Source organism: Nonlabens dokdonensis DSW-6 (assembly GCF_000332115.1).
Lineage (GTDB): Bacteria > Bacteroidota > Bacteroidia > Flavobacteriales > Flavobacteriaceae > Nonlabens > Nonlabens dokdonensis.
On sequence record NC_020156.1, the window covers coordinates 2,681,888 to 2,739,558 of the forward strand.

Consider the following 57,671-nt stretch of genomic DNA (forward strand, 5'->3'; position numbering starts at 1 on the left):
TGGTGGAGCAGTTCCCGTAAAATCTATATAACTTATAAATATCTCGCCAGCGTTATTAAAAGCAATAGCAGGATCTGCAGAAGAGTAACTACTTACTACATGAGGAATTAATGCTGTATTACTCCACGTATTTCCCGCATCAAAGCTGGTTTTAATTTTTATTTGAAATTGATTAGCCAGATTTACCCAACCCATCCACGCGACTACAATATTGTTAGTATCGTTTGGATTGATCGCCACATAAGGTTCACCATCAAAAACAGTTCCGTTAGAGAGGTTGGTGTTTTGAGAAAAGCTATTCACAAAACAAAGTAGAACTATGATCCTTAAAATGAGAAACTTCATAGTGTATTATATTTCTGATCTAAATATATAAAAATATTCTAGTCAAAAAATCCAAATCAATAAAATGCTTAATCGGTTATAAATGCCTCAATAGTCTTACATAACTTAAAAAGAATATTTAATCCTTAAGATAATCGTTTTCTACAGGCTAAGAATAATATAATTTCAAATTTCCAATTAAAATTTAATAATATAGGATCTTCGAACTATATTTTTCAAAAGATATAGATAGAAACAAGAGGTTTATTCAATAAAAAGTAAAAACTCACATACAAAATGGAACTGTAAAAGTACCATTTACAAAACTATTTATAGAAGGTCTATCAATCAGTACTCTCGCAGTTACTTCAGTATTATTGAAACTAACAACTTCTACTTTAAAATTAATTAAACTTTGAAAACTAGTGGAATTAGGGTCGTTAATAGATCCAGTAACACCAGCCTCATGAATACCTATTTGTCGTGGTAAATTGATACTTATTATGCTACTTTCGTTATTAGTACAATCAACCTGCACATCATATAATAAGACTCTAATCACATCTTCGCCATTAAGCGACAAGAAACGGGATGTGCCACCTACCACTGTAAAATTTTCTCCATAAACTTGACCCATTAATGGATCGGTTGATAATTCCTCAACTGGATCACCGTCATTGTCATCGTCTTCTATTGTACATGAACTGAAGCAAAAAGCAAGCAGGATGAATGTCGTTACGTATTTAATATTTTTCATTAATGTTAGTTATTTAAAGTTTGATTCAAAAGTAGGTCAAATATAAATCTTTCTAGGTTCAAAGGTGCAACTTGCTATAAATCAAATAATACAGTTTATTTTGTAATACTATAAGCTACAATTAAGGAAGAAATGGAGTAAACGTTATTGCTATAAAGCAAGCTTTATTTAAAAGTTAAGTTTCATTTTTAAGGAATAATCGGATAAGTGTAAAAAGAACTAGTTATATTAATAGATGTCCATAAACAACTAAATAGTGATCCAGAAATGAAAAAGAACCACCTGAAACGATAAATTTTGATTTTATTATGGAAGTAATGCCAATCAAATAACTCTGTCAACGTACCTAAGGAATAAAATATATTAGCACCTATCGCCCAAATACAAATGAGTATTATATCCATCAACTTGAGCGAGTAATTAAATAGCGTATAAGTCTCATAAATACTAAAAGAGCCCGCTAGTAAAACGACAAGATTATAAATCCATCGTTTTGATTCCCACCATCTTACTTTTAGTCTTAAATCAATGTTTAATTGCTTTATATCTTTCATGATTAAATATAATTATAATGGTACTAAAAACCGCACCAGCACAAATTTAATCCGTGTTCTAATGCCAGTTCGAGCGAGAGTCGAGAACGTTTACCTATTCAATAATTTTTTACTATCAAAAAAGTTTTCGACCTAAGTTTACACTGAATTAATCGAAGTACTCAACCAAGTATTTTCAACTTAAATTCTATAAAAAAAACCTGCCAAGAAAATACTCAGCAGGTTATAACTATTTATAAAATCATCAGCTTTTTATTTTAACCTTCAACTTAAGTTCAAGTTCAAGTTCAAGTTCAAGCTCAAGCTCAAATTCAATTTCTACAAATACTCCTCCATCGGAGCACAAGTACACATTAAATTACGATCCCCATAAGCATCGTCTGCACGACGTACGGTAGGCCAGAATTTGTTCTCAGATACAAAGTCTAATGGGTAAGCGGCTTGTTCTCTTGTGTAAGGGAAATCCCAATCGTTTGCTGTTAGCATTTGCATGGTATGTGGACTGTTTTTCAATAGATTGTTAGGCTCGTCTGCACTACAAGTAGCGATTTCTTTTCTTATAGAAATCATGGCGTCACAAAAACGGTCTATTTCTTCTTTTGATTCAGATTCAGTAGGCTCAATCATCATTGTTCCGTTTACTGGAAATGATACTGTAGGAGCGTGGAAGCCGTAATCCATCAAACGTTTTGCAATATCTACTACTTCAATGCCGTGCTCTTTAAATGGACGACAGTCTATAATCATCTCGTGAGCAGCGCGTCCTTTTTCACCTACGTATAAACAAGAGAAGCTACCTTCTAGACGTTCCTTGATATAGTTAGCATTAACTATAGCATATTCTGTAGAGCGTTTTAATCCATCAGCTCCTAACATACAGATGTAACCATAAGAAATTAAACAAGCCAGCGCACTACCGAATGGCGCCGCACTAATAGGTGTAATTGCTTGATCTCCACCAGTTGGGATGATTGGATTAGTAGGTAAGAATGGAACCAGTTGAGGTGCCACACAAATAGGTCCTACACCAGGTCCACCACCGCCATGAGGTATGGCAAATGTCTTGTGTAAGTTCAAGTGACACACGTCTGCACCGATGTTTCCAGGATTTGTTAATCCTACTTGTGCATTCATGTTTGCACCATCCATATACACTTGGCCACCATTTTCATGAATCAAGCCTGTGATTTCTTTAATAGCACTTTCATAAACACCATGAGTCGATGGATAGGTTACCATTAACGCACTCAAGTTATCTTTATATTTCTCAGCCTTTTCACGTAAATCATCTACGTCGATGTTTCCGTTTTCTAGGGCTTTAGTAACTACTACTTTCATTCCAGCCATTACCGCACTTGCAGGGTTTGTTCCATGAGCACTAGACGGAATTAAACAAATATTTCTGTGATCATCTCCACGGCTTAAGTGGTAAGCACGTATTGCCATTAATCCAGCAAATTCTCCTTGCGCACCAGAATTAGGTTGTAAAGATGTCCCAGCAAAACCAGTACATTCATTCAACTGTAATTCTAATTTCTTCAACATTTCTTGATATCCTTGTGCTTGATCTAGCGGTACAAATGGGTGAATATTTCCCCATTGCGGATTTGAAAGTGGCAACATTTCTGCTGCGGCGTTCAGCTTCATGGTACAAGAACCTAAGGCAATCATCGAGTGGTTTAAAGCTAAATCTTTGCGCTCTAATTTCTTGATGTAACGCATTAATTCTGTTTCAGAATGGTAAGAATTGAACACCTCATAGGTCATGAATTCCGTCTGACGTCCTTCTCCTAGGTGTGTTTTCTCGATCAACTCTGTGATAGGAGAGAAGTCTTTAGATACCGCTTTCGCGAAAGCGGAAACAATATCATTCAAGTCTGCTAGAGAAGTAGTCTCGTTCAAAGAAACATGAACGGTGTTTGCATCTGGATAGTAGAAGTTGATTTCTAGTGCTAGAGCTTCTTTCTTCACAGCTTCAGCATCTACTTTAAAACTTAATGTGTCAAAGAAGTTCTCGTTAGTTTGGTAAATGCCTAGTTTCTCAACCGCATCAGCTAGTGTAGCTGTTTGTGCGTGTAATTTGTTTGCAATAAACTTTAAACCACGTGGTCCGTGATACACGCCATACATACCGGCCATAACGGCAAGTAATACCTGTGCAGTACAAATATTTGAAGTCGCTTTATCTCTTTTTATGTGCTGCTCGCGCGTTTGTAACGCCATGCGCAGTGCACGTTTTCCGTCTGTATCTTTAGTAACACCTATGATACGACCAGGAATTTGTCTCTTAAATTCTTCACGAGTAGCAAAATATGCTGCGTGAGGTCCACCATAGCCTAATGGAATTCCAAAACGCTGTGTGGTTCCCACAACCACATCTGCACCCCAATGTCCAGGAGCTTCTAGTAATACTAATGAAAGTATATCGGCAGCTACGGCTATACGTATGTTGTTTTCTTTGCACGTTTTCGCGAAAGCGGTATAATCCACCACATTTCCACTGGCACCAGGATATTGTAGTAAAATACCGTAGTATCCAGCGCTCATGTCTATCTCCTGCGGATTACCTTCTACAAGCTCAATCCCTAGCGGAATCGCACGTGTTTTTAATAATTCTTTAGTTTGTGGCAAAGTATCTTGATCTACAAAAAACTTAACGATGTTCTCCTTTTTCTGTGCACGTTCACGAACTGAAAAAAGTAATGTCATTGCCTCGGCCGCAGCAGTAGATTCGTCTAGTAATGAAGCGTTGGACAGCTCCATTCCTGTCAAATCGGTCACCATAGTCTGGTAATTCAATAAGGCTTCTAGACGTCCTTGAGCAATCTCGGCTTGATAAGGAGTGTAAGCAGTATACCATCCTGGATTCTCCAAAATATTTCTCTGGATTACCGCTGGTGTGATAGGCTGGTGATATCCTAGACCTATAAAAGATCTGAATTGTTTGTTTTTGGCACCTAGTTTATTGATGTGGCTCAAGAATTCATACTCACTCATCGCAGGATCTAACTGCAAATCTTGCTTCAAACGAATGTTTGCAGGAACGGTTTCATAAACAAGTTGATCAATAGAATCAACTCCTATGGTTTCTAGCATAGGTGCAAGGTCTGCCTTGCGTGGTCCGATGTGTCTAAGGGCAAAACGATCTGTATTCATAGTACTTATGTGGTCTATATTTAAGATATTGAATTCTGTTTGAATTCGTTGCAAAAGTAGTCGTTTAAGCTTTTTAAACTAACAAGCGTTTGTTATAATTGACTCAATTTTTCAACCTTTTTAAGTGAGTTATTAACTATGCAGTGTAAATTTGAGCGATGAGGTTACTAAAAAGTATTTTAGACTTTTATATACGCAGTAGTTTGCATGTGGCAGTTTGCTTTGTGGCGTTGTTTATGGTTTTTCATTTTTGGAACTTCAAAAAAATTGAAATCTCTATACTTCTGCTGTTATTTTGTGGTGTACTTATCGGATATAATTTGATAAAATACGCGATTCTGATATTGAAAAAAGAACATTTCAGGTTCAAAATTAGTATTTTAATACTTACTTCGTTAGCTTTAATAATTGCGGTTTATCTGGTAATTAATGATAATTTATGGACTGTTTTAATGGCTTTATTAGCTTCTTCATATTCTTTACTCTATGCGTTTCCATTGTTCAAGCATCGTAATTGGAGACAAATACCAATTATTAAATTAGTAACAGTTGCTGTTTCATGGATTATTTTAATTTGCCTATTGCCGCTGCAGTCAACTTATGTAGTTTTTGCATATGCATACGGTTGTGATGTTGCGCCAGTGGTAGACACTGTCTATTTTCTTTATTTTATAGATGTACTTCAGTTATTTCTACTAATTATAGCCTTATGCATCCCTTTTGAAATAAAGGACTTAAAATATGATTCTGTAGTTTTGAAAACATTACCGCAGCTAGTAGGTACATACAATAGCAAAATATTAGGAGTTCTTATTTGCGTTTTGTATGTAGTGATTGAGTTTATTCAGTTTGGTTTCTCAACGGATATGAACTTTATGATCACTTATTTTATTTTGACTTTAACAGCAATCGCCATCTGGTTTTCAGACAAAGTCAAATCCGATTATTATGCCAGTTTTTTTGTAGAAGCGATTCCTGTTTTATGGTTGGGATTTTATTGGGTTTTTTAAAAGCAGTGCAAACACCCTTCTCGTATCTTCCCTCAAGGGAAGATGATTAATTTTGCAATCAAAAAAACTATTTAAGATTGTTTCCGTCGAAGGAAATGCTCTTAGTTAATGAGTGTCCGCCCGTTTTTTTTGTAGAAGCGATACCTGTTTTATGGTTGGGTTTATACTACTTACTTTAAATTTAAAACATAAAAAAAGAGCCGAAAAGCTCTTTTTAAAATTTTCTTGAATATTATTTACTCATGGCCTCTTTTAAAGCCTTTTTAATTAATTTCTTTTGTTCGATACCTAGAGAAACCCATCTCAATCCTTTTAACGTGCGTTGAAATTTTGCATTGTTCTTATGAAAGGAGCGACATTTAAAACAATGACCTCTGTGAAGTTTATGTCTAAATATTTCTTTAGGATTTAAATCGCCGTATTGTTCACGAGTACTTAAAATGCTAGCCTGATCGCAGTTGATGAAAAATTTACTCATTAGATTAACTATTCTTGTGCCATTTTTTATTTAAACATTCCATAAGCTGTACTCTAGCTCTATGGATGATAACCCAAAGATTGGACGCCGTGATATCATGTTCCTTACATATTGTTTCGGTTTCCAAATTATCTATGGTTTTTTGCACAAATATAGTAGCATATCGCTCAGGTAAACAAGCAATACATTCTTCAAGAGCTTCACCTAGCTCTCTTTGTTCTATTAAATCTTCAACATTAGGATTGCGTAAATCCTCAGCTCGCTCTTCCATCCAGTCGCCATCTTGATCGCTACTAGGAAGATAACTCATGCGTACTTCGGCTTTTCCTTTTTTAGAATTAATTTTACGGTAATAGTCTATGATCTTACGTTTAAGTATCGAGATCAACCAAGTACGCTCTGTAGAATTACCTTTAAAACGGTGGGCACTTTTTAAACCGGCCAAAAAAGTTTCAGATACCAGATCTTGAGCCATTATAGGATCGTTGACCCTACTTATGGTAAAGTTGAAGAGATAATCACCGTAGCGATCTACCCATTTTTCTGGTATTAATTTTACTTCTGGCATTTTCGTTTTATCTAGTTTCTAAAATTTCGTTATTCGTTATTCGTTATTCGTTATTCTGTGTTTATTACGCTACTAATCCAGCTCTTTTTAACAAAGCGTCTATTTTTGGCTCGCTTCCGCGGAAGCGAGTATACAAGAGCATAGGATCTTCAGTTCCACCTCTGGAAAGTACATTATCTCTAAATTTCTTAGCCGTAGGTCTATCAAAAATTCCATTTTCTTGGAACAGTTCAAAAGCGTCTGCATCTAATACTTCTGCCCATTTATAACTGTAATATCCAGCGCTGTAACCTCCTTGAAAAATATGTGCAAAAGAAGTACTCATACAACTACTTTCTACGTCAGGATATAAATCTGTTTGATCAAATGTCTTTCTTTCGTGCGCTTTTACATCTGTTATTGCAGTTGGATCTATTCCATGCCAGCTCATATCCATCATTCCAAAACTTAACTGTCTTAAGGTTTGTAATCCTTCTTGAAAGTTTGCAGCAGCTTTTATTTTTTCAATATACTCTAAAGGAATCACTTCATCTGTTTCATAATGTCTAGCAAAAATCTCCAGCGCCTCCTTTTCATAACACCAGTTTTCTAGCACCTGACTAGGTAACTCTACAAAATCCCAAAAAACAGACGTTCCAGATAGGCTCCTATATTTCGTATCTGCTAGCATGCCGTGTAAAGCATGTCCAAATTCATGAAATAAGGTTGTTACCTCGTTGAAAGTGAGTAAAGAAGGTTTTGTTGCTGTAGGTTTAGTAAAATTACAAACGTTAGAAACATGTGGTCTTATGTTATGACCGTTATCATGCCACTGATTTTTAAAAGAAGTCATCCATGCGCCATTACGTTTTCCTTTACGTGGAAAAAAGTCGGCATAGAAGATGGAATTTAACGAGTTGTCTTCATTTTTAACGACGTAAGTAAGTACGTCTGGATGGTACTTTTGTATTTCTTGAGTTTCTTCAAAGCTCAATCCGTATAAACGACTGGCAATTTCAAAAACACCGTTAATTACGTTTTCTAATTTGAAATAAGGTTTCAACAATTCATCATCAAGACTATATAACTTTTGCTTCAACTTTTCAGAATAATAAGCTGCGTCCCATTTTTTTAAGGACTCCACTGGATTATCGGCATAATTTCTTGCAAACTCTTGCAACTCATCAAATTCTCTTTGAGCTGCTGGCTTTGCTTTTTCTAATATTTCTTGAGAAAAATTATTTACTGTTTCTGGAGTTTTGGCCATGCGCTCTTCCAGAACAAAATGAGCATGTGTTTCATAACCCAATAATTGCGCTCTTTCATAACGCAATTGTGCGATTTTCAATACATTTTCTTGATTGTCATAGTCATCTTTGTATGCTTTTGCACCAAAGGCTTTGGAAAGCTCCTCACGCAATTCTCTATCATCTGCATAGGTCATGAATGGAATGTAACTTGGGTAATCAAGTGTAAATACATATCCTTCTTTATTCTTTGCTTTTGCTGTTTCTGCAGCAGCTTCTTTTGCACTTTCAGGTAGTCCAGATAATCTTGAATCATCTTCTAGGTGCAACTCATAAGCATTTGTAGCTGCAAGAACGTTCTCGCCAAAAGCAAGAGTCAACTGTGATAATTCACTATCGATTTCTCTCAATCGCTTCTTTTTATCTTCGTTTAAGTTGGCTCCGTTACGAGAGAAACGCTTGTATTGCTTTTCTAAAAGGGTTTTTTGTTCTTCGGTTAAATCTAAAGTTGCTCTATTCTCATAGACCGCCTTTACACGTGCAAATAACTCCTCATTTAAAGTAACGTCATTACCAAATTCTGATAATTTTGGACTCACTTCTCTTGCAATTCTTTGAATCTCATCGTTAGTTTCCGCACTGTTTAAATTAAAAAATATACTGGAAATGCGACCTAATAACTCTCCAGACGCATCGAGCGCCTCTATCGTATTTTCAAAATTAGGCTGTGCAGAGTTCTCGGTGATCGCGTTTATTTCCTTTCTTGCTTCTTCTATCGCTTTCTCGAAAGCGGACTCATAATGAGCTTCCTTGATCAATGAAAAAGGTGCTGTGTCTTGAAAGGTTTCAAAATTTGCCAGTAAAGGATTTGTGTTTGTATTCATATTCAATGTAAAAATAATCGTCAAGAATCAAAGAGTTATCACAATTTTGTTAAACTTTTGATCATGAAACTTAAACAAATTAATTAAATGAAGAAATAGCCGTAACCAAAAAGGAGTACCATAAACACCACATGAATGATGCCTAAATAGTTGTATTTCTTATCAGTAAACTGCCTATTAATGATAATGGCTGTGAGAAAATTGATCCCACCAGCGGCGAGGAAATGCCACTGCACCGAATGTCGTAACATCATTTCATAGGCAAACCATAGAATGGTTAAAGCAATAATAAGTAGGGATGAAAACTGATAGGCTCTAGACATTTTTACGCATTTGCGCTGCAGCTTGGGTCACTTTTTCTTTAAGACCTAGTTTATAAGATATAATTCTAGCACGTACATCTTCTTGAGTGGCTCCTATAATTTGGGCAGCAAGAATTCCGGCATTTTTTGCTCCGTTAAGTGCAACTGTAGCGACAGGAACTCCACCAGGCATTTGTAATATAGATAAAACACTGTCCCATCCATCAATAGAATTAGAGGACTTTACAGGAACTCCTATAACCGGTAGCGGCGATAAACTAGCCACCATTCCTGGTAAATGGGCAGCGCCACCAGCACCAGCAATAATTACAGCAATACCTTTTTCATGAGCTGTTTTACCAAATTCAAACATTTTCTCTGGCGTGCGGTGCGCACTTACCACGTCTACTTGAATTTCAATTTCTAATTCTTTCAATACATCTATGGCGTCTTGCATCACAGGTAGATCGCTCGTAGAACCCATGATTATAGCTACTTTTTTATTCATGAGGTAAAGTTACAAACAAAAATAAAAGGAACTGTAAAACGGCTGTAAAATGAAAGCAAAATCAACGACAAAGCCAAAATAATAGAATAATAATGCGCAACCAGCGGACTGAAGTCTGCCGATCTGGATTTGAGTTATCGCTTACTTCGTTCTTTTTATTTAACGTAATACATCGACCAGCTCAGTACAAGTAAATTCCGCTTTTTATTTTCAACTTCAACTTCAACTTTAATTTTAAAGAGAAATATTAACCTTAAGGGTTGGGGAAAAGGCTTCGTTTTTAAATCATCATTATATCTGGCGGACTGAAGTCCGCCGCTACGAATTGTTTTGTCGCCTCGCGGCGTTCTTTTTATTTAGCGGAATAAATTCCGCTTTTATGTTTGCATTCAAAATTTATTTTTTGATTTTACCTAACCACCTAACCACCTAACCACCTAACCACCTAACCACCTAACCACCTAACCACCTAACCACCTAACCACTCATTATCAACAATTTTGTGATATCATTGACATAATACTTAACAGAATTGCAACACCTAAGAGCGGTTATACACCTTAATTTTACCTCAAAGAAAAAAATGATGGTAAGATTTATAGCAATAGGCATTATTGCATTGCTTTTTGTTTCTTGTGGAAATACTTCTAAGGAACTAGCAATGAATTCTTCTGATGAAGAAATGCAACAAGAAAAAAAATACGAGGTTACTAAAACCGATGAAGAGTGGAAAAAACTATTGACTTCTCAAGAATATAACGTTTTACGAGAAGCAGGAACTGAACGTCCACATACAAGTCCGCTGAATAAGCAGTACGCTCCAGGAACTTTAATATGTGCGGCTTGTTATGCACCAGTTTATGAAAATGAGCATAAATTTGACTCGGGAACTGGATGGCCTAGTTATGACCGAGCTATTGAAGGACAAGTAGAACGAGATGTAGACTATAAAATAGGTTATGCCCGTACTGAATTAAAGTGCAATACTTGTGGATCGCATTTAGGACATGAATTTAATGACGGACCTAAAAAGACTACTGGTAAGCGTCATTGCATTAATGGAGTTGCTTTAGACTTCGTCCCAAAAGGAGAAGAATTACCGGCGTTGAGGAAATAGTTTTTCAAATACGTAAGATTTATAAAAAGCTCCTGACTTAAATTAGGAGCTTTTTTTGTTCCGCTTTCGCGAAAGCGGAACTTCAAACAATAATTTGACAAATAATAAAAAAGATGACTGAAAAAGAATATAAAGATAAATTGACTCCAGAACAGTATTATGTTCTAAGAGAAAAAGGAACAGAACGACCGTTTACGGGAGAGTATAATACACATTATGAAGATGGTGTTTACAGTTGTGCAGCTTGTGGGAACGATCTTTTTAAATCCGATCAAAAGTTTGATTCTGGTTGCGGCTGGCCATCATTTGACGATGAGATAGAAGGAGCAATAGAGCGCAAAAGGGATACAACCCATGGAATGATAAGGACAGAAATCATGTGTTCTAACTGTGGCAGCCATCTAGGTCATGTGTTTAACGATGGACCTACGCCTAGTGGTATTAGGCATTGTGTGAATAGTTTGAGTTTGGAATTTAAAAAGGAAGAGTAGTTATTAGTCACAGTGTCAGTTTTCAGTGGCAGTAGTCAGTTTCATTTATTCGCTTTGCTCTTAAATGTGAGTAGAGAGACAGACAAGACACTTCTACAGATTTGTTCAACTGGATTTGTCTTCCTGAAAAATTTGGCTCGGTATTTCTGAATGAATAAATATAGTGATCTCCAAATTTGTTCAGGATCTGCCAGATCCTTTCGAAATGTTATTGAAGATTATTTTTCACTTAGCGCAGTATCAAAATCATAGTCAATAGTGTCTTTTTGATGAATTTTAAGCGATTTTTGAGCTGGCGGCGGTGGCGGCAAAATTTTAAAATGATCCCAACTGTCGAACAAAATCCTCATTGAATGTTTACTTTTAAATTCGTCCAATTGTTCTTTATTAGCTTTGCTTATATGTAAATTGTTTTCTTTTTGATATAAGTTCTTTGCAAATTCAAGATAAGCTTCAATTACATACCCTATAATTTTTTCAGTAATTCTTTTTTCAACCTTCTTGTCTATTTTGTAATGTAGAAGAAAACGTTTACGATCTCTTTCAATTCCATTCAGAAAATCCAAGGTTTGCTTTTTAACAGCATCATGTTCTATTATTCCATAATAATCTATAAATAACTCGCTATTCTCTTTTACATTTATAAATAATGTTCTAGGGTCAGCTACAGGCGGCGATTCATGACAGTATTCCAATGCCACACTTTGAACTTCATATCCAGCAATCTTATAATTAAAATGGAATGTATCAAAACAACCTTGTTGTGTATAATTATCGATCACTTTAAAAACTTCGTCTGCTGTTGAGTTTAATGGGAATTGAAAAGTTGGAACGTCATCATTATCCTTCAACAAATAAGCGCGATAATTAAGGTCATCTTTTTCAATAGTTCTTTCGTCTTGTTTGCACGAAATACTAGAAAGCGATATTAAGATTATAAAAAGTTGAGATAGCTTTTTCATTCTTCAATAGTATCAAAAGTTATACCTGAAAAATAAGTTGTTATAATTTGATGTACCAAATATTTATTTTGGCACTATTTAAACTTTTCTTCAAGTTCGACTTCAAATTCAATTTCCTACGAATTCCACTCTAGTAAATCTTCCATCCATATTTTTAATTTGGTTTTCTTTTGAATGACACGTGCATGATTGGATTCCTCTTTTGTAACTAAAGAGATGGCTGTTCCTGGATTTTCTGCACGACCGGTTCTACCTATTCTATGAATGTAATCTTTAGGAGATCGAGGCAATTCGTAATTGATAACGTAAGGCAAGAATTCAATATCGATACCTCGAGAAAGCAAATCTGTAGTTACCAAACAGCGCACTCCAGGCTCTTTACTATTTTTAAAGTCGGCTAAGTTTTTGTTTCTAACTCCTTGAGATTTTTTACCATGAATCGCTTTGGATTTGATTCCGTTGGTGTTGAGCTTATCATTTACATGCTCCACTTGATAAGTAGAAGAACAAAATATCAAAACTTGTTGCATGTCATGTTCTTCTATAAGGTGTCTCAGTAAGACTCCTTTTTTCTCTGGTGTTACTCGATAACCTAGTTGTTTTATGAGCGAGTAATCTTGTTCTTCTTCCTCAATTTCAACCACTACAGGATCATGAAGTAGTCCTTCTTGAATATTTTTAACTTCGTTACTTAGTGTAGCAGAAAATAGAAGGTTTTGCTTTCTCTTAGGCAAATGATACAACACCGCATCCATTTCTTCTTTAAAACCCATAGAAAGCATCTTATCTGCTTCATCTAGCACTAGAATTTTACACTCTTTAAGAATAACAGCATTTGCTTCTACCAGCTCAATCAAACGACCTGGCGTAGCGACAAGTACGTCTACTGTATTCATTTGCATCATCTGTGGATTGATGCTCACACCACCATAAATAGGCATGGTGATTAATGGCTTGTCTAGTGCTTTAGAAAATGTTTTGATCACATCGCTTACCTGCACGGCAAGCTCGCGAGTAGGAACCATTACTAGCGCACTGATGTGTCTGTTTTTAGAGGTAATTCCTTTTAAATTTTGTAATAATGGTAGCGCATAACCAGCTGTTTTACCAGAACCAGTTTTGGCAATTCCTAAGACATCTTTTCCTTTTAAAATGTAGGGTATGACCTGTTCTTGAATAGGAGTAGGTTCTAATAATTGTTGATCGTTAAGAGATTTTAAAAGGGCAGGATCAAGACCTAATTTTTCAAAAGACATAAAAAAATATTCTAGCTACAAAGGTAACAGATTCTCAAGGCTTTTGTTGATTAGATTTGCTATCCTTTTCATTAATGGCCGTAATCTTAAATTCAACTCTACGATCAAAATAATCACCTTTTCCTGTTTTAAAGTTCGCCATTTTTCCAACTGCCGTAAGACGGTTTGCGTCTACACCTTTTTGTACCAGCAACTCTCTTACTCTTTGAGCACGCAGTAAGGATAAGAATGTTTCTCCTGTATTGATTTCGATCCCTTTCTTGTTTGGTCGGCTACAGCATATATGACCTTGAATTTCAATTTGATATGCTGTATATTTTTTTAAATCTGTTGCGATTTGATCTATAACTGATAAAGATTCAGGTCTCACGTTTTTTGTACCACCGATGAAAATAATGTTATTAAAAACTAACTTCTCATTTACTTGCAAATTGTCAGTAAATACTGGTGTAGAAGAGATGGGCTGGGTTTTGCTATTGATTCTATTTTCAGTAGAATCATTCATTTCTACTTCTACAGCTGGGTATTCATAACTCACATTTATTTGAACGCGTCTATTGAATTTAAAACCTCCTTCTAGGTATTCTAAATCTCCTTGGGCTATTTCTCCACGAGCTTTTAATTCAAACACAGATTGATCAAATTTACGTTTAGAATTGAAAAACTCTTGTACACTTATCACTCTTTTTAAAGCAAGATTTTTATTGTAAAATTTTGAACCACGTTCATCGCAATATCCTGTCAATACGATCTCCTTAATAATAGAGCCATTATCTAACAGAAATAAATCCTCTATAGCTTTTTTTGAATCAGGGTGCAATCGATCGCTATCTGTTTCAAAATACACAGTTGACATTGAAGATAAAATTTTACTATTTTCTAATGATTCTAAAGAGTCTTGAGAAGAAGAAAAATTAGCGACAAAAAGTAAACCTATTATTAAAAAAGTCTTAAGCATCATGAGTAAAGGTTGTAAGTGTGTTATTTTTAGGTATGATCAATAATCTTTCCAAAAAATTACATACTTCCTATTATCTACAAAATGATGTGGTAAGCATTGCAAAAGATCTGATAGGAAAAAAGATCGTTTCTAATATTAATGAAGAACTAACCTCTGGTATTATTACCGAGACAGAAGCCTATCGCGGTTATGACGATAAAGCTTGCCATGCTCACTTAGGCAGATTTACCGACCGTACTAAGATCATGTATGAACCTGGTGGCGTAGCCTATGTTTATTTATGCTATGGGATTCATCATTTGTTCAATATTATAACAAATTCTAAGGATCAAGCTGATGCCATTTTAATAAGAGCTGTAGAACCTATAGATGGAGTAGAAGTGATGTTGCGACGCCGTAATAAGGAGAAACTAGATAAAACACTTACCTCTGGACCAGGGAATTTTAGTAAAGCTTTTGCTCTTTCTAAGTCACATTACGGTGCAAATTTAACGGGAGATGAAGTGTGGATCGAGGAGAATGAGGAATTCCGCTTTCGCGAAAGCGAGATCACCACCAGCAAAAGAATAGGTATTGATTATGCAGATGAAGACAAAGATCTTCCCTGGCGATTTTATCTCACTACTTCTAAATTTGTAAGTAAAAGATAATTAATCTTTAGGCTGCTGCATTTTTTCTACCATTTTAAGCAATACTTTTTTAGGCGTAAAAGGAATGGTAGCGAGCATGGCTTTTTGAGAAAAACTCAAACCAGCTTTGACGTCCATATCACCGTTGATCATAGCGTTATAACCTGTTTGAGCCACATCTTTGGCGCTTGCTGTTTGATCAAATAAGGATGTTTTATCCATTCCAGAAGTTTTACCAAAATCGGTTTCTGTAGCTCCAGGCATTAAATTAGTTACAGTTATATTAGTCTCAGATAATTCCTGAGAAATAGCATTGCTTAAAGATGCAACAAAGGCTTTTGTAGCAAAATAAACCGCTTGCATAGGACCAGGCATCAAGCTCGCTGTAGAGGATACATTAAGAACCCTACCAGAATTACGTTTTACAAATTGAGGTAAGAACACCCTGCACAAATGAGTGAGCGCCATAACGTTCAATAAAATCATATTTTGATCACTGGACCAGTCTCGCTCATGAAATTTACCTATACCGCCAAAACCAGCGTTATTTATAAGATAATAAATTTCAATCCCAGCTTCTTTGATCTCGTCATAAACTTCTTGTGTAGCATCTGGTGCCGTGAGATCTTTTACGATCACATGGACGTTTACCTTATGTTGAGATTCAAGTTTTGATTTAAGTTCGTTAAGTTCTTCCTCGCTTCTAGCAACAATTACTAAATTACCGCCGTTGCTCGCATGAATGTTTGCTAACTCTTTTCCTATACCGCTGCTAGCTCCAGTAATTAATGCTGTCTTCATAACTCCTATTTGTTTTACTTTAAAGATAGAAGAAGATCTTGAACATTGCAGTTCATTTATTTCAAGTTTAACACGTGAAATTATCCTTTTAAAAAGTTAATCTTGCGAGGTAATCATGATGGTCGCCTCTATAAACGCATTCTATTTGAAATCCAGCAGCAACTGCATAACTTTTAAGAAGTTCAAAATCCATGTACAACCAGTCAAATAATTCTGATTCCGCTCCTTTGTATTGCAATGAAAAGCCTACTTCTCCGTAATATTCTTTACTAGAATCTACCCATAAACCACCATCTTCTGGGTCTTCATATAGAAATTTTAAATCAGAACTATCAATTAGAATCTGTCCATTTTTGTGTAACATGTTTTTAAGCATTTCAAGACAAAGCGGAACTCTTTCTAACTTTTCAAATATTCCAGTACCATTCATGAGCAATAAAATGGTATCATAACGGCCGTTGTGCTGCCAGATATTCTCTTTTATAATTGTAGAATTAGGTTTTTGAAGTCTTTGATGGAGCACTTTTATGGCACCATCGCTTTGGTCTAATGCGGTAATATTAAAATCTTTGCTCTCTAAATAAACGCTATGCGATCCAGCGCCTGCGCCTACGTCTAATATATCACCTATACAAAAGGATAGAGCCTTTCTTTCAATAGCAGGCATTTTATCATGTGATCTGAACAAATAGGGAAGTGGTAACACATCATCTTCCATAGTAGGACTTAACACTTGAAGATCTTCTGTGTAATTTCCGTTTTGAAAGTCAAGTAATGCTTTACCGTATATATCAGAATGCTTGTCCAATGGTTTTGATTTTGAGCAAAATTAAACTTTCTACTACGGTTTGTTCTCTCGTAGAAGTAGTTTTTAATACCGCTTTCGCGAAAGCGAGTTTACCAATATCTATGTGTCAAAAAATATAGCTACTGCTTTAATTGATTAAGAAATTCAGTACGTTTTGCCCTGCTTACTGGAATACTGATATCTCCTTGAAGTACGACGTAACCGTCATTTAAATACCGCTCCACATAAGACATGTTGATGATGTAAGATTTATGCACGTGATAAAATTCACGTTCATCGAGTAATTTTTTAAAATGGCCTATGCTATGAGAGCTAAGCATTGATTTTCTATTGGAAAAATGAATTTTAGTATAGCCATCAACGCCTTCAAAATGACTTATAGTTTTTACTTTCACAAATTCAAGACCATCGGTAGATGGAATGACTATTTTCTTCTTTTGAAATTTTTGGATTCCTAGATTCTCAATGAGAAGCTTATTTTTTTGAAGCGCATTCTTATCTTCTATATTGCGCCTTGCATTAATTACCGCCTCGACAAGATCTTCATTATCGATAGGTTTTACCAAGTAACCGATGGCACAATGTTTAATAGCGTCCAAAGCATATTGATCAAAAGCTGTAGCAAAAATTATTTCAAAATTAGGATGAGTGAATTGCTGTAGCACATCAAATCCAGTCATGCCTGGCATCGCAATATCTATAAAAATGAGATCAGGCTGTAATTCGTTTATAGTGTCAAAAGCTTCCTGTGGTTTACTTACTGAGGCAACAATTTCCAATTCTGGACAAAATCGTTTGATTTTATTTACTAGAATTGCAATTGCCTTAGGCTCATCATCTATGATTACGGTCTTGATACTCATTATTCTGAAAGGTGTTTAAAGGTCATGTAAATAGCCGTTCCAGTAGTGTTACTTTCTTGTGATCGATCTATTATTTTATAGTTGATTTCCCATTCTTCACTATCATTAAGAATGGAAATACGTTCTTTAATTACTTCGCTGCTGTGAGCTTTTGTACTGGCTTTATTTTTATTACGAAGTTCTTTTGATTTTTTGAGACCGATACCGTCATCAATGATGCTCAATTGATAGCCTTTTTTTGTGTCATCTAGTTTAAATGATATTTCTATGAAACCTGCGTCAGGTTTATGAAAGATACCGTGATTTACGGCATTTTCTAGCATGGGTTGTAATAACATGGTAGGTATTAAACATGCATCAGTATCCAGTTGTGGATCTACTGTTATGTGGTAGTTAAGTTTCTCTTCAAATCTTAGTTTTTCAATTTGTAGGTATTTGTTTAAAAAAGAAATCTCCTCTTCTAAGGTAATTTGTTTTTTACGAGAATAATCAAAAAATAATCGCATCAACTTAGAGAATTTAGTCAGGTAATCCTCTGAAATTTCAACCTCGTTGCGCTGGATGTAATATTGAATAGCGTTTAAACTATTGTGTACAAAATGCGGATTGAGTTGACTACGCAGTGCATTTAACTCGCTATTGTGTTGTCTTTTTTGTGCAGCGAGCTGATCTTCTAATTTTTCTTGTAATAATTGATTTTTGCGATTATTGAAGGTAATAAACAATGAAATGATTCCTATAGAAGTCAACACTATAAGTAATAGACTGCCTATGAGTAGAACATTATTATTCATCATTTGATTTCAAACTTAAAGCATATGTTATGCAGCCATACAATGCTATATTAATAAAACTTAGTACCAAATTTAATTCCCAGTCGAGCCTGCTTAAATTTGGTAAAAATAATAGCACTGGCATTAATGTCACTTGATATATTAATAAGCCTATTGAAATCCAAAACGCTCTCAGTTTTAAGTAGTCTATATGCTGATTATTTAATATTTGATTTTGTAAAAAAACGAATACTGATATCAAAACTATGATCGCACTACTTACTACTCTGATAGGAAACTCTGACTCAATATTTGTATTATATAGCAAATCCAAAGAATAGGAAACGATAAGTAGAATTATTGAAACGATTAATAATAATTTATTATTTAGAAGTTGAAAATACCACCAAATGATAAAGGATATGAATATTATTCCATAAATATCACTGGATTTACTTGCGCTTATTTCCATTGCCCAAACCATATAAATTGCTATCGCATCAAATATTAAGGTTAAGGTTATAAAGTGAGGGAAGTATTTTTCACTCGTTCCTTTGATAGTTTTATAGTTATAAATACCAAAAGATAAGGCAGTCAATCTCGTCCCATAAATGATAATGCAAGAAACCCAGTAATAAATCATTATTGTTTAAGGCTTAATAAAACTAATTGGCGGCATGCCCGACTGGCTATCATTGAATGCTCCAGAGTCGTTATAATTATCATTCAAATCTTCTCCTTCTACTGTTGGTACAAAAAACAGCTCTGTTTTCCAATTACCATTTTCATCCATTTGTGCTCCTAAATAAGCTCTTAAGCCAGTTGTGGTTAAATCAAGAGAATCTCCCACATGAGCAGCATAATCAATCATTTTTTGTAATTCTTCATTTGAAAACCAAAACTCTCGATTGTCTTGATAATTCAATTCTTTACCATAAATGTTATTCACATAGTTTTGTTCTCTTTCCTCTGCAATTTCTTTTGAAATGTGACCGTCAGGTTTAATTCCTTTAGGTTCACAGCTCATTAATGTACTTATGAGAATTAATAGTGTTACTAATTTAATCAAGGTAATTTGTCTAGTATTCATAAAGTTGGTTGTTATGTTAAGATTTAAAGGTATGTAATTAGTTTTTATTAAAATTCTATTTCTTCAGCAATGATTTTTAGAACATCATATTTACCAATGCTTGCAATAGCGCTGTTGATTCCAGGTGCTAGCTGTTCATGAGATTTGAACTGAGCAAGTAATGATTCTAGGTAAGCTGTAAAGTCATTATTCAAATCATAATTAATCATTCCAGCGTCTTTAGCAGGTATCATGATTTGTTTGATCATTGATCTTACTGTTTCAATTTTTTGCTCCAATTCATTGAGTTTATCGCTCAACAATTGTTGTATAGGTTGTACTGTCGCAAGAGCAGCCTGACGTTTTAGCTTTGAGCTTGTTCGTTTTTTTTTATTAGTTGAGCTCATATTATTCAAGATTGCAGCTCGATATCCTGAAATCTCAGCCGTTTCTCTATAACCATACTTCTTGAGTAATTCTTCTAGATTTTTTATGAATGTCAACCATAGATCAGTGATTTCAATATGTTGTGCTTGGAATTTATCAACTAGCATTGAAATTTTGAATAGTTCCTCTTTAATTTGAGCCGCTGGTTCTATAACTGATTTTCTCATTCTTATTCTGGTGTTAGTACGGAGGTTCTATCTCCATTTTCATCTTCAGAAGTATGCCATTCCATGCCGTCCTCAAAAAGTTTTAGCTTAATACGTACAATATTTTCATTAGGAATATCTCTTAACTTTGCTGCTTCAACAATGACCTGTGCATTTTCTAATTTATTTGTTACTTGTCTTGTTTTAACATCGGCAAAGACTTTTTTCTTCAAAATTCGTCGATATTGAGTAATCATCTCCTCACGATCTTTCACAGATAATTTATCCATTTCTATAGCATCAGAAAAGGCAGTTGTCATTTTTTCTTCATATTTGGAAAACGCTGTTTCTTTTGACTCATTTGCTTTCATTTCTTTTTCCAGTTCCTTTGATTTTTTCGAAATCTCAGAATTTAGGAATTTAGATGTCTCTCTAGAAAAAGAAGATACTTTGGCAGCATCTTTCATACTTCGGTAAGTGTTGCTATTAAACGACTTGTTATCAATAGGTTGGTAATCTTCTACAGCTTGCTCATCAAAACTATCTATAGCTACAGGTATATCTAGTTCTACATCTTGCGCCCTGAATCTAGGGATAGGGAAGTGTTTTAAAATGTTATCACTTGCATAAGCCTGCGCGATCTTGGCAGACTCAACGTCTGCCATTACACGCGCTTGGTTCACGCCAGAGATTAATGTTCCTAAATAATCTTTAAGCTTTACCATAGTTGGTTGGTTTTAGTTTCCTGATGGTTGTGCTACAATTGCTCCTTCAAGAATATTAAGAAGTTTCTCCATTCCTTCAGGCATCTCGTCTTGTACCACTTTAATTTTTACACCCATGTGAAAGGTCTTATCCACTTTACTTCCTTGACGAGTATTGCGTTGATACGATATATTGGTCTTAAGATTTACAGTATTGACGTTTTCATTGAAGTTAAAAGAACCAGCAAAGGAATAATTCTTATTCGTATTCTTATTAGTCATTGAGGCACTGGTTCCAAATTTAAACTGAGTTCCCACGCGACTATATTCCATACTGGTAATTTTTGCATTGAAGTCTATATTACCTTCCTCAACGCGTATAAAAGGAATAGGCATCATCGTTAGGATAGGAACTTCTAATTTCATCTCCTCAAAAACAGCTGGAATAGAAGAAATATCTTCGGTAGTAATGTCAAATTCACCACCAGTTCCTGCTCCTCCTATTCCAGGAACATCAGTAGCTGCTGTGATATTATTCGTTCCATCGGCACTATAGGAAATTGTCAATATTGCACCTCCAGAGTCTATTGTGGCAACTGTAACAGATAAACCTGAAACGCTCAATACATCGCCTACTTCGTAATCACTTCCACCAGTTTTTACGGTAATCTCGTCAAGCTTATCGACAACTCCTGGTTGATAAGGTTGTACCATTTTAGGATATTTAAAACTCACATAAATAGGCTCTCCTGGTGTAATTTCTCCAGTTGTTTCATCTTCACTATCTGGAGTGAATCCTACACTTTTTACAAAATCTACAGTAGATAATGCGGCTTTACTCTGAGCATCTACTATTGCTCCTAACGGACCTCCAATAAGAGATGAAAAGTTTAGGTCAGATAATTCTTGACCTGGGTTGTAATTTGATGGACTATTTGCCATAATACATATTTTTTAATTGATCCCTACTCGTTGAAACAGGCTTTTCGGGCTCGACCTGAAATTGATCTCGTAGATCAATATGAGTGAAGGAGAAATATCATGGAGCGCTGTTACCACGTTATCCATAATTACTGACAAAAGTTCTTATTTTTGCCTAGACATAAAAGTATCAATCTAAGATCAGTAGTTTTGAATCGATAAGATCTTGAATATTAAAATATGAAAATCTATTTATGTCAAGCTTAAAGGAAAGAAAAGCCGGGCAATTTCTCGCCGCGGCTCCTTCCCCTAAAATCATATCTCTGAACTTTCAATGAACCATGCAAATATGAATCGTATGGAGAGTTTATTAAAGTTGCATTTGAATATCGGTAGATCTGAGTCCATCAATGGTAGTTTTAAAGGAACAAATTGCTGCCAGCTTGTCACGATAATGGAATTGGTACGAGGCTTGAAATGGTTGATTTGTTATTGAAAAGTACGCTTTCGCGAAAGCGGAACACTTAAAACTATAAATAGAACAAAATAATATTATGTCACAAAAAGGAACCATTAACGTAGCGGTAGAGAATATTTTCCCGCTTATTAAGAAGTTTTTATACAGCGATCACGAGATTTTCTTGAGAGAGCTCGTATCCAATGCTACGGATGCCACTCTTAAATTACAGCATCTCGCCCGAATAGGGGAGGCAAGTGTTGAGTTAGGAGACCAGCAAATAGAGATCAAAATTGATAAGGAAGGCAAGAAACTTCATATCATTGATCAAGGTCTAGGAATGACGGAAGATGAGGTGCAAAAATACATCAACGAGGTCGCCTTTTCTGGTGCTGAAGAGTTTCTTGAAAAATATAAAGACACCGCAAAGGATAGCGGTATTATCGGGCATTTTGGTTTAGGTTTTTATTCTGCTTTCATGGTTGCCGATCAGGTAGAGATCATAACTAAGTCTTTCAAAGATGAGCCAGCAGTTCACTGGACATGCGATGGATCTCCTAATTACACTATCGAGCCAGCAGAGAAAGAAAACTTTGGTACGGAGATCATTCTACATATCTCAGATGATGAAACAGAATTTCTAGAAGAAAGCCGTATTACTGAGTTGCTGAACAAATACAACAAGTTCATGCCAGTGCCGATTAAGTTTGGTACTAAAACAGAAACTTTAGAAAAGCCAGAAGGGGCAAAAGAAGAAGATCCAGCACCTACTCAAGAAGTAGATAATATTATTAATAATCCTGATCCAGCCTGGACAAAGCAACCAGCTGAATTAGAAGATCAAGATTATAAAAATTTCTACCGCGAGTTGTATCCTATGCAATTTGAGGAGCCGTTATTCAACATTCATTTGAATGTAGACTACCCATTTAATCTTACGGGAATTTTATATTTCCCTAAGATGACTCAAGATTTGAACGTACAAAAAGATCGCATCCAGCTGTATCAAAACCAAGTTTATGTAACAGATAACGTAGAAGGAATTGTACCAGAATTCTTAACCATGTTACGAGGTGTAATCGATTCGCCAGATATCCCACTAAATGTTTCTCGTTCTTACTTACAGGCAGATGGTGCTGTAAAGAAAATATCAAGCTACATCACTCGTAAAGTAGCAGATAAACTGAAAAGTCTTTTCAATGAAGATAGAAAAGCCTTTGAAGAGAAATGGAACGATATCAAGATCGTGATCGAGTATGGTATGTTAAGCGAAGAGAAATTCTTTGATAAAGCAGATAAATTTGCTTTGTATCCTACCGTAGATGGAACGTATCATTTATGGGACGAATTACTTGAAAAAATCAAGCCAGCTCAAACAGACAAAGATGGTAAAACGGTAATTCTTTATGCTTCCAATAAAGAAGAACAACATTCTTACACAACAGCGGCCAAGAAAAAAGGATATGAAGTTTTATTATTAGACTCTCCTATCATCTCTCACTTGATGCAAAAGCTTGAAACTTCTAAAGAGAATATCTCTTTTGTAAGAGTAGATGCAGATCATGTAGATAATTTGATTAAAAAAGAAGAAGAGCAAATCTCAAAACTTTCTGACGAAGAGAAAGAGACCTTGCAAAAAACGATCACAGAAACAATCGCCGATACGAGCTATACAGTACAAGTGGAAGCGATGAGTAGTGATGCAGCTCCATTTATGATCACACAACCAGAATTCATGCGTCGTATGAAAGAGATGCAAGCAACTGGCGGCGGTGGTATGATGGGCTTCGGTAATATGCCAGATATGTACAATCTTGTTGTTAATGGTAACAGTGACCTAGTACAATCGATCTTTAATGAAAAAGACGAAGCAAAAAAGTCTGGTTTGATCCAGCAATCTGTAGATCTTGCTAAATTATCTCAAGGTTTATTGAAAGGTGAAAAGCTTACAGAATTTGTTTCTAGAAGTTACGAGTTGATTAAGTAAGAGGTTTTAATCTTAAAAGAGAAAAGAGCTTGTCTATAAAAGATAAGCTCTTTTTTTATGATTATTATGTATGGTAATTTTATTCTCCAGAAAGATCGGTACTTTCAAAAGCACCTGCGTCTGGATCAACAAGATCTCTTGTAGCTCCAGAAATATCTAAAGCGGTATCTGTTGTTGGGTTTGCGATACCATTTGCACCACCTGTGTTATCTATGCGTAATTTGAAAGCATCTACATCGTCAAATTGAGGATCTACGTTAAAAACACATTCTTGATAAAGGTTGACATTATTAAAATCGTAATCAGGTAACCCATCAAAATTGTTAGAAAAATCGTTAAAACGGATCAAGGAATTCTCAAACTTAAAATTAAAAGCAGAAATCCCATCATCTAAAAGTCCTAGCTCGATATTACGATCACCATAAATAATACAATTGGTAAAATTAGCAGCAAGTAAGTCTGCTGTGAAATCAGTATTAGGTATGGCGTTAGAAATGAACAAGGTAGCATCTTGTCTGAAACTGCCGTTCCAGTAATTTGAAATTGTACAATTATTGAAGTTGTACTCTCCACCAAATCTTCCAACAACAGTAGACTGACCTGAGTTGTGAAAAATAGAGTTGCTAGCTTCTATGGAAGCAGTTGTTCCTATTAAAGCAGAATTTGAACAATTCAAAATTTGCGAATTATTAATTTTTAAAGTGGCACCGTTAGAAGTAGGATTATTATTATCCATTATGATTCCAACGCTAGCATTTTTTATCGTAGCATAATTAATCTCATGATCTTTACTACCACTGGTTAACCATATGGCAGCCCATTGTCCAGCAACATCGTCGTATGTAGGTTCTAAACGGTCGCCTTCAAAAATCACTTCGTTTTCTAGTTCTTCTGTCATGGAAAGTGCGCCGTTTACTTTTAAAGTAGCCTCATCTGCGACTATAATCCCGCTTTGAGAATGAAAATGAATTCTAGCCCCAGGATCTATCGTGAGCGTTTTATTAGATGGCACTCCAGCAAAACCATAAATAACATAAGGTTTTTCATTAGTAAATCGCAACTCATTGTCATCTAGGAAAAAACCTGATATTCTCAATTCGTTCCCATCAGGATCAGTGTCGAGAAGTATGGTTTCTTGTATTCCCATGGCATCTCTTTCTGGAAAAAGAAATACAGCATCTTGAATTAGAGTTACTAATTCCACTTTTTGCAGGTTTCCACCAGAGTCAAATTCAATCGTGTCTTCATATAAAAACTCAGTGTCTGAAGTGAAATCCATTATATCTACCGTAGTTTCTACAAATACAAACATGGAGTCTTTTGCAAGTAATTCTACATCTTCAAAAACTTGTCCTGGTACACCATCAACTGAGATACGGTATTTAGAATTAGTGCCTTGAGCGAGTGCTACTCTAGGTATTACAATATCGTCACTACTGTTATTATAGACTTTAAACGTTCTGGTACTGGAACCTATGGTAGAAAAAACGGTGTCCAAATAAATAGTATCCTGAGAAAACTTCAAATCTCCCGTGCTAGCAGAAAATTCAAAATCATTTCTACAAGATGAAATGAGTACCAAAGTGATGAAGCAAAGTAAAGCAGTAACTATATATTTCATAAAGTTTCAAATAAGTCTCTTATCTCTTGAGATATTTTAACAGGTTTTCCAGTTTTGTCTATCGCGCACCAGTCAGAAGTTGTTTTTGCAAGTAAATCCATGCTGCTCGCATTGTATATTTCTATGAAACGTTGATAACGTACGTTTGTTGCTCTACCTACTTGAGTTCGCAATAGAATTTCATCTCCTAGAACTGCTGCTTTTTTATACTCGATACAGTGCTTGAGCATGATCCAGCCATAATTCTCTAGCATTTCTGGTGTTCCTACGGTTTGCCAGTGTTCGCTTGCTACATCTGCTGCCCATTGAACATAAACGACATTGTTGACATGATTCAGGTCGTCAATTTCTGAAGCCGTTACAGTTCGTTTTTTTTCAAAAACTGGTAATTTAGTATCAATCACTATTCAGTAATTTCTATTTCAAACATCTTAGGCCATCTTTTACCAGTAATAAATAGACGGTCGTTCTTCTTATCGTAAGCAATACCATTGAGTACATTCTCATTTTCAGAGTAATTAGATATTTCTTTAACAATAGGGCTCATATTTATGGCTCTTTCTACTTTTCCGTTTTCAGGATTGATAACCATGATGACATTAGTGGTGTAGACGTTTGCATAAATTTTTCCATCGATCCATTCTAATTCGTTGATTTTTGAAACAACACGATCGTTAGTTACTACTTCTATGTATCCTAATTCTTCATAAGTATTGGGATCAATTTTCCATATTTTAGAACTTCCATCACTTTTGTATAAGTAAGTGCCATCATTTGTAAGTCCCCAGCCTTCTTTACTTTGATTGTATTTGAATTCGTCTAGTTTATTAAGACCTAAATCATAGACATAACCTACTTTACTTTGCCAGGTAAGCTGATATACTTTATCATTTAAAATGGTCATTCCTTCAGCAAACTGGCTTGCAGGTAGATCAATTTTTTTAATATTCTCTCCGGTTTCTACATTTGTAATTCTCAGGTCACTTTCACGGAACTGACCTGTGCTTTCATAAAGAGAATCACCATAAAATTCTAATCCTTGAGTATAGGACGCAGTATCGTGGTCATAAGTGTTGATTACTTTATACTTGTATATTTTCACTTTCTCTTTAGGCATTCTTTTCACTTTGGTAGCAACCGTAGCATTCATTCCGTTTCTATAAACAGTTGCTTTAAAAGTTAGGTTACCATAAGGTTGATTTTTCAGCTTTCGCGAAAGCGAGACCTCATCACCACTTTTTATAAAAGCCGCATTTTGAGTCCATACGACACTGTCGACACCTATAGAAGCTTCATCTATCAAAGATATTTCTACTGTATCGTCTTCGGTCCAGTTCAATTTTGAATTAGTTATCTCTAACTTGTAATTTTCTTTAAACATTTCTATTTCGGTTTTACAGCCTGATAACGAGAGTGCTGCAACCAGTAATAAAAAAGAATACTTCAATTTCATAATGTGATTTTATCAAGGCGAAAGATAGCTATAAAAAAGCATGGGAAAAACCTTTGTGTAAGTAAAACTAGACTGTATATTTGCACCGGGCAAGTCCTACACAACCAGCTCCTGCTGAACTCCTCCAGGGCGGGAACGCAGCAAAGGTAAGCGGTCGTAGCGGTGTGATGTAGGTAGCTTGCCTTTTTTTATGCCTTTTAGTGAAATCTAATCAACTGATTTAAAAGAGTTTATGAAAAAAGTAGTTCTAGTTACTGGTGGTTCTTCTGGTATAGGAAAAGCAATTGCCTTATTTCTTCAAGATAAAAATTACACCGTTTACGGTACCAGTAGAAATCCTTCTCGTTATCCAAATAGTCCTGTTGCACTGCTCGCGCTAGATGTTCAAGATCAGGCGTCTATTCAAAATGCAGTAAATGAATTGATCGACAAAGAAGGTCAAATAGATATTCTTATCAATAATGCAGGCGTAGGAATTACAGGACCTATGGAAGAAACTCCTATCGACGAGGTAAAAAACGCTATGGAGACTAATTTTTATGGTCCGTTGCGTGTTTTGCAAGCTGTTTTACCTCAAATGAGAGCTCAAAAAAGCGGTCGTGTCATTAATATCACCAGTATTGCTGGCTATATGGGATTGCCATACCGTGGTATTTATAGTGCGAGTAAAGGAGCATTAGAAATCGCTACTGAGGCTTATCGCATGGAATGTGCTCATTTGAATATTCATTTTAGTAATGTTGCTCCCGGAGATTTTGCTACTAACATTGCTGCAGGTAGATTTCATGCACCAGTAATTTCTGGATCTGATTATGAAGCCGGCTATGCGCATACTTTAAAACTAATTGATGAACATGTAGATGACGGTCAAGATCCTATAGACGTTGCCACAAAGATTTACGATATTTTACAAAAAGAAAACCCTGGTATCCATTATAAAGTAGGGAGCTTTTTGCAAAAGTTTTCTATTGTTCTTAAAAAAATATTGCCAGAGAAAACGTATGAAAACATGTTGAAGAAACATTATGGACTTTAAAGTAGCTAATTTCTTCCCACCTATGACTAGAATTTTAGGTGTACTTATTTTTGTGATAGGCGTTGTAGGCGTTATAACAAATGGAATTCAAGTTATTTTTATTGCATTAATAGGCTTTGCTATTGTGTTTTCTACTAAAGGCGTATTGATCGACGTATCTGATAATAAGCTAAAAGAATACAACAGCTTCTTTTTTATAAAATTTGGTAAATGGCAATCCTTTGATAAGTTTCCGCACATTACGGTTTTAGAAATTACAGAGAAGACTAGTGTGAGCAGCCATACGACACTAGTAAGCGCTTCTTCTCGAGAAATGGTTTATAGAATTACTTTGCTTAGTAAAAGTCATTATCAAAAATTGTTATTGCAGCAATTAAAGGATAAAGAAAAAGCACATCAAGAAACAGAGAAACTTGCCGATTTGATAGGCTTGAAAAAGGTAGTTTTTAGTCCTGGCGCTTACTTGGATTAATGTATTAGCGCTGCTTTACATCAAACGTGATATCCCATTGCTTAACATATTCACTCAACGGTTCTAACCCAACTGATGCACGTCTTTTATCAACAGTTTCAGGGTTTTCCAAATCATAAACTTTATAACCTCCATTTTCTCTATCGTCCGTCATTTGAGAACCGTAGATTTGAGGTTTTCCATCATCCATAAGCATTCGGTCTTCCATAAGAGCCATTTTACTTTTTTTCAAATCACCGTTTTGTGCCGCATTCTTCAATAGATGGAAGTACTTTTTACGATGATAATTATCTCCATGTTGAAAAACGAACCAGATGGCATTCATTTGCTTTTGATTGATCTCTTTTAAAGTGGGCATCCCACATTTTTCTAGTAAACTAACTACGGTGACTAAATTATCTTGATCAATTGAAGGATCGTATTTACTTTCATCAATTCTCATATTTTGATCGAGAGCGTACACTTTATCAAGAATTTTGCTCATCTCATCACAATTGATGTCAATAGTTATAACTGGCTCAACAATTTTCTCATTGTAAATGGCATATAAGTTTCTTTTAAACTTTTTATCGTTTTCAGTCGCTTTTCTAAAGACGATTATTTTTGGTTCATCATTATCATTCAAATAAATATCCTTTGTAAGATTTTCGTCAGAAAAATATTTTGATAAAGAATCTTTACTAATTACACTACCATTTTCCTTTTTATAAACGACATTTTCATAATTGAAACTTAATTTGGCTTTTGCCATTTCAATTTGCTCAGTATGCGTCATTTTTCTCAAGCCTTCTGGTTTATATTTATCGCCAGATTTACACGAGGTAATGATTAATATTATTAGAATACAAGAAAGAATATTGATTTTCATAAGGCTTTATAAGACCTCTGTAAAGTAATAATTATTCCGCTTTCGCGAAAGCGAGACCATCATCTAAATAGCTCGAACAATTGCAAACTATTAACTTGGTATTTTAACGTTCAAATTCCATGAGAAATCCATCTGCCGCTATGTTGTCATCTAATTGAAGAGTGTTGCCCTGTAAATCGATAGTTCCTTTATCTACATTGTCAATAAAAAGCGTTTCAGTGGTTCCGTTTTGTTCAATTCTTATGGAATAAGTTCCACTGTCTAGTCCAGCATAAATATCCTCAGGACCAGTGGTAAGAATATTATTTGTGATGTTAACGGTGTTGTTATTTAAATTAAAATCATAAAAGACTTCGCCACGAGTATAATCTATGTTGATTCCCACAAAACCACCACGCACGTTTTTCAAGTGCCAAGTTCCGTTAATAGTAGTTGATGAATTAGTGTTGTCATCATCATTATTACAACTTGGAAAAAGTAAAAATGTGACGCAAATCAGCAAACTTAATTTGATGTATTTCATAGTCTTATGGTTTGGTTCTTCATATAATAGATGCAACTAATGCCATAAGGTTGCGTGAGAAAATGATCAATCTTTTTTAAATGGTTCTAATAATTGACTACCAAAATCATCAGGATAATCTTCATCGCCTGGAAATCCCAATTCTAATTCGGCTTGATGATAGGGAATATGTGCAGTACCAAAAAGGTAATCCCAAATGCTGAGAGAAAGCCCGTAGTTGACTCCATATTTGGCACCTTCTGGTAACTTTCTTGCGTGATGCCATAGGTGCATTTTAGGATTGTTTAAGATGTATTTAAAAGGTCCATAATCCCAGTTTAAATTGGCATGATTCAAATGCCCAATCAATACAGCAATCATATGAATTACAATAAACTGATTGATCCCAAAACCTATCATCGCCAGCGGTAAATACTGCAAGGCTTTATAAACGATAGTTTCCATAAAATGAAAACGGAACTGCGCTGCAAAGCCCATTTCCTTCACACTGTGATGCACTTTATGGAATTCCCATAAAAAGGGAACTCGATGCAAAAGTCTGTGAATGTTCCACTGTATAAAGTCGGCTATGACAAACATGATTAATAATTGCACCCAAAACGGAAAACTACTTACTTCAATAGCTACCAAATTTGTGATGCCTATACTTGCAAGACCGTCATTAAATAGTTCTATAAACACATCAGAAACGGCGTTGTAACCAATTAAAGAGAACAAAAAGAAATTGAAAAAGAGGTAAAATAAGTCGAGCCAAAAATCTTTGCGCATTACTTTCTGATTCTTTCTCCAAGGCAGCCAGATTTCCAAAGCAAATACCAATAAAGAAACGACGAGCAACCAATAAAAATAATTGGTCCACGAGGGATTCATGATTTCTTTCCATAAGTAGGATGCATATCCATTAAAAGAATTGATAAAAATATCTACGTATTTTTCCATGCTTATTGTAGTCGTTTTGAAGACTGTAAAATTACTACATAAGCAGCATAACGAAAACGTTGTATCATATTAGGATTCTATGTTGGTATAAAATGAACTTCTTATTTTATTTTTACGTTCAAATTACGCTTCCATGAAACACTTCTTTTATTTATTATTGATCGCAATAGCTTTTATCTCTTGTAAAGAAAACGAGAATAAAGCTCAAGAAAAGGTTGTTGAAAAAGAACATGCTTACTTCGATTGGAGCGCTGCAAACGTTTACTTCTTGCTTACCGATAGGTTTAATAACGGCGATACTTCTAACGATAAAATCATCGATCGTTCTAAGGAAACTGGAAAGTTACGAGGTTTTGAAGGTGGCGATTTTGCAGGAATTATTGAAAAAATAGATGAAGGTTATTTTACAGATTTAGGGGTAAACGCGATATGGTTGACACCTATCTGGGAACAAATTCACGGTGGAGTAGATGAAGGTACTGGATTTACTTATGCTTTTCATGGATATTGGGCAAAGGATTGGACAGCAGTAGAACCATCTTATGGAACGATGGAAGAGTTTAAAACACTAGTAGAAAAAGCACATGAAAAAGATATAAGAATTTTACTAGACGTCGTTATCAATCATACTGGTCCTGTAACAGATCAAGATCCTGTATGGCCAGAAGAATGGGTACGTACTGGTCCTGGATGTTCTTATCAAGATCAAGCTACTGCCGTTACTTGTACGTTAACTAACAATTTACCGGATATAAAAACAGAAAGTACAGAAGAGGTCGACTTGCCAGAACATCTTGTGGCAAAATGGAAAAAGGAAGGAAGATACGAGCAAGAAATTAAAGAGTTAAATGACTTTTTCGCTAAGTCTGGTTTAAAGCGAACTCCTGTAAATTACATTATCAAATGGGTCACCGATTATGCTCGTGAGACTGGTGTAGACGGTTTTAGAATCGATACCGTGAAGCATGTGGAAGAATCTATTTGGGCAACATTTAACGAACAGGCAAAACTAGCTTACGAGCAGTGGAAAGAGAATAATCCTAGTAAAACCATTCATGATGACGATTTCTTTATCCTTGGTGAGCTTTACGGCTATTCTGCAGTAAATGGTAGGTCTTATGGTTTTTCCAGTGGTGATGTTGATTACTTTGATTCTGGTTATGATGCAATGATCGATTTTGGATTCAAATATTTTGCAAATGAAGATTATCAAAAGCTCTTTAAAAAATACGATAGCATTAGAAAGATCCTACTTACTGAAAAACCTAATGATCCAGTATATTTCATGAATTACATCAGCTCTCATGATGATGGACAACCGTTTGATCCTAGAAGAGAACGAGCGATGGAATCTGCTACAAAGTTGATGTTATCGCCTGGAATGTCACAAATTTACTATGGAGATGAAAATGCAAGATCATTAGATGTAGAAGGAACTGTAGGAGACGCAACTTTAAGATCTGTTATGGATTTTGATAAAGGGAATCAAGAGATTTTAAAGCACTGGCAACAGTTAGGAAAATTTAGAAATGAGCATCAGTCTGTAGGCGCGGGCGAGCATTTTTCTCTTGCTCAAGAAGGAGAAGGAACACTAGCGGCACGATTTTATAATAAAAACGGTCATGAAGATATTGTTCTCATTGGAGCTGGATTGCCAGATGGATTGATGGAGATAGATGTCATTAAAGTATTTCCAAAAGCAAAACGTCTACGCAATGCCTACACCATCAAGAAATTGCCTGTGGTGAATGGAAAAGTTACTGTTATGGTTAAAAATGGAGTAGTGTTGCTGGAGAAGATGTAGCGATCCATTATAATTATAGCTTATTTTTAACTTTAATGATGTAGAAATCAGCAATTTTTGTATTGTTAATTTCAACAGATGAAAACCTATTTCAAAAAATTCAATTTAAGATACCGCAAATTCAAATTAGGGTTAAGTCCTCAGCAAAACTTATTTTATGGCTTTCTAACTTATGTTTTAGTTGGTTTCATTTTACTGTCTCTACCATGGTTGCAAAAAACAGATACTTCTTTAATCGATAATTTATTTATTGCTACAAGTGCCGTTTCTACGACAGGATTAGTCACTGTTAGTGTTTTTGATTCTTATAATTTTGCTGGGCAATTTGTGGTGATGTCTCTTTTTCAAGTGGGTGGAATAGGATATTTAACCTTTACCACATTTATGCTTCTTTCCACAACTAGGCGAATAACGCACTGGCATAAAAGACTTCTTAATACAGAGTTTACCTTACCTGCCACCATAAAGATCAAAGATTTTTTAAAATCTGTTGTCATTTTCACAATAGTTATGGAAACTATAGGTGCAATTTTATTTTTTATTGCATTTTATTCCGATGGAATGCCGGTAGGAGAGGCGATCTGGAATGCGGTTTTTCATAGTGTCAGTGCTTTTTGTACTGCTGGTTTTAGCCTATTCAATAGTGGTTTTACGGAGTATGTAGATGATGGTTTTGTAAACTTTATCATTGCTTTTCTCGCAATCGCTGGTTCTTTAGGATTTATAGTAGTTACAGATTTAGTAATGTGGATCAAGGATCGCACTCATAAACTAAGCTTTACTTCCAAAATTATTTTCATAGGTTTTGCATTTTTATTAAGTACTGGTTTCTTATTCATGTACCTTTTTGAACCGACCATTACCGCATTATCAGGCTCAGAAAGACTTTATGCAGCCTTTTTCCAAACGATGTCTGCAATGACTACTGTTGGTTTCAATACAGTAGATTTTGGAGCTTATTCTTTACCGATCATTCTAGTTACCATTTTTCTCATGTATGTAGGTGCATCACCATCAGGAACTGCTGGTGGTATTAAAATAACGACGCTTACAGCTGTTTTTTCTATTATGAAAAGTAGGCTTCAAGGTTCTAAAAACATTACGTTTTTAGGCCGCAAGATTCCATTTGAGAGATTGTACATAGCAACTTCCTCATTTATATTTTACACTTCTCTTATTTTTTTATTTACGCTCGCCATGACTTTTACTGATGATTTTGGATTAGAAAAAACACTATTTGAAGTGAGTTCGGCATTAGGAACAGTAGGATTGAGCATGGGAATTACCGGCGATCTTTCTATTTGGGGTAAATCCATTATTGTCCTGATTATGTTTATAGGTCGTTTGGGTGTGTTAACTTTTGGTTTGGCTATATGGTCTAAATCTACTATTCAAGATAATGTCCCGATTTTAGAAGACGATATTGCGGTTTAGTTTGTGTGACATCTCGTTTTCTATTTTCATCTTTGAAAAAAGAAATTTATCTGAATTAGCTCAAGGCGAAAGCGTAACAATCAACAAAAGGTCACAACATCTTATTTAGTCTTCGGGATAAAAGGCAGTTATTTGATTTTTTCAAGTTAAATTCTTTCATCAAAAGATCATATAAACTAGTAACTATTCCAGTTCTTTTCTATTTTGGAGATGATCTTTTGCATTTAACTTATTAACTATCTTTTTACCTGTTTTATCTTCAATTTCCTTGCGAGTGTTGCCTGCGATAGTACCACCTTGTTTGGCTATTTTTTTACTTTCTGTAAATGTTTCAGGTTGTTTCTCTTTACTTATTTCTGTCGTAGTTGCTTCGGCAAGCATATTAAGTACGAGTTCCAGATTACTCATGTTATCTCGTAAGTTTTCCTTTTTTAAACCTTTTAATTTCTTATAATTTTTCACATCCAGACCGCTCCACGCTTTTGTGATTTCATTAGTTAGTATAGCATATTCTTGTCCTTTTTGTACACCTCTATTTTCCCATTCATCAGTTAGTTCTTTGCGTACCTCTATACTTTTTAATCGCTGATTGATCCATTGTTTGCTATAACCTTTCTTGAGATAAGTTTCCATTAATCTGTCAAAACCCAATTCTGGATCTTCTATTTCATCTACGCGTTCTCGGGCTACTTTTGCAATCCACAATTTGAAAGGTTCAGCTTTTGGTGATGGAACGCTTTGTATAAGTCTAAAGAGCTGTTCTGTATCGGCTACATCAGTTTTGCGCATTTTGCCGTCATCAGCTATCATTTTCAACTGTCCTATTTTTTCGGACAGTTCACTTCCTTCCTTTTTTAATTTTGTTTTTAGATCGCTCCAGTATTTTCTTGGTCTTTCACTTTCAGTTAATATAGAGATAACATCGATAATGGAGAAGTACCATTTCTCCTCTTTCTCGATCCATTGAGTTCTCACTTTTTGTTTTTCAAATAATTTTATTGCGGTTTCTTTAGTCATAAAATCGTCTTTCTCTAGAGGTATCTAAAAATACAAAATATGGACCGAACGAATTTGTAAATAATTGCTCTCTTTTAATAAATGATTGGATAAGTTTTTTAAAGATCAATGTTTACAATTAGACTTTTTAAGGTTGAAATTAAGTGAGTTACAAATGATCTTTTCTAATCCGCTTTCGCGAAAGCGGAACAATCCTCAAAAGTTCCATGACAAACTATTATATTTAGAGACTTAACAATCTTTACATATGAAATACGTCATTTATGCACTTTCTATACTTACTCTTATAAGTTGCAAAGAAACTGTAGATTCAGAATCTTCTAATGAGGTCAATGTAACGCATGAGGTCAATGTAACACAAATTGAGGTAGTTGAAGATCAAATCCCAACACCTCAACTCACCCTAGAACAAGCAAACAATTTAGCGCAACTGCCTTTACATTGCATCGAGGATGAATATCCTAATAAAATGGGACACGTTACTGCAAGTCCGGAAGATCAAAAGCGCCCAAGCGTACAACATCCTGTTTTTTACGGTTGTTTTGATTGGCATAGTGCAGTTCATGGTTACTGGAGCGCTGTGACTTTATTAAAACAATTTCCAGAGTTAGAAGCTCGTGAGGAGTTACTTCAAAAAATACAACGCAACCTAACTGCTGATAATATTAAAGTAGAAATTGCCTACTTAAACACTAAGGATAACAAAACCTTTGAACGAACTTATGGTTGGGCATGGTTGCTTAAATTACAACAAGAACTAGATACTTGGGATTCAATAGAAGGAAAAGAAATTGCTCAAATTTTACAACCTCTTACTGATGTGATCGCACAACGATATGTAGATTATTTGCCTAAATTGAATTATGCCATAAGAGTTGGAGAGCATTCTAACACAGCATTTGGGATGGCATTTGCTTATGACTATGCAGTTCACGCACAAAATGAGGATTTAAAATCTGCCATCATAAGTAAAGCAAAAGAATTTTATAGCAATGATGCCAGTTGTCCGATTTCTTGGGAACCTAGCGGTTATGATTTTTTATCGTCTTGTCTTGAAGAAATAGATATCATGCGACGTGTTTTAACTGCTGAAGAATTTCATGCATGGGTAAAAGAATTTTTACCTGGAATCGAAAACGGAAAATTAGACATCGAGATAGGAAAAGTATCAGACCGTAGTGATGGAAAACTAGTTCACATAGATGGCTTGAACCTGAGTCGTGCTTGGGTACTTTATGGTCTTGCCGCTCAATATCCAGAATACAGCAACCTCAATGAAATAGCCGATGCCCATATCACAAACACCTTACCCAATCTAGTTGCAGACGATTATGCCGGCGGACATTGGTTAGGAAGTTTTGCTATTTATGCATTGCAAAATGCGTCAAATGCTGAGTAAGCTATTCAAAAATATAGGTCCAGCAACTTTAATTGCAGCAGCATTTGTTGGTCCTGGAACGGTCACCATTTGCACGCTGGCAGGAGCTAACTTTGGATACAGCCTATTATGGGCAATGTTGCTTTCTATTTTTGCCACCATTATATTACAAGAAATGGCAGCTCGGTTGGGATTGATTTCTGGCAAAGGATTGCCAGAAATCTTACGTGGTGCGATCTCTAATAAGATTATAAGAATCACGCTTATCATATTAGTTCTTGCAGCTATTGCGGTAGGAAATACCGCTTACGAAGCCGGTAATTTGAGCGGTGGCGTATTGGGGCTACAGATCATTTTTGGCGAGCAATGGTATTTTCCATTGTTGTTGGGTTTGATCGCTTTTGGTTTACTATTTTTTGGTAACTACAAAGTGCTAGAAAAAGTGCTCATATCGCTAGTGGTCATTATGGGTGTTTCTTTTATCGCGACAGCTGTAGCCATAGGTCCTGATATCACAGAAATTTTTAAAGGTCTTTTTACTCCCGAAATCAATAGCAATAATATTCTCACCATCGTAGGTTTGATAGGTACGACAGTAGTTCCTTATAACTTGTTTTTACACGCCTCGCTAGTCAGTGAAAAGTGGAATAATAGGTCAGATTTAAGTGCTGTGCGAAAAGATACAATAATAAGTGTTGTCCTTGGTGGACTGGTTTCTATGTCCATTATAATTGCAGCAACCGCGTTGCAAGGTCAACAGGTTTCTAATGGCGCAGCACTTGCTACTGCTCTAGAACCTATTTATGGATCTTGGGCAACCTACGTTTTTTCTATTGGTATTCTAGCGGCAGGAATCACGAGTGCAATTACGGCACCACTTGCTGCCGCTTATGTAGTTAAAGGTTGTCTAGGCTGGAAAGGAAACATGAAAAGCTGGTCGTTTAGAGCGGTGTGGATGTTTATTCTCATTGTTGGAATCGTCTTTTCAAGTATAGGATTAAAACCGCTAGACATCATCACATTTGCACAAATCGCAAACGGATTATTACTTCCTATCATTGCGATTTTATTGCTTTGGCTGGTGAATCAAAAGTTATTAGGGTCGTTTTCAAATAACTTATGGCAAAACATTATGGCGTTTATAGTGATTTTAATTGCTGTAGGATTAGGAGCAAAAACCCTTTTTAAAGTCTTCGGAGTACTATGATAACTATAGATTTAAATTGTGATCTCGGAGAAGGAATGAAGAATGATGCGATGCTTATGTCACACATCAGTTCGTGCAATATCGCTTGTGGTGGTCATTATGGCGATGAAAATTCCATTGCTCTTACTTTACAATTGGCTGTGAAACATAACGTAAAAGCCGGTGCACATCCTTCATTTGAGGATCACGAGAATTTTGGTCGTGTGTTTAGGGATATTTCTAGGTCTCGCTTTCGCGAAAGCGTAACTCAACAAATACATCTTTTTCAAGAAACCGCTCAAAAAGTAGGCGTGAAGATGCATCATATAAAAATGCACGGCGCCTTATATCATGCGACTGCAAATAGAGAAGATTTTTCTGACTGGTTAGTGGAATTTATGCTAGAATTTTATCCAAAAACAATTCTTTATGTGGCGCCTCATTCTATTTTGGAAGAAAAATGTCAGTTGTATAAAATTCCATATTGGAAAGAAGGTTTTGCAGATCGTCTTTATGATAATGATGTTAAATTAGTATCGAGAACTGAACCTGATGCGTTGATTACTAATTATCAAACCGCTGCACGACAAATAGAGCAGATGGTAAAAGAGCAAAAGGTAACGTCAAATAAAGGTATCGAAACCAACTTGTCTATAGATACGATTTGTATTCATGGAGATAATTTGGAATTGACTAAAGACTTAGAGCAAGTAGTAGCGCAATTGAAATCAAATCATATCAGCATTGGGTAAAAGCGAGGTTTTTTTTCACAATTACAATGAGAATTCTGTTTTAGTTAATTGGAACGAGAACACGATAGATATTATTTCTCAACGAACAGCTTTTGAAATGGAAGTTAAAAAGGTGTTTCCTGATGTAATCGTGAATCATGGCGCTTATTCCATATTATTATTGTGGAAAAGGAAAATCCATCATAACGAGGTTATTGATCGATTAATGAAATTGCTGATTGATATGAAAACTTCGGAAGCCAATGGTATTTCCTGGAGATTACCGATTTATTATGAGCTCGAAAGCGAATTGGTCGATTCTTTGAGTGAATTTTCTAAAGAAGAGATTATTTCTAAACATCAAAAAGGAATTTTTACAGTAGATTTTATAGGCTTTTTGCCTGGATTTCCTTATTTAAAAGGCTTGGATAAAAGTCTTCAATTACCTCGTAAATCAACACCAGCTTTACAGGTAACGGCGGGAACAGTTGCTATTTCTAACGATTATTGTGGTATTTATCCATCTCAAAGTCCAGCAGGATGGCATGCTTTAGGGAATTGTCCTTTACCTATGTTTGATGTTAAGAGAAAACAGCCTAGTTTGCTTGCTGCTGGAGATCGTGTGCAGTTTTATCCTATTTCTAGAGAAGAACATAGCTCGATGAAAAATCAAATAGCAAATGAAAGTATGACCCTAAAAAGCTTTCAGATAGATGGGTAACATGACTATTGTAAAATCAGGGTTTTATTGTTCGATTCAAGATCTAGGAAGAATAGATTACCGTCATTTAGGAATTCCACATAGCGGTGTTATGGATGAGTTATCTGCCAGTTATGCAAATGCTTGTCTTGATAATAAAAAAGGTTCAGCCGTTATAGAAATCATAGGAGTAGGAGGAACTTATATCTTTTCTGAACCTACTTTTATTTGTATCACTGGCGCAAAAGCTATGATAAAAGTAAATTCCATAGCTATAGAGCAATATGACAGTATCAAAATACAAACAGGTGACCAATTAGAAATAGGAGCGGCTGTTGATGGTAACTTCATTTATTTAGGTATTGCAGGTGGTTTTGAGGTTCCAGAAGTTCTAGGAAGTAAATCTTTCTTTAAAGGAATAACAAAACAACAATTGACGAAAGGAGACACTATTTCATACCGACTTGGAATGAGCTCCACAAAATCTGTAGCTAAATTCCCAAAACCTACGAATAGTTCCATTCTGAAATGTTTTCCTGGTCCAGAATTCCACTTTTTGAATAGAAAACAGCAAGAACAACTCTTAAACTCAAGTTTTACTGTTTCTAAGAATTGGAACCGAATGGCGTTTCAATTGAATGAAAAAATTGACAACCAATTGATTCAATTAAAAAGTAGTCCAGTACTGCCAGGAACAGTTCAATTAACACCAAGTGGACAGTTGATAATCTTGATGAAAGATGCACAAACGACAGGTGGATATCCTAGAATACTTCAGTTAGACAAAGCATCTATTTCAATTTTATCTCAAAAAAGAAAGGGAACTTCAATAGATTTCTTGATTTTATAAAATTTAGATAAAATTTACTGAAAACAGTTAAACTATAATTAAGTCTCTATAATTATTCTTAAATTCTTAGTTACTTCGCAATATATGAAGGCTACAACACCAACAGAATCATTTAAATGGAAGCATTTACCATCTCTTTTATGGAACAGTGCAAAAAAATGGAATAGTGACGATGTGTGGCAATTAGGAGCCAGCGTCGCGTATTACGCGATTTTAGCACTTCCAGGGCTTATGGTTATAATGATTAATGTTATAAGTACGATCTGGAAGGAAGATATTTCTACTGGTCGATTAACAAACGGTCTTTCATCTTTGATAGGTTATGATGCTGCGTCTGATCTTAATGAAATGCTGCAAGCGGCACGACTAGATGATGAAAGCTGGATTTCAAATATTATAGGAATGGTAACATTAGCTTTTGCGGCTACTGGAGTATTCTATCAATTGCAACTAGCTCTTAATAAAATATGGAAGCTTAAAATTAATCCTAAAACACCATGGTGGAAAATGCTTACCGACCGAGTAAAGAGTTTTGGATTTATTTTAGTTTTAGGTTTTTTAATTATGATTAGTTTTATTCTGTCTGCAGTAATTGCCATATTACAAGACTGGATTCAAGCTAATCTGGCCGATTACTTAGGCTCGCTTGCGCTTGCGGTTAATTTTTTACTTTCTTTAGTAATTATTTCGGTACTTTTTGGATTGATGTTTAGGTATTTACCAGATGCGCGTCTCAAATGGAAAATGGTTTGGCCAGGTGCATTATTGACTGGAATTCTATTTGAAACAGGCAAGTTTTTACTTGAGATTTATTTCACGCAATCTTCTCCAGCTAGTGCTTATGGAGCGGCTGGATTAGTTGTTCTACTATTACTTTGGGTTTCTTATTCGTGCCTCATCCTTTTCTATGGAGCCGAATTTATTTTGGTCTATGCAACAAGATATGGGAATGGTATCACTCCTAATGCCAAAGCGCTTAAATATAAAGAAGAACTTATTGTGACAGATAAAGGAAGCGATGTAACCGATAAGGAAATAGAAGAAATTTTGGAAGCAGACGATAACAATATCGTTGATGCCTGAAAGTAAATCATTCAAATTTATTAGGAAGGTGCTTGTTGTAGTCTCGCTTTCGCGAAAGCGGAATTAAGAAAATAACTAAGATATCTATAAGCATGTTTGTGAATATCAAGTTAATTCATATTTAATTAGTAAAACTCCTACTTTATTAAAGTAAATTGAAAATAAAAAATGAGTACTAAAAATCTAATCCAACAAGAAGCAAGAGAAAAATACCTAGAAATGGCTAAAGACATCAAAACTGCAATGATGTTAACAAATTTAGGAGAAGCTCCAGTGCACGCCATACCAATGGGATCAAAAGAAATACTGGATAGTGGAGATGTTATTTTCTTTAGTAAATCTACCAGTGAGCACAACACAAATATTGAAAAGGACAATAGAACGCAATTGATTTTCTCTGACAATTCTTCTAAGGAATTTTTAAGCGTTTATGGAACGACAGTAATTTCTAAGAATAAAGAATTAATCAATAAATATTACGATAACCTAGATAACAACTGGTTTGAAAGTAAAGAAGATCCTACGCTTACTGTGTTGATTTTTTCACCTACTGAAGGGCATTATTGGGACACAAAGACTAATGCAATTATCACTCTTGCAAAGTTAGCTTACACAAAAATTACTGGTGACGAAACTCAAATAGGAGAATCAGGAAGTTTAAAATTATAAATAGTTAAAAACCAACCATATGAATATTTTTGAAGCATTACGAGAAGATCACGAGATTCAAAGAACATTAATAGATAAATTAGTGAACACTTCTGGAGATAATGATCTAAGAAAAAACATGTTTAATAAATTAAAACGTGAACTAGCTATACATGCTGATGCTGAAGAGCGTTTTTTCTACGTGCCACTTATTGAAGAGGACTTGACACAAGAGAAAGCAAGACACAGCATTGCCGAACATCATGAAATGGATGAACTAGTTGAAAAACTAGAAGATACCGACATGAGTAGTAGTGCATGGTTAGTTTACATGAAAGAACTAGCCCATCAAGTAGAACATCACTTAGATGAAGAAGAACAAGAAGTTTTTCAATTAGCTGGAAAAGCACTTACAGAAAAAGAAAAGAATAAACTTGCTGATGATTATCAGGAGTTTATGAAAAAGGAAAGAAAAGAGAGATAAAAAAAATCCGATCGCAAGATCGGATTTTTTTATACATTATAAATAACTCTGAAATGGGATGCTTGAGTTTTGATTTTGTGCATCCTCTGTGTGATCCTCACTTGAATCTATAGTTTTACGTTTATAGTCGCTGTAACCGTTTTGAGAAATGATTAAATCCATGAGCTTTTTTTTGGTGTAAATATAAACCTATGCACGCATAACAAATTTTAAATAATTCTTAATTAATTGGTTCTTTAATGTAATATTTAGCCCTATTATATTTAATAGTTGAGTGTAATTTCAAAAACCTAAAAGTTTGAGATTAAAATTATTAATTTACATTTATGAAATTATCAGTAGATACAAAAAATCGGATGGAATTTATCAATTTACCTCTCTTCAGATTAGTAGTTTTGGCTCTTCTAATCACAAGCTGTAAAAACAATCAAAACGAGCAGGAATTAGAGTCAGGAATAGTAGATAATTGCTGGGATATTGCAGATTCATCTTCAACCGATAATAGAGAAAACGGAGACTTTACTGCTCCATTTACTTCGATACCTGTTCAAATAGATGGATGTGGGAAAGATCAAATCTGGGAAGCATCCAGCTGGTACGGAATGAATTACTTGTGGATGGGAGAAAAGGTAAATACAACAGATTATCAAGGAAAGTTCAAGCTCGCATGGGACGAGAATTATTTATACTTACTGGTAATGGTAGAAGACGACACGCTGCACCCTACGCTTCAGGACGGAATTGAGAACTATTGGAAAGGAGATTATGTAGAAGTGTTTATAGATGAAGACAAATCTGGAGGAGATCATAAGTTCAATCATCAAGCCTTTGCATATCATATTTCTACCGAAGGTCATGCCATTGATCAAAGTACGCAACAAAAACCCATTTTTCTAGATGATCATATAAATGTATCGAGAGCCCAAAAAGGAAATACTTACCTATGGGAAATAGCCATACAGTTGTACGATAAGGATTTTGACGATCAAGACTTATCAAACAATGAGCCTATAAAGTTAACAGCTCAAAAAGAAATAGGCTTCTCCATTGCTTATGGCGATAATGATGGTAATAACCTTCGTGAGAATTTTATGGGTTCTAAAAAGAATCACGGTACTAACAACGATGACGGTTACATTAATTCAGATGTTTTTGGTAGTTTACTCTTAATTAAATAATCTTTTTTAAATAAATATTAAAAAGTTGCCTAATCAGAATAGGCAGGTTCATCAGGCGTATGCTCCAAAATCACATTTTGCTCTCCATATTTTTTTAAATAGGATCTTATGATTTGATTAGTATGGTAATTAGCCACCTTGCGATCTATAAAATCTTCACAATCTGAAATAGAGGCAATCGATGCATATTGATCCACATAACCATAACCTTGATATTCACCATCCTTGACCATTACAAAACAACTTTCCTCAGCCGTACGTCCAGGTTGTTTGATGATATAATTAGGATTTTGATTATGTAAAGATGCTATTGCTTGAGTAGCTCTAATATTGTAAAGAGAAACCAATTCTTCCTTTTTACAAACACCTTTACAGTTTTTGATTTTATAATGAGAAGAGCAATCGGCTTGAGTTTTAAAGCTGCAATAACGTGGGCAAAGATTGAAGTCTTCGCAGAGTTGCTCTAATTGCTCTACGGCATGCGCACGATTGTAATGCGTCACTACCGAATAGTCATAGGATTTTACCAGCCCAACGGCAAATTGAATCACACCTAACTGATTTTTATAATGTAAAATTTGATAGGCCTTACGAGGCTTTTTTTGTGCACTATTAAATTTAGGATAGTAGTGTCGTATCAAATCTGCTTCTTGAAGTAAGGCTACGAGCTCATTACCAGTAGGAATATGTTCAATGTGATGAATCTCTTGACACATAAGATAGGACTTACTTGTTTTAGAATAAAAATGAGAAAGCACACGTTTTTTCAAACTAATCGCTTTCCCGACATAGATCACTTTGCGAGCTTGATTTTTAAATAAATATACACCAGGCGCATCTGGCAAATTGTGAAATAGATTGCGATCTAAATGTGGTGGAAAGGTACCTTCTTTACTGCTTCCTTTTAAAAACTTAGAAAACTCGGTTCCATCTTCATCTATTTCAAGAAGCTTTTGAAAAAGCGTTACCGTTGCATCTGTATCGCCCTCAGCGCGGTGACGGTTTTCTAAATTGATTCCTAATGAATTACACAACTTTCCTAAACTATAAGAATTCATTCCAGGAATGAGTTCTCTAGAAAGTCGTACAGTACATAGTTTTTTACGTTTAAAATCAAAACCTATGCGTTTAAATTCGTTCCGTATAATGTTATAATCAAAGTTGACATTATGCGCCACAAAAATACAATCACGAGTCATGCGTTCGATTTCTTCAGCTACTTCAGAAAATAATGGTGCACTGGCCACCATTTCATTATCGATACCAGTGAGGCCAGTTATAAAGTCTGGAATTAGACTTTCTGGATCAATGAGCGTTGTATATTTTTCTTCTATTTTATTCCCAAGCATGCGCACGATGCATATCTCGGTCATGCGATTATTGCTCATTCGGTTGCCTGTAGTTTCTATATCTACAACGCTGTAATATTGTTCTTTAAAATTCAAATGCTGTTCAATTAGGAAATGTTCCAAAATTATGGAATTATTCCTAAATAAATAGGTAGATATTTATTTTTAACAGAGTTTGTTTTTATCTCGCTTTCGCGAAAGCGAGATTGTTATTAAAGAATGAAGTGAATGGATTAAATGTTCAAAAATATTGTATGAAGCTTAGAAGGTTTCATTCTATTATTCTTCCATTGACTAATGTTTTGTTTTGGTGTTTTAATATACTGTTAACTTTACCTTGACTTTTAATAGGTACTGATTTATTAGCTCCATCAGAGTTTAGTAATGTAGAAGCGTTTGAAGCAAGAAAGTATTCTTTTTCAAATGGATTATAGATAATTATATCGTTACCAACCTTACTAGACGGAAAATGTATTTCTGTCTCGCCAGCTTTAAGTATTAATTCATATCTTCTATAGCTAAATCTCTTCACCACGGCTTTTTTGGTGTCTATATTTTTTAGTTGATTTCTATAGACTATATTTTGCTCTATTATGTAAGGATCTTCTTCATCAGCTCCAATTTTGACCCATTTTCCATTATCGTCTAGCCAATTTTCATATTCAAATTGATTTATCCAATTGCCATTTTTATCAAATTGATAACCAAAGGATGATTTCACTTTTCCTGCTGACTCTAAAGCGACTATTAATCCATTGTGGTACGTATAAATTAAATGATTTTTTAAGACATCACCGGGAGCATATTCCATCTCATTGATGACTAAAAGATCGTTATCCTTTTCGTAGGTATATTTGGTTGTTATTCTATCTCCATTGTACACAGTAACATTTTTGATTATTCTATTTTTACCGTCATACGTATAAGTAGAAGTAGTGCCTTCTGTTGCAACGGCTTCCATTTTTGACAGCAACCCTTTTTTATTATAAGAATAGCGCGTCTTGTCTTTTTTTCCTTTGTAGTAAATAGTCTCCTCAACTACTTGACCTTTTTTATTCTTTTTTTGATAAACACCATTATACTGCTTGGCAGATTTTTCATCATTAAAAAGCATAGGATCTAAAATCATATGGTCTTTATCGTAGCAAAAGTCATTAACCATTACAACATCACCTTTTATCAGGGTTTGACTGTCGTAGCGACTTGCTGATGTTGGGTTAAGCGGATTTAGCGGTGCATTTTTCCAATCATGCTTCATTTGGGCATGAGTAACATGGGTGAGTGACAATAGAAAAATCAGAACAATATTTAAACTTTTCATTACATCTTTAAATTTAAGTAAGACATTCAATTTAGATTATAAAATTAATAAAAATAATTTAAATTAGATTTACTATATTGAATATCAGATCGTAGCACGAGGAGCTCTAATAGTATCATCCTTTTATTATTGAACAAAGTGACAATTAATTTTGAGCATTAGTTTCTTGAAAATATAATAGCTTCTACAGTTCCATCTTCCTATTCCGCATCCCATCCATTAAATGAATAGTTCTTGTTCCATAAGAAGCATTTTTTTCGGAGTGTGTGGCTTGTATGATCGTTACACCTTCTTTGTTCAGTTCTTGAAACAGCTTCATTATTTCCTCACTTTGTGCAGAATTCAAATTACCTGTTGGTTCATCGGCTAGTAGTAGTTTGGGTTTTGCAATTAAAGCTCTTGCGACGCCTACGAGCTGCTGTTGTCCTCCAGAAAGTTGTGATGGAAATAAATCTTTCTTGCCTACGATGTTGAAACGATCCAGCATATCGGCAACAAGTGCTTTACGTTCTGAAGATTTAATGTTTTTATAGAGTAGTGGCGTTTCTATGTTTTCATAAACGGTAAGCTCATCGATCAAATGATAGGCTTGGAATACAAAACCTATGTATTCTTTATAAAGTTTTGACTTTTGCTTTTCTTTTAAAGAGTGAACTGATTCATCAAGAAATTCATACGTGCCTTCTTGAAATCCGTCCAGCATTCCTATGACATTTAATAGTGTTGATTTTCCCGAACCAGAAGGTCCCATAATGGAGATAAACTCGCCTTCTTCGACTTGTAGATTGAGGTCATTGAGCAAGAAAACGCGTTTCCCGCCTTGATTGACCCATTTGTAGATGTTGTTAAGTTGTAATAGCATGTTTTTATCGTTAGTAAGTTAGTCTTTGAGTCTTTGAGTCGCTGAGTTATTGAATTGTTAGCGAGGCTTGCATCCACCTATCCACTGATTTTTAAATTAGATATTATATTTATTAAAAGAATATGCCTCCATCTTAATGAGCAATATTTCCAGCTTTTTTCTCAACAAGTCTCACACACAATTCCGTTTTCATTTTCTTGTTTCCTGACTCTTGTATCTTAAATCATTTATTTTTCTATATTCTATATTCTATTTATGTAGTTCCGCTTTATATTTTCCAAAGAAAATATAAGTTTATCCTGAGGTAGCTCAGGGCGAAAGCGAGATCATTATGATCTTTCTTTAATTATTCTGTTTTCAAACTATTTACTGGATTTGCTACAGCAGATTTATAGGAAACTATACTTACTATAACTGCTGAAAGGCAGAAGACCAAAACGCCCACTACGATAAAAGCTAAAGGTTGGACCGGTGTGCGATAAGCAAAATTATCCAGCCATACATTTGCGATCCACCAGGCGATAGGTGTACTGATGACCAAAGCAATGAGCACAAAATAGATGTATTCTTTAATCGAGAGTTTTAGTATTTGTACAATAGAAGCACCTAATACTTTGCGGATTCCTATTTCCTTAGTTTTACCTACGATAAGTAGTAAAGTAACTCCTATGATACCTAGTGATGCCAGTAAAATAGCTATGCCATTTAATATAAAAATAAGCTGTGCTGTTTGCTCATCGTTCTTATGAAGCTGTTCATATTTTTCATCTAGAAACTCAATCGTCAACGGGAAGCTACGATTAGATGTAGCATAGAGCTCTTTAATTTGAGAAACCGTATTTGCCGTAGCATTTTTATCAAAGGAAACGATACTCATGCCTCCCATACGTACTCGATCGGATACCGTTATAAAATAGGAGCTGATGGATTCTTTGAGGGAGAACACATTGATGTCTTTAAAAATACCATCGATAGTTATAGGGAAACCATAACTTCCATCTTCGTTTTGGTACTCAGGTTCTGTAATTATTTGAGTTCCTATTAATTCTTCAACGGTAACACCTTTCATCTCTGCAAATCGGATTGCTGCAGATCTGTTGATGAGGTTGCGATTTACCCTATTCTCACTAGAATCAAAAATTTCTGGTGATAAGGTAGTTTGAAGATCATAAGCTTGAATAGCCGCATAATCTAAATAAAACTGATTGCTGTCATCAAAAACAGTTTCAAATCCATCTAATCGATAACGCAGCTGATTAAAAGGCTCTAGTCCAAAAGAAGACCCATTTCCTACATGACGTACTCCAGGAATGGCCTTTAGTTTTTCTTGAAATACATCTAAATCGTCTGGAGAAGTGAATGTATATAAAACACCTTCTTTCTGAAATCCTAGATCTTTGTTGTTGATAAAAGAAATCTGCTGGTACATGAAAAAAGAGATAGAGCTTACTCCTATAAGAATTACAAACTGACTTATGATAACATACTTGCGCAACGAGAAGTGCTCAAACTTGCGATCGTTCAATTTTTCTTTTAAAAGACCTAAGGTATTTTGACTAGCAAGCATTATAGAAGGAGCGATGCTCGCAATAATACCTATGATTAAAGACATGGATAATACAATTCCTAAAGCTTCTAGATTTATAAAAGGATTTGCGGTAATCGCTACTCCCATGAAAGTATTAAAATAGGGAACAACTATAAAGATCGTGAGTAACAAAAAGGGCAGTGATAGTAAGGCCAGCAATACTGTTTCAATAAAAAATTGTAGCGCAATAGAAGAATTACTTGCTCCTAAAACTTTTCTAACACCTATTACTCGAGATTGCTTTGATTTTAATGCGATGGTAAAATTAGCATAGTTAAACACTGAAATCAGAATAATAAGTAATCCAAAAGCGCTTATTAAATAGATGTAAGTCGTATTGCCTGGCGCTTTAAGTTCGTATAAAATATTAGATTTCAGGTGAATATCTGTTATCTTCTGAAAGAAATGGTTTTTATAAGTAGGATTAGTAGCAAGACCTGGATTTGCAATCAAAATATCCTTATCAAATTGTTTTAAAACATTCGCTGGATCGCTTTTCTCGTTCAACTGTACGTAAACATTACTACCCCAATATGGAATTTGATCTCGATGAGTCGCCATCTTAAAATCAAAGTGAGAGTTTTGAGGAACGTCTTTTATGACAGCAGCAATCGTATAAGATTCTCCAGCAATTGTTAAGCTGGAATTAATGAGGTTATCTATAGATCCTGTGTTCAGTTTTTTTGCAATTGTCTCATTGATAATAACACTATTCTCAACGTCACCAAACGTCTGGTAACTTCCAGAAAGTAATTCCCAACTGAACATTTCAGTGAAGCTTTTAGGTGTATTAGTTGTTAAAATACCTTCTTCAATTAATTCTTTATCACCGTAATTGATAAACTCTGTGTCGTTTGAAATTATAAAATGTGTTGTATTTTCAATTCCTGCAATATCTTTTATGATCTGTATTTGTTGTTTCTGCTTTTCGGCAGTAGTTTCAGCCCAATTGCCAAATCCTACCGTAGCATAATCTTGCGTTCTCTGTGTTCTCCCTACACGATAAAGCTGTTCGCTATTTTCATGAAACGTATCATAACTATTTTCAAATCTCAAATAGCCTATAGAAATATAAACGACAAGTAGTGCTATGACGAGACTTATCATATTGAGAATAGTAAATGTTCTATTGGCCTTTAGGCTTCTCAGTGAAGTTTTTATAAGTATTTTGAGCATGATAGTATATTTTTTTATTCCGCTTTCGCGAAAGCGAGATCATTATGATCGTTTTTCAATTATTCAGTTTTGATACTATTTACAGGATTTGCAATTGCCGCCTTAATGGCTTGAAAACTTACTGTGAATAAGGCAATTCCTATAGCTAAAGCTCCTGCAAGGGCAAAAATCCACCAGCTTAAATTCATACGGTATGCAAAATCTTGCAGCCATTGATCCATAACAAACCATGCGATAGGCGTTGCGATCAAAACAGATATAAGGACTAACTTTAAAAAGTCTTTGCTTAACAGGTTCACAATTCCTAAAGAAGATGCACCAAGCACTTTACGGATTCCTATTTCCCTGCGACGCTGCAGCGTACTGTAAGAAGCCAGACCGAATAGTCCTAAACATGAAATAAAGATGGCGAGTAAGGCAAATCCTAGAAATAGTTTTCCAAACAACTCTTCGGCTTGATATTGTTCATGAAATAAATCATTTACAAATTCATAATAGAAGGATTTATTAGGAAACGACTTGTGAAAACTCTTTTCTATTTGAGCAACAGTTTGTTGAACGTTTACACCAGATATTTTTACGTTAATTAAAGAATTCCCTGTATTATTATACACCATGCTCAAAGGGGCGATTTCTTCTTTTAATGTAGTCATGTGAAAATCTTTTACAACGCCTATGACTTGACCTTGTCGTCCCCATTGGTCAAACCCTTTTCCTATCACTTCTTGAGGATCTGAGTAGCCTAAAAGTCGTAAGGCTTTCTCATTAATAATCATCGAGTTTAAACTATCGGTAGCCAATTCTCTAGAAAAGTTTCTACCTGCTAACAATTTTAAACCAAACTGATCGATGTATTCATCGTCAATTCTATAACGCTCTATAGTGAGTGTTTGCTCATTTCCTTGTTGATTTACGATCTTACTTAACGCTTGGCTGTTATCTCCGCCACCGCCAGGAACAGTCGCCGCCGTACTAATAGAAATGATACTAGGTATTTTTTCTAATTCATCAATCATTCTCTTTTGTTGTGCGCTACCATCAGTTTCTACTATCATTACTTGATCCATATTGAAACCTAGATCTTGATTGCGCATAAAATTAATTTGATTATAAACGATGATGGTACTTACTATCATCACTACAGAAATAGTAAACTGACTTATCACAAGTCCTTTACGTAATAAAGCACCACGAGAAGTTGAAGAGAATTTACCTTTTAGTACTTGAATAGGCTTAAATGAAGAAAGGACTAATGCTGGGTAAGAACCAGCAAACAATGCGATTAAAATAGCTATTCCAAATAAGCCTAATGGATACAAAGGATTTTCCCAAATACTAGCGGCGATCTCTTTGCCTGCAAGTTCATTAAAATAGGGTAGTGCAACCCATGTAAATAGGACCGCGAGAAAAAACGCAAACAAACATATCAATACGGACTCACTCAAAAACTGAATGGACAGTTGGCCTTTTTGAGCACCTATTACTTTACGTATTCCTACTTCTTTGGCTCTTTCTACAGAACGTGCAGTAGTTAGGTTAATAAAGTTAATCGAGGCAATTAGAAGTATGAATAAGGCAACAATAAGAAATATAGTCACATTACCTATTTGCGGAGTAGATCCTCTTTCAGAGTAGAGGTAAATATCTTCTATAGGTTCTAGAAAATAGATAAGTTCTAATTCTGTTTCTTTCATTGCGTCTCCATGAGCACGTTGATTGTATGCTTCAATTTTGGTCTCAAGAGCTTCTATATCAGTATTTTCATTAATCAGTACAAAACCACGGTTACTAAAGTCTGCCCAAGACTGATTTAGAGTAGGATCTAGCACTTCTGTATAAGTGGAAATTGAAATCAATAAATCACTTTTAATCTGAGTATTACTAGGGTTATCCTCCATTATTCCGGTAATGGTCGCAACTCTAGAATCATCCATGATTTTTAAGGTTTTACCTAATGCGTTCTCGTCTCCAAAATATTTCTTTGCAGTCGTTTCAGATAATACCAGGCTAAAAGGTGTTTTGAGAACTTCAGCTGGATTCCCTTGAAGTAGTTTGTAGTCAAAGATTTCAAAGAAGGTATCGTCAACTCCTAAAACTCGGTCTTCATTAAAATTAGTACCGTTTATTTGTACGTCAAATGCGGTGTCAAATAATCTAGTGCTATTTTGTATTTCAGGAAATTCTGTAGTGATCTCGCTCAAAATGTTCCAATCTACAACTGGTGTTTTGTAATCGTCAGATGGTGTTTTTATATCAGTCACTACTCGATATAACTGATCTTTATTAGAATGAAATGATTCATAGCTCATTTCATACCCTATATAAAGCAATAACAAAAACCCTGCAGTCATTCCTACAGCCAGTCCACCTATATTAATTGCTGAGTAACCTTTGTGTCTCCAGAGGTTTCTAAATGCTATTTTAAAATAATTCTTTATCATGAGAATGAATTTTATGTTGGTTACACTTTCGCTCTGAGCTACCTCAGGATAAACTTCCATTTTAAAAAATGGAAAGCGAGAACAATTATATTTTCTATTTTACAGGTAATAACAATGCCAAGTATTTAATAAATTGAAAAACAGTAATTTATGATATTTTATTATTTTACTCAGTGTACGGTTTTGATACAGTGGTGTCCGATTTTAAGTCAGTAATTCTATTCTTACTCAGTTTTCAAGCTTTTCACTGGATTCTTCAGAGCTGTGCTTATGGTTCTAAAACTCATGATGAGGATAGAAATAAATATCATACTCACGCCGCCAGCCAGAAATACCCAAATACTGATGTCTGTACGGTAGGCAAAATCGGTAAGCCAATTATTCAAAAAGTAATAAGCAATAGGTGTTGCGATTAAAAATGCAATCAATACTAGTGATAGAAATTCTTTGCATAACAACGCGTTGATTTGCATAATTGAAGCGCCTAAAACCTTGCGGATTCCTATTTCTTTGGTACGTCGCTCTGTAGTATGAATGACTAGGCCTAAAAGTCCGAGACAACTTATAAGAACAGCAAGACCAGTTGACCAGTGCAATAGTTTTTTCATTTGCTGTTCTCGTCTGTAGAAGTTAGCAACAACTTCGTCTACAAATACAAGCTCAAACGTGGTGTCTGGATATACTTTATTGTATTCGGCTTCTAGTTTCTCTATCACATCAGAAATTTTGGTTTCTTTATTTCTAGGTAAGTTAAAGTGCACATTGGTAAACTGTGACCAGTTTTTACGAGAAGTATCACCTGTAAAAGCAAGCGGTGAGATCGATGTTTTAAGCGATCTCTGATTGAAATTAGACATCACACCTACGATAGGGAAGAATTCTCCATCCATCTCGATTTGTTGATTAATGGCTTCTTCTGGATTTTTAAATCCAAACGCTTTAAGTGCTGCTTCATTAATAACATATTCTTTAATAGTATCATTTAATGGTTTTCTACCGGCAAGTAATTCTATTTGATATAGGTCTAAATAAGTTCCATCTCCGTTTGAAAATTCTATTTCTGTTTTAAATTCTTGACCGTTATTGAGTAAACTCGCATTGTTAGAAAAGGTGCTGTTTGAAGCTGGTGGCATGTTAGCTAGACTTACCGTATTGATTTGTGGTATTTTTTTGAGTTCGCTAGCTAGAACTTCTTTTTTACTAAAGTCTTTTGAAGAATATGGTGTTTTGATATAAGCAGTTGTATCTGCGTTAAAGCCCATATCTTGACTCATTAAAAACTGAATTTGTTGTCCTACGAGTAACGTCCCAATAATATATACTTGAGCTATTGTAAATTGAAAAACAGTCAAGGTTTTTCTCAAAGGACTTTTTACGCTAGTATGATTTGCATTTCCTTTGAGAACCTTACTAGGCTTGAATCTCGATAAAACCATTCCTGGATAAAAACCTGCGGCTAGCGTTACTATTCCCAAGAGAAATATTGTACCCAATAGAATCGCTGGTTGCAATAAAAGCTGCATATTGATTTCTGGAGATATGAAATCCTCAAAAATTTGAAGCAAAAACATAGCGAGGAAAATACTCACGACTGCAGCGGTAAGAGTCAATAAAAAGGTTTCTCCTAAAAACTGATAAATTAACTGTGATCTGGAGCTACCTAAAGTTTTGCGTACACCTATCTCTCTTGCTCTTTTGGTAGCTTGCGCCGTGTTGAGGTTGATAAAGTTGATAATACCTAACAACAATAAGAAAAGAGCAATACCGGCTAAAGCAAGTAATACAGGCTTACTAGCTTGATCTAAAGAATAATCATAAATTCCATAATCTTCATTAAAATGAATATCTGCCAGTGGCTGGATACTGAAAAAAGTTTTGTTTCCATAAGAGAGGTCTATCTCGCTTTGATGTTCATTAGCAAGTTGGTCCAGTTGGTTTTGGATGGTGACTAAATCTGCATTCTTTGAAAGCTTTACAAATAACTGATTACTAGAACTAACGGTGTCCCATCCGTTCTCAAAAACCTGTCGTTTTTGATTGGTTTGATTTGCTGTAGAAATAGAAATAAACTCTTGAAAAACAAAATCACTATTTTCTTCAAAGTCTGCTACTATTCCAGTTATGGTTGCTCGAGTTTGACCATAGTCTATGGTTTTTCCTACTACTTGATTTGGTGATAGGTCAGGAAAATACAACTGTGCACGACTTGCTGTCATCACAACATTATTAGGCTCATTCAAAGTTAAGGCAGCATCAGCCGTGATCCAGTCGTAGGTAAATATTTCAAAGTAACTAGGTTGTGTAAAAGTTATTAAATCTGGATTTCTAAGTTCTTTAGAAGATTCTACAGCTGTAGATTTTTCCATCCACCAGCGGTAAAGAGCAGTGCTATTTTCAATTCCAGTAATATCATTTTTGACCGATTCTCGCAGTGGAATAGGCGATCCTAAATTATGGAAGTCTCCTGAGCTGGTCTCAAAATCGGTTACCATTCGGTAAATACGATCGCCATCTTTGTGAAATTTATCAAAGGTAAAATCATGATATACCATCATACCTATCACAAATGCGGCACTCAATCCTATAGAAAGACTAATCACATTGATAAAGGAGAATATTTTATTCCTCCACAGGTTTCTCCAGGCTATTTTTATATAATTTTTAAACATGATGGTTTATTTATTTTGGTTAGTAATTCCGCTTTCGCGAAAGCGGAAACAGGATCTAAATTATACTCCTATTCAGTCTTTTAAACTTTTGACTGGATTTGCGCTAGCCGCTTTTGTCGTTTGAAAACCTATGGTTATTATTGATACCGTAAGTGCCGAAACTCCTGCAACTGCAAACATCCACCACGATATTTCAGTACGATAGGCAAATCCTTCTAGCCATTGGTTTAAAAAAAAATAGGAGATAGGCGCTGCAATGATCGATGCGATAGCTACAATCTTTACAAAGTCTTTGGAGAATAAAATCACAATACTGCTCACAGACGCGCCCAGCACTTTTCTTATTCCTATTTCTTTGGTGCGTAATGTGGTTGCCTGTGCAATCAGTCCTAATATTCCCAAAGCGGCAAGCAGCATACTCAAACCAGTAAAAAAGCTAAAAAAATGCTGCAATCGAGTTTCTCTATCATATTGCTTTTGCACGGTTTCATCAACCCAATTGAGATCCAAAAGTTTTACCGGATAAACCTCTTTCCATAACGCTTGCAATTGCACCAGCGATGGCTTAATTGACAACGGATTCATTTTTATCAACATACCTCCATATTGCGGATTTGATTCTGCTATAATAACATTTGGAGTCATGGCATGTCTTAAAGATTCACTATGAAAGTCTTTTAAAAGACCAACCGGAACGGTTTCAACTCCAGTGATCACTGTATTTAAGTTTTGAACATCTAAAGTCTGTGCAGTGTATTCTGATATTAAAGAGGACTGCATGTTGACCTTTTTAATTGAATCATTAAACACATATCTGGTTTTTGAAATAGGTGCATCGACAACTCGATTCTTATTGAAAACCCTGCCTGATTCCAGTTTTAATCCAAGAGTTGCGGGAAGATCTACATCGCCTTTAATAAAGTTCACTTCCAAAAATTGACCTTGATTGAAAGGATCTTCAACCTTTTTAGTCATATACGCAGAACTAGTTCCCGGTAAAAACGAAGTAATACTTGCGTTTTTGATTCCAGGTATTTTAAGTAGTCTGTTTTTGAAACTTTCGCCTTTATTGTCCCATGAAATATTTGATATACTCAACAAATTCTCTGTATTGTAACCTAGATCTTTATTTTTCATAAAGTCCACTTGATTATCAACGACAATAAGACCTATCAAGACCACCATTGAGATTACAAACTGAAATGTTACTAGTCCTTTTTGTACAAATGGCTGTAAATTTGCACCAGAGCTTCGAAATGACCCTTTTAAACTAGCAGCTGTTTTCAATCGTGACATCAGTAAAGCTGGATAGAGACCTACAAAAATGCTTACAAGTAATACGATGGCATATCCAGTCGCTAACAAACCTAAATCTTGCGCAAAAGTGATTGCAATAGGATGCCCCACATAAAGTTCAAGAAGTGGTAATGTCACGTAATAAATGGCGGTAGCGATGACCGTCGATATCAAGAAATAAAGGATGGATTCCACTAAAAATTGCTGAGTTATAGCCTTATTATTTGCGCCTAAAATTTTTCTCACACCTACTTCTTTAATACGTTGTAAGCTGCGGGAAGCACTTAAGTTAACAAAATTGATACATGCAATTATTAATAAAAGAAGAGCAATTCCAGAAAGTATAAAAATGGAGTTGTAATCTCCTTGAACTTCTTGAGCTTTCTCAAATTCGGAATGTAAGTAAACATCGGTTATAGGTTGGAATTCGTATTGGTAGGTACTTTCAGTTCCAATAAAATCCTTATACCATTGATTTACTTTTTCTGTCAAAGAAGGAATATCGGTTCCAGATTTTGTGACCATATAATTTTGTCGAAATGAACCATATCCTTCTTTATACAGTTGTTCTCTTCTGGTTGGCTCAATGACTATTGCTTGAGCTCTTAAATGAGTATTTGAAGGAATATCTTCAATAATTCCAGTTATCAGGTATTCATTGGCATCTGCTCCATAAACTGGTGCATCTTTGATGATAAGTCCTACTGGATCAACATTGGGGAAATAAGTGTCCTTATAGCCTTTGGTAATAACTAGATTGTCTGTACCGCTAATAAATTCTTTTGGGTTTCCTTGTAGTATTTTAAAATCGAAAACGTCCCAAACCTTAATTTCTGTGGTTAAAACATTTGTCTTAGTGGTATTGTCGCTATTCGAATCGGTTTTAAAATTAGTAGCTCCTGAATAAAGGGAAACGAGAGTTTCGATTTCTGGAAAGTTTTCTGGTAACGCATATTCTAATCCTGCAAAAGAAGCCGCCATTTTCTCGCCGCTGCCTTTATTTACAGGCATTATGGTAAGCACTCGATGTATGTTTTGTTTGTTTTCCCAATGACTATCATACGACAAATCATCAATTACAACAGTGGCCACACTCAAGCATGCACAAAGACCTACCGAAAGTCCAACAATGTTTATTATTGAAAAAAGGCGATTCTTTTTTAAGGCTCTCCACGCTATTATAATGTTGTTTTTTATCATGATTTATAAATTAAAGCTTGTAATTATTCCGCTTTCTATTTTCTTTAGAAAATAGAAGTTTATCCTGAGCTAGCTCAGGGCGAAAGCGGAACATTAATACCTAGTCTTCTTTATTACTCTATTTTCAGATTCTTAACTGGATTTTCTAAAGCTGCGCTGATCGTTTTAAAACTCATAATGATGATAGCTAAAGCAATCATTCCTA

Annotated in this window: 55 protein-coding genes and 1 other RNA gene (2 of these 56 running past the window's edge); 19 read left to right on the top strand and 37 right to left on the bottom strand. The window is 35.2% G+C overall.

Translation table 11 applies throughout. The features are described 5' to 3' along the window. From DDD_RS11745 to gcvP, 4 genes are all read right to left on the bottom strand, one after another. Positions 1 to 345 carry the 5' end (the start) of a T9SS type A sorting domain-containing protein gene (locus tag DDD_RS11745; protein ID WP_015363093.1) on the bottom strand. The gene continues 1,242 nt to the left of window position 1, outside the view, so only the first 345 of its 1,587 coding nucleotides appear in the window; the start codon lies at positions 343 to 345; its stop codon lies beyond the left edge, outside the window. Positions 346 to 610: 265 nt separating this feature from the next. Then, entirely contained in the window at positions 611 to 1,081 is a 471-nt protein-coding gene (locus DDD_RS11750; protein ID WP_015363094.1) for a hypothetical protein, read from the bottom strand. Between the two features lie 188 nt (positions 1,082 to 1,269). Then, the gene (locus DDD_RS17725; RefSeq protein WP_015363095.1) at positions 1,270 to 1,635 is read right to left on the bottom strand and encodes a hypothetical protein; all 366 of its coding nucleotides are present in this window, start codon (positions 1,633 to 1,635) and stop codon (positions 1,270 to 1,272) included. Positions 1,636 to 1,953: 318 nt separating this feature from the next. Next, positions 1,954 to 4,791: an aminomethyl-transferring glycine dehydrogenase gene (gene gcvP, locus DDD_RS11755; protein WP_015363096.1), complete on the bottom strand. Its 2,838-nt coding sequence runs from the start codon at positions 4,789 to 4,791 to the stop codon at positions 1,954 to 1,956. A gap of 344 nt (positions 4,792 to 5,135) precedes the next feature. Here gcvP and DDD_RS17300 point away from each other — a divergent pair, with 344 nt between their 5' ends. Beyond that, the gene (locus DDD_RS17300) at positions 5,136 to 5,801 is read left to right on the top strand and encodes a UbiA prenyltransferase family protein (protein ID WP_146250794.1); all 666 of its coding nucleotides are present in this window, start codon (positions 5,136 to 5,138) and stop codon (positions 5,799 to 5,801) included. Between the two features lie 232 nt (positions 5,802 to 6,033). Here DDD_RS17300 and DDD_RS11765 read toward each other — a convergent pair whose 3' ends face one another. The 5 genes from DDD_RS11765 to purE all read right to left on the bottom strand — a co-directional run bounded on the left by DDD_RS11765 (position 6,034) and on the right by purE (position 9,767). Next, positions 6,034 to 6,279, bottom strand: coding sequence for a hypothetical protein (locus DDD_RS11765; RefSeq protein ID WP_015363098.1), 246 nt, complete (start codon positions 6,277 to 6,279; stop codon positions 6,034 to 6,036). A gap of 4 nt (positions 6,280 to 6,283) precedes the next feature. Next, a complete protein-coding gene (locus tag DDD_RS11770; protein WP_015363099.1) occupies positions 6,284 to 6,847 on the bottom strand; it encodes a sigma-70 family RNA polymerase sigma factor in 564 nt (187 codons plus the stop codon). 64 nt (positions 6,848 to 6,911) lie between these two features. After that, positions 6,912 to 8,957 carry a M3 family metallopeptidase gene (locus tag DDD_RS11775; protein ID WP_015363100.1) on the bottom strand — a complete coding sequence of 682 codons (2,046 nt, stop codon included), beginning with the start codon at positions 8,955 to 8,957 and terminating at the stop codon, positions 6,912 to 6,914. Between the two features lie 83 nt (positions 8,958 to 9,040). Further along, a complete protein-coding gene (locus DDD_RS11780) occupies positions 9,041 to 9,280 on the bottom strand; it encodes a hypothetical protein (RefSeq protein ID WP_015363101.1) in 240 nt (79 codons plus the stop codon). Next, positions 9,273 to 9,767: a 5-(carboxyamino)imidazole ribonucleotide mutase gene (purE, locus tag DDD_RS11785; RefSeq protein WP_041567128.1), complete on the bottom strand. Its 495-nt coding sequence runs from the start codon at positions 9,765 to 9,767 to the stop codon at positions 9,273 to 9,275. The genes DDD_RS11780 and purE overlap by 8 nt, the downstream gene beginning before the upstream one ends. Before the next feature lie 586 nt (positions 9,768 to 10,353). Here purE and msrB (DDD_RS11790) point away from each other — a divergent pair. Together msrB (DDD_RS11790) and msrB (DDD_RS11795) are read left to right on the top strand one after the other, a co-directional pair. Continuing rightward, entirely contained in the window at positions 10,354 to 10,884 is a 531-nt protein-coding gene (msrB, locus tag DDD_RS11790) for a peptide-methionine (R)-S-oxide reductase MsrB (RefSeq protein ID WP_015363103.1), read from the top strand. 113 nt (positions 10,885 to 10,997) lie between these two features. After that, positions 10,998 to 11,375, top strand: coding sequence for a peptide-methionine (R)-S-oxide reductase MsrB (msrB, locus tag DDD_RS11795; protein ID WP_015363104.1), 378 nt, complete (start codon positions 10,998 to 11,000; stop codon positions 11,373 to 11,375). Positions 11,376 to 11,593: 218 nt separating this feature from the next. Here the strand turns inward: msrB (DDD_RS11795) and DDD_RS11800 are convergent, their stop codons facing one another. From DDD_RS11800 to DDD_RS11810, 3 genes are all read right to left on the bottom strand, one after another. Beyond that, positions 11,594 to 12,337 (bottom strand): hypothetical protein, encoded by a 744-nt coding sequence (locus tag DDD_RS11800; RefSeq protein WP_015363105.1) that lies wholly within the window; start codon positions 12,335 to 12,337, stop codon positions 11,594 to 11,596. Between the two features lie 116 nt (positions 12,338 to 12,453). Further along, positions 12,454 to 13,593, bottom strand: a complete 1,140-nt coding sequence (locus DDD_RS11805; protein ID WP_015363106.1) for a DEAD/DEAH box helicase — start codon at positions 13,591 to 13,593, stop codon at positions 12,454 to 12,456. 34 nt (positions 13,594 to 13,627) lie between these two features. Next, entirely contained in the window at positions 13,628 to 14,554 is a 927-nt protein-coding gene (locus DDD_RS11810) for an OmpA family protein (RefSeq protein ID WP_015363107.1), read from the bottom strand. A gap of 32 nt (positions 14,555 to 14,586) precedes the next feature. Here DDD_RS11810 and DDD_RS11815 point away from each other — a divergent pair, with 32 nt between their 5' ends. Continuing rightward, positions 14,587 to 15,204 (top strand): DNA-3-methyladenine glycosylase, encoded by a 618-nt coding sequence (locus DDD_RS11815; protein WP_041567437.1) that lies wholly within the window; start codon positions 14,587 to 14,589, stop codon positions 15,202 to 15,204. Here the strand turns inward: DDD_RS11815 and DDD_RS11820 are convergent, their stop codons facing one another. From DDD_RS11820 to DDD_RS11860, 9 genes are all read right to left on the bottom strand, one after another. Further along, positions 15,205 to 15,984, bottom strand: a complete 780-nt coding sequence (locus tag DDD_RS11820) for an SDR family NAD(P)-dependent oxidoreductase (RefSeq protein WP_015363109.1) — start codon at positions 15,982 to 15,984, stop codon at positions 15,205 to 15,207. Between the two features lie 88 nt (positions 15,985 to 16,072). Next, entirely contained in the window at positions 16,073 to 16,792 is a 720-nt protein-coding gene (locus DDD_RS11825; protein WP_015363110.1) for a class I SAM-dependent methyltransferase, read from the bottom strand. 119 nt (positions 16,793 to 16,911) lie between these two features. Next, a complete protein-coding gene (locus DDD_RS11830) occupies positions 16,912 to 17,655 on the bottom strand; it encodes a LytR/AlgR family response regulator transcription factor (RefSeq protein ID WP_015363112.1) in 744 nt (247 codons plus the stop codon). Next, positions 17,655 to 18,452, bottom strand: coding sequence for a sensor histidine kinase (locus DDD_RS11835; protein WP_111474721.1), 798 nt, complete (start codon positions 18,450 to 18,452; stop codon positions 17,655 to 17,657). The genes DDD_RS11830 and DDD_RS11835 overlap by 1 nt, the downstream gene beginning before the upstream one ends. Continuing rightward, positions 18,442 to 19,071 (bottom strand): hypothetical protein, encoded by a 630-nt coding sequence (locus tag DDD_RS11840; protein WP_015363114.1) that lies wholly within the window; start codon positions 19,069 to 19,071, stop codon positions 18,442 to 18,444. The genes DDD_RS11835 and DDD_RS11840 overlap by 11 nt, the downstream gene beginning before the upstream one ends. Before the next feature lie 6 nt (positions 19,072 to 19,077). Continuing rightward, positions 19,078 to 19,518 (bottom strand): hypothetical protein, encoded by a 441-nt coding sequence (locus DDD_RS11845; RefSeq protein WP_015363115.1) that lies wholly within the window; start codon positions 19,516 to 19,518, stop codon positions 19,078 to 19,080. A gap of 47 nt (positions 19,519 to 19,565) precedes the next feature. Next, positions 19,566 to 20,111, bottom strand: coding sequence for a hypothetical protein (locus tag DDD_RS11850; protein WP_041567129.1), 546 nt, complete (start codon positions 20,109 to 20,111; stop codon positions 19,566 to 19,568). A 2-nt stretch (positions 20,112 to 20,113) separates the two neighbouring features. Continuing rightward, a complete protein-coding gene (locus tag DDD_RS11855) occupies positions 20,114 to 20,815 on the bottom strand; it encodes a hypothetical protein (protein ID WP_015363117.1) in 702 nt (233 codons plus the stop codon). 12 nt (positions 20,816 to 20,827) lie between these two features. Beyond that, the gene (locus DDD_RS11860; RefSeq protein WP_015363118.1) at positions 20,828 to 21,736 is read right to left on the bottom strand and encodes a DUF2589 domain-containing protein; all 909 of its coding nucleotides are present in this window, start codon (positions 21,734 to 21,736) and stop codon (positions 20,828 to 20,830) included. 533 nt (positions 21,737 to 22,269) lie between these two features. On the opposite strand from DDD_RS11860, the gene htpG reads away from it, so the two are divergent. Then, positions 22,270 to 24,159: a molecular chaperone HtpG gene (gene htpG / locus DDD_RS11865; RefSeq protein WP_015363119.1), complete on the top strand. Its 1,890-nt coding sequence runs from the start codon at positions 22,270 to 22,272 to the stop codon at positions 24,157 to 24,159. A 79-nt stretch (positions 24,160 to 24,238) separates the two neighbouring features. Here the strand turns inward: htpG and DDD_RS11870 are convergent, their stop codons facing one another. Genes DDD_RS11870 through DDD_RS11880 form a run of 3 tightly spaced genes read right to left on the bottom strand, consistent with a single transcriptional unit; the run spans position 24,239 to position 27,233 of the window. Further along, entirely contained in the window at positions 24,239 to 25,780 is a 1,542-nt protein-coding gene (locus DDD_RS11870; RefSeq protein WP_015363121.1) for a hypothetical protein, read from the bottom strand. Beyond that, positions 25,777 to 26,184, bottom strand: coding sequence for an acyl-CoA thioesterase (locus tag DDD_RS11875; protein ID WP_015363122.1), 408 nt, complete (start codon positions 26,182 to 26,184; stop codon positions 25,777 to 25,779). Before DDD_RS11875 ends, DDD_RS11870 begins: the two co-directional genes overlap by 4 nt. Beyond that, positions 26,184 to 27,233, bottom strand: a complete 1,050-nt coding sequence (locus DDD_RS11880; protein WP_015363123.1) for a glutaminyl-peptide cyclotransferase — start codon at positions 27,231 to 27,233, stop codon at positions 26,184 to 26,186. Before DDD_RS11880 ends, DDD_RS11875 begins: the two co-directional genes overlap by 1 nt. Positions 27,234 to 27,320: 87 nt before the next feature. Here DDD_RS11880 and ffs point away from each other — a divergent pair. From ffs to DDD_RS11890, 3 genes are all read left to right on the top strand, one after another. Further along, positions 27,321 to 27,420: signal recognition particle sRNA small type (ffs, locus tag DDD_RS17730), an RNA gene on the top strand. A gap of 45 nt (positions 27,421 to 27,465) precedes the next feature. Then, on the top strand, positions 27,466 to 28,269 hold the full coding sequence (locus tag DDD_RS11885) for an SDR family oxidoreductase (RefSeq protein ID WP_015363124.1): 804 nt from the start codon (positions 27,466 to 27,468) through the stop codon (positions 28,267 to 28,269). Then, positions 28,259 to 28,741 (top strand): hypothetical protein, encoded by a 483-nt coding sequence (locus DDD_RS11890; protein ID WP_015363125.1) that lies wholly within the window; start codon positions 28,259 to 28,261, stop codon positions 28,739 to 28,741. Before DDD_RS11885 ends, DDD_RS11890 begins: the two co-directional genes overlap by 11 nt. A gap of 4 nt (positions 28,742 to 28,745) precedes the next feature. On the opposite strand, the gene DDD_RS11895 is transcribed toward DDD_RS11890, so the two are convergent. From DDD_RS11895 to DDD_RS11905, 3 genes are all read right to left on the bottom strand, one after another. Continuing rightward, positions 28,746 to 29,609, bottom strand: a complete 864-nt coding sequence (locus DDD_RS11895; RefSeq protein ID WP_015363126.1) for a DUF6624 domain-containing protein — start codon at positions 29,607 to 29,609, stop codon at positions 28,746 to 28,748. A 103-nt stretch (positions 29,610 to 29,712) separates the two neighbouring features. Beyond that, entirely contained in the window at positions 29,713 to 30,132 is a 420-nt protein-coding gene (locus DDD_RS11900; protein ID WP_015363127.1) for a hypothetical protein, read from the bottom strand. Positions 30,133 to 30,198: 66 nt separating this feature from the next. Further along, positions 30,199 to 31,071 (bottom strand): sterol desaturase family protein, encoded by an 873-nt coding sequence (locus tag DDD_RS11905; protein ID WP_015363128.1) that lies wholly within the window; start codon positions 31,069 to 31,071, stop codon positions 30,199 to 30,201. A gap of 133 nt (positions 31,072 to 31,204) precedes the next feature. Here DDD_RS11905 and DDD_RS11910 point away from each other — a divergent pair, with 133 nt between their 5' ends. Together DDD_RS11910 and DDD_RS11915 are read left to right on the top strand one after the other, a co-directional pair. Continuing rightward, positions 31,205 to 32,875, top strand: a complete 1,671-nt coding sequence (locus DDD_RS11910) for an alpha-amylase family glycosyl hydrolase (RefSeq protein WP_015363129.1) — start codon at positions 31,205 to 31,207, stop codon at positions 32,873 to 32,875. Between the two features lie 78 nt (positions 32,876 to 32,953). Then, on the top strand, positions 32,954 to 34,309 hold the full coding sequence (locus DDD_RS11915) for a TrkH family potassium uptake protein (protein ID WP_015363130.1): 1,356 nt from the start codon (positions 32,954 to 32,956) through the stop codon (positions 34,307 to 34,309). A gap of 183 nt (positions 34,310 to 34,492) precedes the next feature. Here DDD_RS11915 and DDD_RS11920 read toward each other — a convergent pair whose 3' ends face one another. Next, positions 34,493 to 35,326, bottom strand: coding sequence for a BRO-N domain-containing protein (locus DDD_RS11920; RefSeq protein ID WP_015363132.1), 834 nt, complete (start codon positions 35,324 to 35,326; stop codon positions 34,493 to 34,495). 247 nt (positions 35,327 to 35,573) lie between these two features. Between DDD_RS11920 and DDD_RS11925 the strand changes: the two genes are divergently transcribed. The 8 genes from DDD_RS11925 to DDD_RS11960 all read left to right on the top strand — a co-directional run bounded on the left by DDD_RS11925 (position 35,574) and on the right by DDD_RS11960 (position 42,386). Then, entirely contained in the window at positions 35,574 to 36,725 is a 1,152-nt protein-coding gene (locus DDD_RS11925) for a DUF2891 domain-containing protein (RefSeq protein WP_015363134.1), read from the top strand. Then, complete coding sequence (locus DDD_RS11930; protein WP_015363135.1) at positions 36,715 to 37,911, top strand: Nramp family divalent metal transporter; 1,197 nt, start codon at positions 36,715 to 36,717, stop codon at positions 37,909 to 37,911. The genes DDD_RS11925 and DDD_RS11930 overlap by 11 nt, the downstream gene beginning before the upstream one ends. Next, positions 37,908 to 38,642, top strand: a complete 735-nt coding sequence (locus DDD_RS11935) for a LamB/YcsF family protein (protein WP_015363136.1) — start codon at positions 37,908 to 37,910, stop codon at positions 38,640 to 38,642. Before DDD_RS11930 ends, DDD_RS11935 begins: the two co-directional genes overlap by 4 nt. Next, positions 38,635 to 39,342 carry a 5-oxoprolinase subunit B family protein gene (locus tag DDD_RS17305; RefSeq protein ID WP_015363137.1) on the top strand — a complete coding sequence of 236 codons (708 nt, stop codon included), beginning with the start codon at positions 38,635 to 38,637 and terminating at the stop codon, positions 39,340 to 39,342. Before DDD_RS11935 ends, DDD_RS17305 begins: the two co-directional genes overlap by 8 nt. Before the next feature lies 1 nt (position 39,343). Next, positions 39,344 to 40,171, top strand: a complete 828-nt coding sequence (locus DDD_RS11945) for a 5-oxoprolinase subunit C family protein (protein WP_158441688.1) — start codon at positions 39,344 to 39,346, stop codon at positions 40,169 to 40,171. A gap of 84 nt (positions 40,172 to 40,255) precedes the next feature. Continuing rightward, a complete protein-coding gene (locus tag DDD_RS11950; protein WP_015363139.1) occupies positions 40,256 to 41,254 on the top strand; it encodes a YihY/virulence factor BrkB family protein in 999 nt (332 codons plus the stop codon). A gap of 168 nt (positions 41,255 to 41,422) precedes the next feature. Then, positions 41,423 to 41,923 (top strand): pyridoxamine 5'-phosphate oxidase family protein, encoded by a 501-nt coding sequence (locus tag DDD_RS11955; protein WP_015363140.1) that lies wholly within the window; start codon positions 41,423 to 41,425, stop codon positions 41,921 to 41,923. Positions 41,924 to 41,942: 19 nt separating this feature from the next. Beyond that, positions 41,943 to 42,386, top strand: coding sequence for a hemerythrin domain-containing protein (locus DDD_RS11960; RefSeq protein WP_015363141.1), 444 nt, complete (start codon positions 41,943 to 41,945; stop codon positions 42,384 to 42,386). Between the two features lie 36 nt (positions 42,387 to 42,422). Here the strand turns inward: DDD_RS11960 and DDD_RS18345 are convergent, their stop codons facing one another. Further along, positions 42,423 to 42,548, bottom strand: coding sequence for a hypothetical protein (locus tag DDD_RS18345; RefSeq protein WP_262491811.1), 126 nt, complete (start codon positions 42,546 to 42,548; stop codon positions 42,423 to 42,425). Between the two features lie 164 nt (positions 42,549 to 42,712). On the opposite strand from DDD_RS18345, the gene DDD_RS11965 reads away from it, so the two are divergent. Then, complete coding sequence (locus tag DDD_RS11965) at positions 42,713 to 43,564, top strand: sugar-binding protein (protein ID WP_052329268.1); 852 nt, start codon at positions 42,713 to 42,715, stop codon at positions 43,562 to 43,564. Between the two features lie 29 nt (positions 43,565 to 43,593). Here DDD_RS11965 and DDD_RS11970 read toward each other — a convergent pair whose 3' ends face one another. The 8 genes from DDD_RS11970 to DDD_RS12005 all read right to left on the bottom strand — a co-directional run. After that, positions 43,594 to 45,036, bottom strand: coding sequence for an exonuclease domain-containing protein (locus DDD_RS11970; RefSeq protein ID WP_015363143.1), 1,443 nt, complete (start codon positions 45,034 to 45,036; stop codon positions 43,594 to 43,596). A 148-nt stretch (positions 45,037 to 45,184) separates the two neighbouring features. Continuing rightward, positions 45,185 to 46,234, bottom strand: a complete 1,050-nt coding sequence (locus DDD_RS11975) for a hypothetical protein (RefSeq protein ID WP_146250793.1) — start codon at positions 46,232 to 46,234, stop codon at positions 45,185 to 45,187. Positions 46,235 to 46,418: 184 nt separating this feature from the next. After that, positions 46,419 to 47,096, bottom strand: a complete 678-nt coding sequence (locus DDD_RS11980) for an ABC transporter ATP-binding protein (RefSeq protein WP_015363145.1) — start codon at positions 47,094 to 47,096, stop codon at positions 46,419 to 46,421. A 346-nt stretch (positions 47,097 to 47,442) separates the two neighbouring features. Next, positions 47,443 to 49,860, bottom strand: coding sequence for an ABC transporter permease (locus DDD_RS11985; protein ID WP_015363147.1), 2,418 nt, complete (start codon positions 49,858 to 49,860; stop codon positions 47,443 to 47,445). A 59-nt stretch (positions 49,861 to 49,919) separates the two neighbouring features. Beyond that, a complete protein-coding gene (locus tag DDD_RS11990) occupies positions 49,920 to 52,301 on the bottom strand; it encodes an ABC transporter permease (RefSeq protein ID WP_015363148.1) in 2,382 nt (793 codons plus the stop codon). A 224-nt stretch (positions 52,302 to 52,525) separates the two neighbouring features. Continuing rightward, positions 52,526 to 54,970, bottom strand: coding sequence for an ABC transporter permease (locus DDD_RS11995; RefSeq protein ID WP_041567132.1), 2,445 nt, complete (start codon positions 54,968 to 54,970; stop codon positions 52,526 to 52,528). 72 nt (positions 54,971 to 55,042) lie between these two features. Then, positions 55,043 to 57,466 (bottom strand): ABC transporter permease, encoded by a 2,424-nt coding sequence (locus tag DDD_RS12000; protein WP_041567133.1) that lies wholly within the window; start codon positions 57,464 to 57,466, stop codon positions 55,043 to 55,045. Positions 57,467 to 57,579: 113 nt separating this feature from the next. Further along, positions 57,580 to 57,671, bottom strand: the final stretch of a protein-coding gene (locus tag DDD_RS12005) for an ABC transporter permease (protein ID WP_015363153.1). The gene runs 2,353 nt beyond the window's last position; the window shows 92 of its 2,445 coding nt (coding positions 2,354-2,445); its start codon lies off the right edge, out of view — the gene reads right to left on this strand; its stop codon occupies positions 57,580 to 57,582.

What these genes read in the sequence shown, in the direction of transcription:
- DDD_RS11895 (WP_015363126.1), bottom strand. Translation starts at nt 29,609, where the DNA reads ATGAAAATCAATATTCTTTCTTGTATTCTAATAATATTAATCATTACC.
- DDD_RS11945 (WP_158441688.1), top strand. Translation starts at nt 39,344, where the DNA reads ATGACTATTGTAAAATCAGGGTTTTATTGTTCGATTCAAGATCTAGGA.
- DDD_RS11835 (WP_111474721.1), bottom strand. Translation starts at nt 18,452, where the DNA reads ATGATGAATAATAATGTTCTACTCATAGGCAGTCTATTACTTATAGTG.
- DDD_RS11830 (WP_015363112.1), bottom strand. Translation starts at nt 17,655, where the DNA reads ATGAGTATCAAGACCGTAATCATAGATGATGAGCCTAAGGCAATTGCA.
- DDD_RS11935 (WP_015363136.1), top strand. Translation starts at nt 37,908, where the DNA reads ATGATAACTATAGATTTAAATTGTGATCTCGGAGAAGGAATGAAGAAT.
- DDD_RS11990 (WP_015363148.1), bottom strand. Translation starts at nt 52,301, where the DNA reads ATGATAAAGAATTATTTTAAAATAGCATTTAGAAACCTCTGGAGACAC.
- DDD_RS11960 (WP_015363141.1), top strand. Translation starts at nt 41,943, where the DNA reads ATGAATATTTTTGAAGCATTACGAGAAGATCACGAGATTCAAAGAACA.
- DDD_RS11815 (WP_041567437.1), top strand. Translation starts at nt 14,587, where the DNA reads ATGATCAATAATCTTTCCAAAAAATTACATACTTCCTATTATCTACAA.
- DDD_RS11805 (WP_015363106.1), bottom strand. Translation starts at nt 13,593, where the DNA reads ATGTCTTTTGAAAAATTAGGTCTTGATCCTGCCCTTTTAAAATCTCTT.
- DDD_RS11985 (WP_015363147.1), bottom strand. Translation starts at nt 49,860, where the DNA reads ATGCTCAAAATACTTATAAAAACTTCACTGAGAAGCCTAAAGGCCAAT.
- DDD_RS11820 (WP_015363109.1), bottom strand. Translation starts at nt 15,984, where the DNA reads ATGAAGACAGCATTAATTACTGGAGCTAGCAGCGGTATAGGAAAAGAG.
- DDD_RS11955 (WP_015363140.1), top strand. Translation starts at nt 41,423, where the DNA reads ATGAGTACTAAAAATCTAATCCAACAAGAAGCAAGAGAAAAATACCTA.
- purE (WP_041567128.1), bottom strand. Translation starts at nt 9,767, where the DNA reads ATGAATAAAAAAGTAGCTATAATCATGGGTTCTACGAGCGATCTACCT.
- DDD_RS11885 (WP_015363124.1), top strand. Translation starts at nt 27,466, where the DNA reads ATGAAAAAAGTAGTTCTAGTTACTGGTGGTTCTTCTGGTATAGGAAAA.
- DDD_RS11800 (WP_015363105.1), bottom strand. Translation starts at nt 12,337, where the DNA reads ATGAAAAAGCTATCTCAACTTTTTATAATCTTAATATCGCTTTCTAGT.
- DDD_RS11880 (WP_015363123.1), bottom strand. Translation starts at nt 27,233, where the DNA reads ATGAAATTGAAGTATTCTTTTTTATTACTGGTTGCAGCACTCTCGTTA.
- DDD_RS11920 (WP_015363132.1), bottom strand. Translation starts at nt 35,326, where the DNA reads ATGACTAAAGAAACCGCAATAAAATTATTTGAAAAACAAAAAGTGAGA.
- DDD_RS11890 (WP_015363125.1), top strand. Translation starts at nt 28,259, where the DNA reads ATGGACTTTAAAGTAGCTAATTTCTTCCCACCTATGACTAGAATTTTA.
- DDD_RS11775 (WP_015363100.1), bottom strand. Translation starts at nt 8,957, where the DNA reads ATGAATACAAACACAAATCCTTTACTGGCAAATTTTGAAACCTTTCAA.
- DDD_RS11930 (WP_015363135.1), top strand. Translation starts at nt 36,715, where the DNA reads ATGCTGAGTAAGCTATTCAAAAATATAGGTCCAGCAACTTTAATTGCA.
- DDD_RS11780 (WP_015363101.1), bottom strand. Translation starts at nt 9,280, where the DNA reads ATGTCTAGAGCCTATCAGTTTTCATCCCTACTTATTATTGCTTTAACC.
- DDD_RS11905 (WP_015363128.1), bottom strand. Translation starts at nt 31,071, where the DNA reads ATGGAAAAATACGTAGATATTTTTATCAATTCTTTTAATGGATATGCA.
- DDD_RS11950 (WP_015363139.1), top strand. Translation starts at nt 40,256, where the DNA reads ATGAAGGCTACAACACCAACAGAATCATTTAAATGGAAGCATTTACCA.
- htpG (WP_015363119.1), top strand. Translation starts at nt 22,270, where the DNA reads ATGTCACAAAAAGGAACCATTAACGTAGCGGTAGAGAATATTTTCCCG.
- DDD_RS11860 (WP_015363118.1), bottom strand. Translation starts at nt 21,736, where the DNA reads ATGGCAAATAGTCCATCAAATTACAACCCAGGTCAAGAATTATCTGAC.
- DDD_RS11810 (WP_015363107.1), bottom strand. Translation starts at nt 14,554, where the DNA reads ATGATGCTTAAGACTTTTTTAATAATAGGTTTACTTTTTGTCGCTAAT.
- DDD_RS11870 (WP_015363121.1), bottom strand. Translation starts at nt 25,780, where the DNA reads ATGAAATATATAGTTACTGCTTTACTTTGCTTCATCACTTTGGTACTC.
- DDD_RS11855 (WP_015363117.1), bottom strand. Translation starts at nt 20,815, where the DNA reads ATGGTAAAGCTTAAAGATTATTTAGGAACATTAATCTCTGGCGTGAAC.
- DDD_RS11840 (WP_015363114.1), bottom strand. Translation starts at nt 19,071, where the DNA reads ATGATTTATTACTGGGTTTCTTGCATTATCATTTATGGGACGAGATTG.
- DDD_RS11965 (WP_052329268.1), top strand. Translation starts at nt 42,713, where the DNA reads ATGAAATTATCAGTAGATACAAAAAATCGGATGGAATTTATCAATTTA.
- DDD_RS11845 (WP_015363115.1), bottom strand. Translation starts at nt 19,518, where the DNA reads ATGAATACTAGACAAATTACCTTGATTAAATTAGTAACACTATTAATT.
- msrB (WP_015363104.1), top strand. Translation starts at nt 10,998, where the DNA reads ATGACTGAAAAAGAATATAAAGATAAATTGACTCCAGAACAGTATTAT.
- DDD_RS11770 (WP_015363099.1), bottom strand. Translation starts at nt 6,847, where the DNA reads ATGCCAGAAGTAAAATTAATACCAGAAAAATGGGTAGATCGCTACGGT.
- DDD_RS18345 (WP_262491811.1), bottom strand. Translation starts at nt 42,548, where the DNA reads ATGGATTTAATCATTTCTCAAAACGGTTACAGCGACTATAAACGTAAA.
- DDD_RS11900 (WP_015363127.1), bottom strand. Translation starts at nt 30,132, where the DNA reads ATGAAATACATCAAATTAAGTTTGCTGATTTGCGTCACATTTTTACTT.
- DDD_RS11765 (WP_015363098.1), bottom strand. Translation starts at nt 6,279, where the DNA reads ATGAGTAAATTTTTCATCAACTGCGATCAGGCTAGCATTTTAAGTACT.
- DDD_RS11980 (WP_015363145.1), bottom strand. Translation starts at nt 47,096, where the DNA reads ATGCTATTACAACTTAACAACATCTACAAATGGGTCAATCAAGGCGGG.
- DDD_RS17725 (WP_015363095.1), bottom strand. Translation starts at nt 1,635, where the DNA reads ATGAAAGATATAAAGCAATTAAACATTGATTTAAGACTAAAAGTAAGA.
- DDD_RS11910 (WP_015363129.1), top strand. Translation starts at nt 31,205, where the DNA reads ATGAAACACTTCTTTTATTTATTATTGATCGCAATAGCTTTTATCTCT.
- gcvP (WP_015363096.1), bottom strand. Translation starts at nt 4,791, where the DNA reads ATGAATACAGATCGTTTTGCCCTTAGACACATCGGACCACGCAAGGCA.
- DDD_RS11925 (WP_015363134.1), top strand. Translation starts at nt 35,574, where the DNA reads ATGAAATACGTCATTTATGCACTTTCTATACTTACTCTTATAAGTTGC.
- DDD_RS11850 (WP_041567129.1), bottom strand. Translation starts at nt 20,111, where the DNA reads ATGAGAAAATCAGTTATAGAACCAGCGGCTCAAATTAAAGAGGAACTA.
- DDD_RS11915 (WP_015363130.1), top strand. Translation starts at nt 32,954, where the DNA reads ATGAAAACCTATTTCAAAAAATTCAATTTAAGATACCGCAAATTCAAA.
- DDD_RS11995 (WP_041567132.1), bottom strand. Translation starts at nt 54,970, where the DNA reads ATGTTTAAAAATTATATAAAAATAGCCTGGAGAAACCTGTGGAGGAAT.
- DDD_RS11975 (WP_146250793.1), bottom strand. Translation starts at nt 46,234, where the DNA reads ATGAAAAGTTTAAATATTGTTCTGATTTTTCTATTGTCACTCACCCAT.
- DDD_RS12000 (WP_041567133.1), bottom strand. Translation starts at nt 57,466, where the DNA reads ATGATAAAAAACAACATTATAATAGCGTGGAGAGCCTTAAAAAAGAAT.
- msrB (WP_015363103.1), top strand. Translation starts at nt 10,354, where the DNA reads ATGGTAAGATTTATAGCAATAGGCATTATTGCATTGCTTTTTGTTTCT.
- DDD_RS11750 (WP_015363094.1), bottom strand. Translation starts at nt 1,081, where the DNA reads ATGAAAAATATTAAATACGTAACGACATTCATCCTGCTTGCTTTTTGC.